Origin of the sequence: Collinsella sp. LCP19S3_B11, assembly GCF_052121915.1 — a bacterium.
Classification (GTDB): Bacteria; Actinomycetota; Coriobacteriia; order Coriobacteriales; family Coriobacteriaceae; genus Collinsella.
In genome coordinates this window covers 57,672-113,322 of sequence record NZ_JBQKDI010000003.1, presented here as the reverse complement: position 1 = coordinate 113,322, position 55,651 = coordinate 57,672, and the positions used below count along the sequence as shown (strand labels likewise).

Here is a 55,651-nt window from a genome sequence, read left to right as displayed (position 1 = left end):
CCGTATCCCCTTAGGCAAGATGCGCGATAACGGCATCGGCAAAGGCCTGCGTGCCCACGGCGCCCTCAATGGAGCCGGTCTGGGCACGACGCACGTCACCGGTAACCTGCTCGCCCTCGTCGAGCGTGGCAGATACGGCGGCGCGAATGCGATTGGCAGCGTCGTTCTCGCCCAGATGATCGAGCATCATAGCCGCAGACAGAATCTCGGCCGTGGGGTTAGCGATATCCTGGCCAGCGATATCGGGCGCGGAGCCATGTGTGGCCTCAAAGATGGCACAGTCGGCTCCGATATTGGAGCCGGGGGCCATGCCAAGGCCGCCTACAAGACCGGCGCACAAGTCGCTGACGATATCGCCATACAAATTGGGCAGGACTAGAACATCGAAGTCGTTGGGGTTCTGAACCAGACCCATGCAGGTGGCGTCGACGATCTTGTCGTTGAACTCGATATCGGGATAGTTGGCAGCCACCTCGCGAGCCACGCGCAGGAACAGGCCGTCAGTCGCCTTCATGATGTTGGCCTTATGCACGGCCGTCACCTTTTTGCGACCGCAGCGGCGAGCATACTCAAAGGCGTACTCCACAATACGGCGACTCTTGGCGATGGAGATGGGCTTGATCGAGATGGCGGAATCCGCGGCGAAGGTTTTCTGACCCGAGCGCTCGACAAGCTGTGAAAGCTCCTCGACCTCGGCAACGCCTTCGTCGAACTCAATACCAGCGTAGAGGTCCTCGGTGTTCTCGCGCACGATAACCAGGTCGACATCGCGGAAGCGCGAGCCATCGCCCGGTTGCGACAGGCAGGGGCGCACGCAGGCGTACAGATCGAAGTACTTACGCAGGGCAACGTTGACGCTGCGGAACCCCGTACCGACCGGCGTGGTGATGGGGCCCTTGATGGCAACTTTGGTCTGGGCGACGGCATCGAGCACATGTTGGGGCAGCGGCGTGCCAAACTCGTCCATGACGCCGGCACCGGCCTCCTGGACGTTCCAATTGATCTGGACACCGGCGGCCTCGACCACGCGGCGCATGGCCTGCGTAATCTCGGGACCGATACCGTCACCGGGAATCAGGACTACATCGTGCGCCATAATCTGTTACTCCTCGTCTTCGGCGTCGTCAGATTTTTTAACGCTAGCACGCTTCTTCTTTTTGGCGAGATCCAGGCCAAAACGTTTAACAAGCATTTCGCAAATCTCGCTCGAACGGGCCTTGAGATAGCTGCCCTTGCCGTTCTCGGCATCGAACTTAAGGCGCAGCGCAAGCTTCTCGGCGATCTCGGCATCGATCTCGCCTTTGCCAAACTCGTACAGGCAGCCGAGCATATCGCGATACTCGAGATCACCGTGGTAGCACTGGATGGCCTCGTCCAGGATGGGCCAAGCCTCGCGCGAACGCTCGACGCTCGTGGCACCCCACACGCACAGCAGGCGGAAGGCGGCATAGCGCAGCGTGGAGGAAATCTCGTCAAACAGTGCGGTCTCGGCGCCCTCAAAGGCATCACCCAGCTGGTCGGGGCAGGTGGTGGCGAGCGCCGCCAGGGCATCGAGGACCTCCCAGCGAGTCTGAGCCTCGGGGCGGTCGAGCGCCTCGATCAGCGCGGGCACGCAGGGCACGACGCGCTGCGGATCGCGCTCGGCAAGCAGGTGCAGCACGCGGGCGGCAAACTGGCGGATACGGCGCGTGGGGCAGCCGAGCTCCTGGACCAAGCGGTCGACGGTGTTCTCGTTCTCCTCTGCCAGCTGAAGCTGTGCCAGCTCCTCGTCGGTGAGCTGTTCGTCTTTGTTTTCTGCCATAGTTACCTCTTCTTACTATTTCTTAGTGTGCCTGCCAGCACCCTTGCTGTCATCGGTGACCGAGATGAGCTGTCGGTCAGCCGCGCCATTGCGACGCGCGCGGCGGCGCTCCTCGGCGTCTCCTGCGTCGGCGGCGGCGCGATGAGCCTGGTTGACGTTAAAGACCTCATCGTGCTTGCGCCACGGACCAACGGACTCGCCAAAGCTCATCTTAAGGCCGGCGATAAAGCCGCCAAGCCAGCCGATCGGCGCAAACTGCACCAGCGGGAACAGCGAGAACACCCAGGTCAGCAGGACGACTGCCGCCGCTCCTGCAAAGTTGGCAATCCAGTAGTCGCGCTTGGTGACGACGCGCTTTTCGCACGCCCACTGGCCGCACAAAAAGCCAATGTAGATCGCAAAGAGAAAGAGCACTAGTGCGAGCACCACGAACGTCCAGCTCATGGGCGCTACTCCTCGTGATGGTGGCCGCAGCAGCACTCGTGGCCGTCGTCATGGCCGTGGCCGCCGCAGCACTCGTGGTCCTCGCCATGGTGGTGGCCACAACCGCACTCGTGGTCGTCGCCATACTCGCCGCAACCACAGCCTTCCTCGTGAGCACCATGCTCCTCGGGACGATACTGCGACCAGTCCAGACCGGCGGCAATGGCGTCGGCCTCCTCCTTATAGAGGACATTGATGGCCTGGGTACCCAGCTTGGCACCACCGATGGCGTCGAGCATGTCATAGAGCGTAAAGGCCACGTCGGCGCCGGGCAGCGCAAGCTCGCGGTCGTCGGCATAGGCGAGCGCCAAGCGCAGGTCCTTGATGAAGTGCTCCACCATAAAACCGGGCTTGTAGTCGCCGTCGAGCGCCTTGGGCGCCAGGCTCTCCATGGCACCGGACTTGCCGGTGCCGCCCAGGATCATCTGACGGGTCTTCTCCATATCAAGGCCGCTCAGCTCGGCAAACGCCAGCGCATCGGCCATGCCGACCATGCAGGCGCCCAGCGACACCTGGTTGGCGAGCTTGGCAGCCTGGCCCTTGCCGGCGCCATCGAAGCAGCAGATGGTTGCCGCAAAGGTGGAAAGGATATCGCGGACCGGGGCAATGTCGTTCTCGGTAGCGCCCACGATAGCCGTAAGCGTGCCGGCGATAGCACCCGACTCGCCGCCGGTGACGGGGCAGTCAAACGCCATGCGGCCGGAAACCTGGGCGGCCTCGGCAATGTCGCGCGCCAGCTCGGGCGAGCTCGTGGTGAGGTCGATTAGGACCGCACCGGGCTTAGTGCACGCGAGCAGACCGTCGCCCGCCAGGTAGAGCTCCTCGACCTCGGAGGGATAGCCCACCATGGTAAAGACGACGTCGGCGTTCGCCGCGGCATCTGCCGGCGTATCGGCCCAGACGGCACCGCGCTCAACAAGCGCTGCAGCCTTGGACTTGGTGCGGTTGTTGACCGTGACGGGATAGCCAGCGTCCAGAATGTGGCCGGCGATAGGGGCACCCATGATTCCGGTGCCGATAAATGCGACAGAGAGCTTGTTTGCCATGAAACCTTTCCTTTTGGGTTGGGTGTTATTACCAGGTTGAATACTCGTTGCCAGCGTTTGGGCTGTGAGTCGAGGGCGATTACGGACGCAGCGCTTGTCTACTGGCCGCGCACGCGGCGGGCGATGCGGTCGGAAAGCGACGCCTTGTCGGTGCGGTTCTTGCCCCAAAACGCGCAGGCCACCATGCCGGGGCCCACGTGCGAGCCGATGGTGGGGCCCACGGAGCTGCGAATGATCGTGACGTCGGCGCAGCCCTCCTCCTTGCGGATGGCGGCTTCGAGCCAGTCACCGTCCTTTTCGGCATCGGCCGTCATGATGGCGATGGGCATGGTGCGATCGGGCACGTAGTTCTCGCGGAACGACTTGAGGATGGACTTGAGCGCCTTCTTGCGGCCGCGGTTGACGCCGATCAGCGACAGCGAGCCGGCAAGGTCGTAGGAGAGCTCGGGCTTGACGTCGAGCTTTGCCGTGAGCTGCGCCGCCGCGGGCGGAATGCGGCCGCCGGCAGCCAGCGCATCGAAGCTCTCGAGCGTAAAGTAGCCGTGCACGTAGGTCTTGGCCTCGTTTGCCCAATCGACCAGCTGCTTGGCAGTCAGTCCCGCCGAACGCTGGCGCACGGCCTCAAGCGCCAGGAGCTCGCCGGTCGCGCAGGGCAGAGCGTTGTCGACCACGTAGAGCTCAAAGTTGGGATACTCGGCGCGCACGGCATCTGCCGCCTGGCACGCGGAGTTGTAGCTCGACGACAGCGCCGAGGTAAAGCACAGGTAAACCGTGGGCGTGCCCTCTTTGGCGCACTCGGTAAAGAACTCGATATAGCGACCGAGCGACACAGCCGAGGTGGACACGCGGGCACCGGCGCGCATGCGGTCGTAGAACTCCTTAGGGCTCATGCTCGACCAGATGTCGTCCGTGCGCTCCTCGCCATCGATAATGAAAGGGAAGCCCAAGATATCGACATCGAGGTTCGCGGCGACCTCGGGGTTAAAGTCGCAGCAGGTATCGACGACGATACGGCAACGGTCCGAATGACCGGCGGATGCGGCCTTGTCCATCAAAGCGACTCCTTACGTAAAAAAGGCGGCCACCCGCATGGGATGGCCGCCAACCGTTAACTCATGCAAGTTAACGTATTTTACTCGTCAAGTGTTTCGATGCGGGGCTTGATGATGCCATATCCACCATTCTTACGGTGATACACCACATTGATGAGGCCAGTCGTCGCGTTCTCGAACACGTAGAAGTCGTGGCCGAGCAGATCGGTCTGCACCAGCGCCTGCTCCTCAGTCATCGGGGTGACATCGATGACCTTCTCGCGGACGAGCAGGTCGTCGTCCTCCTCGGGCAGCAGCAGGTCGGCCAGATCCTCGACGCGCTCGACCGGTGCGACATCCGCGGCGCTGGCACCGCCCTGGCGGTTGTCCACAACCTTGGTCTTGAACTTGCGCAGCTGGCGGGTGACCTTATCGGCGGAGAGATCGATGGCGGCATACATATCTGCGCCGTGCTCGGCGACGCGAATCACAGAGCCGCGGGCACGAACCGTGACCTCGACGATTGCCGGGTTGGGATTCGAGGGGTTCTTCTCATAACGAAGCACGACGTCGACTGTCATGGGCTCGATATCGAAAACCTTGAGCGCCTCGCCGATCTTCTCGTCCACATGCGCACGCAGAGCATCGGTTACCGTCGTCTTGCGTCCAGAAACCTTGATATCCATACGTGGCTCCAATCTGCCTCGGGGACTTACTGTACTGGCTATGTACCCATTGCCGTGCATTTAATCACCCGAATTCCCAAAGGCCCGAATAACGACTGCTTGATACCGCATACCGAAGTCTCGCACTTTTCCGCGGCAAAGTGCGCTATATGAGGGCGTCGGCGGAGTTGGTTTTTCTCCTGGAAATTGCCCTTGAGCTGCTGGTTTTATCAAAATTGAAAAGCCGGGCTCCCCTATTGGGGAGACCCGGCCATGCGTGTTGAAACCGTGAAGAAGCGCCTTGTTCAATGTATGGCAGGCGCCACCCCTACCAATAACTAGCTATTGAGCTTGTTGATGTCATCGTCGGTGATGGCGCCCTCCTGACTAGACGACGGGCTGTCGCCGTTGTTATCGGAGGTGTCGCCATCGGAGGACTCGGTCTCGTTGGACGTGGATTCGGATGCCTGCACATTGGCCCCCGAAACAGTCTTGGCGGTAAGGTCATAGGGCATTTGGCCGTACCAGACGCAGTGGACCGCCTCGAGCGTGCCGTCGACCGTGATGTCGTCGAGGGCATCGCCCACGGCACGGCACAGCTCATCGTTAGAGCTAAGGCCTGCGACGCCAAGCGTGGAGGGCGTCTCGAGCGTGCCGACACAGGAGATCTGGCTCATCAGGCGCGCGAGGTAACCACCGGCCGTGGAATCACAGATCACGTAATCGACCTCGCCCGACTCGAGTGCCTCGAAGCACTCGTTGATGTTGGAGAAGGTCTTTTGGTTGGCCGTGATGCCCTGCTTGGCGAGCGCTTCCTGCGAGGCCGAGAAGGTCTGAACGCCCAGGGTAGCGGTGTTAAGCATTTCGGTGGAAACGCTCAACGACTCGCCGTCACTGCTCTTGCCGAATACGGCGGGGGCGTCGTACAGACAGGTGCCAAGCGAGCTGATATCGCCGTCCGTAGAGCTGACGTCGCCAATGAAGATATCGGCCTTTTTATCGCTGAGCGCGGAATCGGCCGAGGACGCATCGACAAAGGCGACCTTGAGACCCATGCGGCATGCGAGGGCACGAGCGGCATCGACCGCATAGCCCGTGAGGTTTCCGTCGGCATCCTGCATGGCTTGCGGGGCATCGGAAGTATCGAGGGCGACCGTCAGGGTTCCCGGCGTGACCAGGGCATCGTCCGATACCGTGGGGGTAACGGTCTCGCGCTCGATCTGGTCGATCGTGGGCGTCGTGAACGTGGACAGTGGATTGAACGCGCATCCACTCAGGCCCAAAACGGCAATGACCGCCGCGGTCCCAGCACCCAACCGAGCTGCATGCATCAAGCTGCCCCTCACCATGTCCGCTACCCTGCCTTCTGTATCGTATACGATCCGTGCCCTGCACGGAATATCGGGTTGTTCCCACCAGCTGACCTGGTATTTGACCCCACACTTGCGCACCGGGGCGTTTGCTCGGGAGGCCGCAGCCACCTTCACGACTGGCCCGCTCGCCCGCGAGGCGGTATTGCCCCAAAGAAAGTAGAACGGACGGTGCGGCTTACATCTAGGACGCGCCATGATCGCGCCGCGCGCACGCGGTCGCTTACGTGGATCCCTTTGACCGCGTCTGTCTTGGACTTGGATGGGCGCATTGCCCGTCCGCAACCACAGCCTGGCGGGAACGTAGCGCATTATAGCTAAGTTCAAGCTAAAGTTTAAGGTTAGGTCGTCATTCGCACCGCGAGTACAGATTTCGCAGGTCGAGGCGGGCAGCACACGGCGCTCTTCATCGGGATGGAAGTCCCTTCAACTGATGTGACCCATATGCCGGCGCTCGGCGCGCATCATGCGTAGCGCCGAGGCGCCGGTCAGGATTACAAAGGTTGCCAGTTGCTCGCCTGTCGGCTCGACGCGCCGCGCAATCTTCACTGCCACAAAACCACCCCTACCAAACGCGTGCGATAGCGAGGCCATCGACGGCTTTGGCGCCGGCGCGCTTAAGCTCCGCCGAGGCCGCTGCCATTGTTGCGCCCGTGGTAATGACATCGTCGATGAGCAGCAGACGGCAGCCACGTACATCCTCGACCGTCTCGTACATGTCCCGGGCATGTTCCCGGCGCTCGGCGCGACCGAGTTCGCGCTGGTCGCCATGACCGTATTTGACCAAGGCGTCCAGCAATGGCACGCCCGAAAGATCGCAAAACGAGCGCGCGATTGCTTCCATGTGATCAAATCCACGCCGCCGAAACGCCGCCGCAGTCGCGGGCACAAATACCACCGCGTCGGCACCGGACAGCACGCCGCCGTAACGGTCGGGGGCTGCTACCTGGGCATGCAGGGCGGTGTCGTAGAGCAGCTCTGCCAGATACGGTGCCAGACGGCGCTCGCCCGCATCCTTGTATGCCTTGATGATGCGCGGCAACGGATGTGCATAGACAGCGCACGCCAGGCAGCGATCGAGGGCCTTAGCCACCGCCGAAGACGCACCCTCGACCGAGCACTCGGTACACAGCAGGTCTCCAAACGGAGCGCCGCACCTCGTGCAGCTGTGGCGCGGATCGACAAGCGTGAGCGACGCCAGGCACTCCCGACAAATAAGCGCACCGGCACGCTCGCAGCCGGCGCATCGCGTGGGCGAAAGAACCTCGAGTGCCTCATGCACCGCGCGCTCGGCAAACGGTAGCAATTCATCCGCTAACGGCAAGATGCCGGCACTCCGTAAGCGGCTCAAACCATTCAGATAGTTATTTATGACAAAACCCTCCCTACGCTTGGGCGAAGGGAGGGTTGTCGATTCAGTGCCATGATACCCCGTTGCACTTGGGGTCAGACAAGTCGAATCCGCTTGCGGGCGCTATTCGCCGGCAGGCGGTTGCGGTGCGGACGAGGTGTGGGTCGAGCCTTCGCCACCATCCTGGCGCGGCTTGCGGGAACGGCGACGGCGGCGGCGCTTCTGACTCTGGTCGGCCGAGCCCTCGCCACTGCGATCCTCACGCGGTTCGCGCTCGTCGCGAGCACCGCCGCGCGAAGCCTTGGCGGCAGCTCCTCCGCCATCGCCGGGGCGACGACGCGTGACCTTGACTTCACCATCCGAAACCTGATCGGCCACAGAAGGAACCGAGGGTTTCTGCTGCGTGCCCGAGGAATGGCGACGGCGAGGACGCGGCGCGCGCTCCTCCTCGCCACGTGGCCTGCCAGCCTTGTCGGCAGGCGCGTCGGAGGCCGAGGCGCCCTTGGGAGCGGCACCGGCCTCGCGAGCGGCTGCGGCGCGGAAGGCGTCCTCGCGCTCCTCGCTCGACAGGTGGCGGCGACGACGGCGCGTGGGGTTCATGCCGCCGCCGCGGTTTTGCTGCTGGGGCTGCTGAGCCTCGCGCTCGCGAGAGGCGTTCTTGCCCGCGGTCTCGCCGTTGTCGACGGACGCCGCGCGCTTGCGGCGACGACGGCCGCCGGCCGCCTCCTCGGCCTCGGAAGCCTCGGCCTTACCGTGGCCCTTTCCGCGGCCACGACCCTCGCCCTGGCCCTGACCGGCACAAGCATCGGATTCGGCATCGCGACGACGGCGCTTGGGCATCGACGTGCCGGCCAGACGGTCGGCACTCGACAGGCCATCGCCCACGTCGACGCCGTTCTCGCGATCGAGCTCCATGAGCGCCAGGCGCATCTCGGGCGACTCGATGCGCTCGAGCACATCGCGCGTCACGCAGTCGGGACGGCAGCTGCAGCCCTGCTCGGCGGCCTTCTTTTTGCAACCCTCAGAGCACGTCATATCGGCCAGGTTGACCTTAAAGACTTTACCGTTCTCCAGGCGCAGCACCAGCTGCTCACGCGGCGTGTCATATTCCTGGATACGCGCCTTGCCGAGCGGCGTATCGATGAGCGTCTTCTTTTTGGGCGCGCGGCTCTTAAAGTCCTTGTACGCCTCGAACTCATAGCGCAGGCAGCACATCAGGCGGCCGCACACGCCGCTGATCTTAGACGAATTGAGCGGCAGGTCCTGCTCTTTTGCCATGCGAATCGAGACGGGCTCAAACTGTCCGCCAAAGCGCGTGCAGCAGAGCTCCTGTCCGCATTGGGCATAGCCGCCCACCAAGCGGGTCTCGTCGCGCACGCCAATCTGGCGCATGTCAACGCGAATGTGCAGCGTCGAGGACAGGTCCTTGACGAGCTGACGAAAATCGACGCGCTCCTCGGCCGCAAAGTAGAACACGGCTTTCTCGCCGCCAAACAGGTATTCGACACCCACCGGCTTCATCTCGAGGTCGAGATCTTTGACCAGACGGCGGAAATCGACCATGGCCTCATCGCCCTGGATGGCCAGGTCGTCGGCAAGCTGCAGGTCGATATCGCTCGCCACACGCAGCACGGGCTTGAGCGGCTGACCGATCTCGTCTTGCGGCACCTCGAAGGGATCGGCCGTGACCAGGCCGATCTCGGTTCCGCGCTCGGTGGAGCAAATGGCATAATCGGCCTCGAGGATATCCAGATCCTGCGGGTCAAACCACAGGTCGCGCGAGGCGTAGGTAAACTTAACGGGTACGACTAACGGCATTTCAGTGCCTTCCTGATATCGAACAGCATGACCTCGATGGCCAGCTGGGGAGTAACGTTTCTGGCAATGTTGCGCTCGGCGGTCGCGACCGCCTCGAGCGCCCGGGTGGCACCCGCAACATTCGTCGCGGCGGCAAGCCGCCCGATCGTGTCGCGCACGTCCTCGTTCACAATGTCTGCCGCCTCATCCTGAAGCGTCAGCAGCACATCGCGCATGAGCGTCCGCGCGCTCGCCAGCGCTTCCATGATACCCGAACGCTCGCGCGCGTTGAGTTCGCGCTTGTTGCGGTCCTCAAGCTGCTTCAATGCTCCACGCGACAGATAATCGACGTTTTGCTCGAGCACCTTTTCCTGCGTGGACTTGACCTCGGCGAGCGGAGCCTTAACGGCGACGATGAGCGACTTGGCGCGGCTGAGTACATCGGCCTCGTCGGCGGCGATGAGCGAATCGATGGCGCGGATCATCTGGCGGCGAGCATCCTGGCGCTCGGCGCTCTTAAGGAACTCGATGCCGCGCGTGGGGCTCCCCGCCACGGCGACCGCCATGCGACAGCGTGCGAGATCCTGGCCCGTCGCGCGGCTCACGGCCTTCGTGGCCACGGCGGGCGACACCAGCCGAAACGGCACGCACTGGCAGCGGCTCACGATGGTGGGCAACATCACGTCTGCCGAGGTGCCCAGCAAGATAAACATAACGCCCTCGGGCGGCTCCTCGAGCGTCTTGAGCAGTGCGTTGGCGGTGTTGGCGCGCAGCTGCTCGGCACGGTCGATGATGTAGACCTTGGCCTTGGCACGGATGGGCGCCAGCGGCACGTCGTCGAGCAGCTCGCGGGTCTGGGCGATGAGGTAGCCCGTGGCGCTCTCGGGCGTGTAATAGTGCACGTCGGGGTGCGTATGGCGGGCGACACGCACACAGCTATCGCATGAGCCGCAGCCGTCCTGCTCGCACAGGAAGGCTTGGGCGAGCGCCCAGGCGGCATCGAGCTTGCCGGCACCGGGAGCGCCCAAAAACAGGTAGGCGTGCGATGCGCGGCCGCTGGCGACGGCGTTGGTCAAAAAATCGCGTACGCGCTCTTGGGTGTCGAGCTTGGCCAGCAGGCTTGTCTGAGCGGGGGCCATGTTACTCGGCCTCCTGGGCAAGCGTGGCGGTGACGGCGTCCTGGGAAATGTCGAGACCGTACGCGCGAACCTGCTCGACCGTCTGCGCGAAGACGTCCTCGATGGAAGCGGTGGCATCGATGAGCTTCACACGATCTGGTTCCTCGGCGGCAATGGCACTAAATCCCTGGTAAACGCGCTCCTGGAACGCCATGCCCTTGGCCTCCATGCGGTCGACCGCACCACGGGCGGACATGCGCAGCGCCGCCTGCTCGGGCGTGATGTGATAGACGAGCGTGAGCGCCGGGTGCGTCCCCGCGACAGCAAGGTTGTTGGCGTCGCGTACCATCTGGCGATCGAGACCGTCGGCAAACGCCTGGTAGCAGGTCGTGGAATCATAGAAGCGGTCACACAGGACCACCTTGCCGGCCGCAAGGGCGGGAGCTATGACCTCGTGCACCAGCTGGGCGCGTGCGGCCTCGTAGAGCAGCAGCTCGCAGGTATCCCCCATCGCCGTATTGGCGGGGTCGAGCAGCAGGGCACGGATCTTTTCACTAATGGCGGTACCACCCGGCTCACGCAGGGTCACGACCTGGTAGCCAGCGAGCTCGAGCGCACGGGCCAGCAGGCGCGCCTGCGTGGACTTACCGGCACCATCGACGCCCTCGAGCGTGATAAAGCTATGTTGAGCGGGCTCAAAAGCCATGGGCGCAGTCCCTTCCTACAAGGCGCGTAAATGCAGATATATCAACCAAATCATGATACCCCAGGGGCAGGCGCACCCCAAATCCAACCTAGTCATTGGGGACGTTCTTAATTGACTGGTCGTTTAAGAACGTCCCCAATGACTAAAGGTGCCTTTACAAAGTTGCGGTGAAATAGGGGCTGACTGAAGCTCTAAGACCGCCAAACAGTCCCTATTTCACCGCAACTTATGATGGGGAATTTTGGATGCTTGGTATAATCGTCATATGGCATTGAAATGTGGCGAAAGGAGTGGCAATGTCTCGGTATTGCGCCTCGTGCGGCAAGCTTCTTGCAGATAATGCCAAGTTCTGCACCTCGTGCGGTGCACCCGTTGAGCAAACAGCCGCGAGCGATAGCCAGCCCGCTTTTGAGCAGACCGGGGCCCTTGATACGCCGCAAGCCAAGGCGGACGATCCCCTCGCTTATCGCCCCGACCCCGCCGCAAGCCCCGCGGCCGTCGAGACCACGCAGTGCATACCCGTCGCGAGCGGCTCGCCCCAACAGCAGCCGGCTCCCGCATACGCGCCTGCTTCGCCACAGACCCCCGCTCCCAAAAAGAGCGGCACCGGGGCGCTTGTCGCCGTTATCGTTGCGCTGGTGGCAATCATCATCGCCCTGGTCATCTTCTTTGTGATCAAACCGTTCGACAACTCCGCCACGCAGACGACTGCCGAGGTTACCAAGCTGCACCACGATGTTGACGATGATGACCTCAAGCCTCTCGGCGACCCCAATAGCCTTTACGACGATGACGATGACGACGAGGACGAGGCTGGCGGCGAAGCAACCCTCTCCGAGCAGAACCTCTACCGTCGCCTGAGCGAATACTACGACCTGCTCGAGGACCTCGATAGCCAGGTCCGCGCCTGCGCGCAGGCCTTCAATGGTAGCTATCTGGAAGAAGATCGCACCACCCGTCAAAATCTCGCCGACGTCGCCGAGCGCACGGAGGAGACCATCGAGCAGTATTACGATATCGTCGAGGACCTGAACGTCCCCATGAGCTCCAAGAACTACAACTCCTGGAAAGACATCATTGCCCTGTATGACGACCTTGATCACCGCATCGACGCGATCTGCGATGCCTGGGAGATCAGCCTAAAGTACGCAAAGCCCTCGGACCATAAGGACGAAATCGTGGCGCCGCTGGCACGCGACAACGAGCCGGGAACCAGCAGCAACAAGTATCGCTTGGACTTTGAGGACCGCTATCCCAGCGCCAAACCCGTCGAGGTGAACTAGCGTTTTGTCGTTCCCGAGCTGGCAGTTAGGGACGTTCCTAAACTGCCGGTAGAAAAGGAACGTCCCTAACTGCCGAACAAAAAACGGGCGAGGATCATGGGACCCTCGCCCGTTTTTGTTTTGGGCAATGTTTCGGCTGCGCCGCTACTTGCTGGCGGCCGCCTTCTTTGTGGTCGTCTTTTTCGCGGCAGCCTTCTTGGCAGTCGTCTTTTTCGCCGTGGTCTTCTTCGCCGTACTCGCCTTGGTCGTCGTCTTGCGGCCGCGGGCGGGCTTCTTCTCCTTGGTCGGGCAGTCCATGTTGACGCAGATGCGCCACGGACCGCGCGCCGTGTTGACCACCACGATGGGAGCGCCGCACTCGGGACAGGTCTCGCCCGTCGCCTCGAGTTTGCCACGCGCCGGCAGCGGATAGCTCACGCCGCAATCGTCATAGTTGGTGCAGCGGATAAAGCGCTTGCCGCTCTTCTCGCTCTTGTGCGCAATCAGATCGCCATGGCGTCCGGCCTCGGCGCACACCTTGCACTCGCCCACCTTAAGGTCGGGCTCGTAATTGGTGGGACACGTGGGGTTCACGCAGATCTCGAAAGCCTTCTGGCGGAACGGCTGGCACTTAATGCGCGGTGCGCCGCATTCGGGACACACGGCAGCCTCGCCCTCGAGCGGGCTCACCTTGACGCCGCTCGGCACCGGATAGGTCACGTCGCAGTCGGGCCAGCCCATGCAGCCGATAAAGCTGCCGCGGGTCTTGGCGCTCGTCTTCATGACCAGATCCTTGCCGCACTTGGGGCAGGCGCCCACGCGCGCATCGGCCGTGACGGCATCGCTGATGGCGTCGCCCAGCTCCTGCGTATGCTTGAGCAGCTCATCGAGCACGCCGGCCAGCAGCGCGCGCGAGTGCGTCACGACATGCTCTTCGGTATCTTCGCCGCGCTCCACGCGGGTCATGTCGCCGTCGAGCTCGCTGGTCATATCGGGGCTCGTGATGCGCGGGGCAAACTGCGACAGTGCATCGATGATGGCGATACCCAGCTGACTCGGCTCCACGGGATCGTTTTTGAGGTAGCGCACGGCGTACAGGCGCTCGATGATGCTCGCGCGCGTGGACTTGGTACCCAGGCCGCGCTTTTCCATCTCCTGCACGAGCTTGCCCTGGCTGTAGCGTGCGGGCGGCTCGGTCTGCTTGGCCTCGAGCTTAATGTCGAACACGTCGACCATGTCGCCCTGCTCCAGCGGCGGCATCTGCTCGTCGCGCTTGAGTCCGTACGGGTATACCTCGCGGAAACCCGGGGTCACGAGCACATCGCCCGAAGCCACGAACGGCTCGCCGTTCACGTCGAGCTCGAGCTTGGTGTTCTCGATGGTGGCAGGGCCCATAAGCGTCGCCAGGAAGCGGCGAGCGATGAGGTCGTAGAGCTTGCGCTGGCCACCGTCGAGCGTGGACGGATCGCCCTCGCCCGTGGGGTAGATAGGCGGGTGGTCGGTGGTCTCGACCTTGCCGCGCGTGGGCTTCATGGGACCGGCGAGCACCTTTTTGCATATGGGCGCCAGCGCCGGGTTGATCTTTGCCAGGTCACTCACCACGGCGCCCAGATCGAGCGTCGCGGGGTACACGGTGTTGTCGACACGCGGATAGCTGATAAGACCCGCCATGTAGAGGGACTCGGCGATGCGCATGGTGCGTGCGGGCGAGATGCCCTCCGCCGCAGCGGCAGCCTGCAGCGAGGTGGTCGCAAACGGCGTGGGCGGCTGCTGCTTGCGCGAGCGCTTGGTCACCGCGGCGACGGTTGCCGTCGCAACGCCGTCGACATGGCCGTACGCTATCTCGGCAGCATCCTTGTCGGTAAAACGCGCCGTCTTGTGCGCGATCTTAAAGCGGTCGTCCTCGGTAGCAGCCTGCGCGGCAGCCATGCCGCGAATCTGCCAGTAGTCCTCGGGCACAAACGCCATGCGCTCGCGCTCGCGCTCGACCACCAAGGCGAGCGTCGGGGTCTGCACGCGGCCGGCAGAACGCACGTTGCCAAAGCCGCCAAACTTGGCGAGCGTCAGGTAGCGCGTGAGCACCGCACCCCAAATGAGGTCGATGTGCTGACGACTCTCGCCGGCATCGGCCAGGTTCTGGTCGAGCGAGACGAGGTTATCAAAGGCCTGCGTGATCTCGGCCTTGGTAAACGAAGAATACTGGGCGCGGGCAACCGGCAAGTCGGGCGCAACCTCGCGCACCTTGTTGAGGGCGTCCGAACCAATCAGCTCGCCCTCGCGATCGAAGTCCGTGGCGATGATGACACTGTCGGACTTCTTGGCAAGGTTCTTGAGCGAGCGAATGAGCTCTTTCTCGGCCGGCAGCTTGATAACGGGCGCCCAGGTAAGGTAGGGCAGGCTCTCGAGCTTCCAGCCTTTGATGGAGATACCGTCGGCAAGGAACGGTTTGCGCTTGGTGTCATAGGGCGGACGCGCCAGGCCATCGGGTATATCGGCCGGCAGCATCTCGCCGTCCTCGGTGACCGAATACCAACCCAGCTTTTTATCGAACAGCACGCTGTCGCAAAAATCGGGCGCAAGGATGTGACCGGCAAGGCCAATTGTCACGCACTCCTCGCCCTTCCACTCAAAACGGTAGATGGCGGTGTTGTACACCTTGTCCTTTTTGGGCTTGCCCGTGGAAAGACGCTCGGCAATCTGGCGCGCGGCGTCGTTTTTCTCGGCGATGATGAGCTTCAAAAGAGGCTCCTATCTCGTGTGTCTGCGGCTGCGCCCGCACGTACGACGGCCGACTTACGCCCTTGTTTGTTCGATCTGCCCGATGAGCCAATCGCACCAGGCATCCATGCCCTCGCCCTTGCGTGCGCTCACGGCAAACCGCGGCGCCTGCGGATTGAGGTCATCGAGTGTCTTAGTATACCTATCCATGTCAAAATCGAAAGCCGGGGCCACATCGACCTTGTTGAGCAGCTGTGCGCCAGCGTGCTGGAAGATGCCCGGGTACTTAATGGGCTTGTCGTCGCCCTCGGGCACCGAGAGAATCATGATGGATAGGTTCTCGCCCAGGTCAAAGTCGACCGGACAGACCAGATTGCCCACGTTTTCGATAAAGATAACATCGATGTTTTGAAGGCCCACTGCCTGGTCGAACGCGTCAACGGCCTCCATGATCATGTTGCCCTCGAGGTGGCACAGACCGCCCGTGTTGATCTGAATGGCGGGCATGCCGGCCTCCTTCATGGTGATGGCGTCGACATCCGAGGCGATATCGCCCTCGATGACGGCACAGCGCAGACCGGCTTTGTCGCGCAGACGCTCGTTGGTGCCCAGAATCGTGGTGGTCTTACCAGAGCCGGGACTCGACAGCACATTGATCACATAGGTGCCTGTCTCTTTGAATCGCTGACGCAGCTGATCTGCCAGGCGCTCATTGCGCGACAGAATCGGCGATGCGATATCAATAGTTTTCTCGGCCATACTCGGCACTCCTTACTTCTACCATTTATACCCCGTCCCCAAATGGCAGGCTGGTTAATTGTCGGGGGTTTCGATCTCGATGCTGGCGATGTCGAGCTCGCGTCCGTGCAGCAGGCGCACGTTGGTGCCGCCACACTGAGGACAGCGGCAATGGAAGCGGTCGTGCTCAAAGGCCTCGCCGCAGTCCAGGCACTCGCTTTGTGGATGGACTTCCTCCACGGCAAGCTCGCAGCCGCGCGTGAGTATGTCCTCGTCGCGAAACGTCTCCCACGCAAAGTCGAGCGCCTCACGCACAACTTCGGTCATATCCCCAATGCGCAGCGTTACCAAAACAGCGCGCGAGGCCCCCGCCCCACGCGCCGCGCGAATCACTGTATCGAGTATGCCGTTGACAATGCCAACCTCGTGCATACGGATTTACTCCTCGTCGTCGTCCTCGTCGTCGTTCGAGAACAGATCCAGACGGCTCACAAACAAGCCTTCCTTGCCATCGCGCGCGGTAATGACCACGCGGGCGATGGCGAGCGAAATCTCGTAGAGCGAGAGCAGGGCGCCATACATGAGACCCAGTGTAACGGGCGAGCCGTCGGGCGTAATCACAGCCGAGCCCGCAAGCAGGCCAACGTATACGTAACGCCAGGCACCGCGGAAGGCCGCATAGGACACGATATGGAAGACAGAAAGGTAGAAGATGATGAGCGGCAGCTCAAACGCCACACCAAAGCCGATCATAAAGAGCAGCTCCATGTTGACGTAGTTCTCCAGATCGGGCAGCGCCGTAGCGACGGCCGAGGTTTCGCCGATGAGCCACTCAAAGCCCGCAGGGATGATGATGAAGTAGCAAAAGATTGCGCCCAGGAAGAACAGCACCGTCGAGGCGAGCACCGTGGGCACAACCCACTTGCGCTCGTTGGGGCGAAGCGCCGGCAGGAAAAACGCCAGAATCTGCCAAATGATCATAGGCGTGCACATGACAACGGCCATCTTGAGAGCCAGCGAAAAGCGCAGACCAAAGCCGCCGAGCGTGGTGGTGATGTAGAACTTACCGTCCGGCACAAAGGAGCGGATGGGGTCTTCCAGGATGTCGAGTACCACGGGCGTGGCGAAATACAGCACGATGGCGGCGGCAAAGACTGACACGACCACGATGGTTAGGCGGCGACGGAGCTCACCCAGATGATCGAAGAGCGGCATGCGCGCAGGTCCGATAGGCATTACTCATCGCCTCCCTTCGGGGCATGGGCGGCAGCGGCGTCGTCCTCGGCCTCGAGCTCGCGAGCGAGCTGGTCGACGACGGCCTTGCGCTTTCGGGGACGACGGGCGTAGAGGTCAGCCGTCGTGGGCTCTGCCGGCTCGGGCTCGGGCTCCGGCTCTGCAGCAGGCTCGGGCTCGACGGCGGCAGCGGCAGGCTCGGCGCCCTCAGCCTCACCAGCAGCACCTTCGTCCTCGGCAGCACCCTCACTCGCGGCCTTCTCGGCGGCAAGGCGGGCACGGCGCTCGGCAAAGGTCTCCTTCTTTGCGGGCGCGGCCGTCTCGACGGCATCCTCGTCCGCATCGGAATCGTCATCGACGGCAGCCTTCTTGGGCTTGACCGGAGCCGAAGCGGCCTCGCTTACCGGATCGATAATCTCGGACTGAACAACAGCCGTCATCTTTTCCTGCGTCTCGCGGAACTGACGGATGGCACGGCCGATCGTGCGGCCCATCTGCGGGAGCTTATCCGGGCCAAACAGCAAAAAGCCGAAGACCACGATGATCGCGAGCTCACCCTCTCCAATACCAAACACACATACCTCCAAGGCTCGATGTGAGTCGAGCCCGCACCGCGCCATTCGGCCGGAACTCGTCTATTCATTCGGTCAAGTATAGCGCCCGGACGTCAAAACATCCGAGCGCATCACAAACATATACCAAACGGCACGCCCTTTTTGGGGCAGGGCTTATGCCGCCGTAATTGAAATCTCCTGGTCGACACCCAACAACTGAACCACGCGCATCACCGGGGGCTGCACGTTGACGCAGCCAAACCGCTTGTCGTGATCGGCTGCGTGGTGCGCGGCGCCCACAAGTACGCCAATACCTGTCGAGTCGATATAGCTTACCTGGGCAAAGTCGAGCTCAACGGCCTCGGTTGGCTGCTCGAGCGCCAAGTCGATGGCGTTACGCAAGCTGTCGGCGTTAGAGATATCAATCTCACCGGTCACCCTGATGGTGTAGAGCTCCGGCGTGGGGTTGGTGGAAATACCCAAATCCATGTATACGCTCCTTTGCGTATCGAGAGTGCGGATGGTACTGGATGCGGATTTACGGGGCCCTACGCGTTAGGCGCGCTCGGCACGAGCAAGCTCGGCAGCGACGAGCTTGACGGCCAGCACCAGCACGTCGAGTGCGGCCTCCAGGTCCTCGACCGTGGGATAACTCGGCGCGATGCGGATGTTGGTGTCGCGCGGGTCCTTGCCATAAGGCCAGGTGGCACCTGCCGGCGTGAGCTTGACACCCAGGTCGGCGCAAAGCGCGGCGACCTTTTGGGCCGAGCCCTCGGGGCCATCAAAGCTCACAAAGTAGCCGCCGCGGGGATGCGTCCAAGTAGCGCAACCCGTATCGCCCAGGCCCTCAGTGAGCTTGCGCTCGACGGCCTCAAAGCGCGGACGCAAGAACTCGGCATGCTTTTTCATGTGCTCCTTGACCGCCTCGATGGTGGGAAGGAAGCGCACGTGGCGTAGCTGGTTGAGCTTGTCGGCGCTGATAAGACCGGCCTTCAGGCGCTTGGAGAACTCCGCGATGACCGCGGGACTCGCACCGATAAAGCCGATGCCCGCGCCCGGGAAGGTGATCTTGGACGTCGAGGCGAATGCCACCACGCGGTCCTCGGTACCCGCCGCGCGGGCAAGATCGAAGATGTTGGCGAGCTCGTCGGTCTCGTCGTACAGGTCGTGCACGCAGTAGGCGTTGTCCCAAAAGATGCGAAAATCGGGCGCGGCGGTGGGCATCTCGACCAAGCGGCGCACGGTGTCCTCGCTAAAGGTGATGCCCGTGGGGTTGGAATACTTGGGCACGCACCAGATGCCCTTGATGGAGTCGTCGGCGGCAACCAGGCGCTCTACCTCCTCCATGTCGGGGCCGCTGCCGGTCATCGCGACGGGGACGTTCTCGATACCCAGGTCGGCGGTGATGCCAAAATGACGGTCGTAGCCGGGAACCGGGCACAGGAACTTGACCTTCTTGCCGTCGTGCGCGGCCTCATAAGCCTCCCAAGGCTCGCTGCCGCACGAGCCGCAGCGCCAGAACATACCGGCGATATCGTGCTCGATCAAAAGGCTCGACGAACCCAGTACGAGCGTCTGATCGGCGGGGCAACCCAGGAACTCCCCCGCCAGCTTGCGTGCCGAGGGAATGCCCTCAAAGCAGCCGTAGTTGGAGCAGTCGACGTTACCGTCGTGCAGATCGGCGTCGGCATTGAGGATATTGAGCATGGGGCGCGAGATGTCCACCTGGGAGGGCGACGGCTTGCCGCGCGCCATGTCGAGCGCCAGGCCCTTGGCCTTGACCTCGGCAACCTCGGCTTTGAGCGCCTCGATGGCGGCATCGAGTTCGGTGGTTTCCATCTTCTGGTAGATCGTCTGCATGGGTGCGACCTTTCGCAAAGCGGGACGTTGCAGTTTGTCTAAGTATAGACCGCTACCGCCGCAACGGTATGAAGCCGTGATAGATTAAGTCCATCGCAATGAATTACGATATCCACCGTATGACCCGTATAGCCGCATGGCACATCCAAGGAGGCAGTATGGAATACGGCTCTTTTCAAGCCGAGGAGTTCGGAGACCTGCAGCGTCTGGTCGACGGCTTGTTTTATGACCGTAAGGCCATTGACCGCCTGGATCTAATCGTTCAGGCGGAGATCTTGGACCTGGCGCCCGATCTCATGGAAATCGTGAATCTTTTGCCGCCCGGCTACTACGACCGCCAATCGCTTTGCGACCAGCTTAACTCGGCCCTTGCCGCCCACGGCTGGGGCGCCGTCTACGGCACCGTGGAATAAAAATGGCAAATAAATGAAATGCCGTTTGTGACAGTGCTCACAAACGGCATTTTTTCACACGAGGGCATCCGGGGCATGTCCGGCCCGGTTTTCGCGCTCCTACTCGTCCTTGGGCGAAGGGTGCTTGCAGACCACGCTCATGTAGATCATGCCCAGCACGGCCGCGGTAACAGAACCGGCAAGAATGGCGGCCTTGGCGGCCAGAACCTCGAACTGGGCCGTCGGGAAGGCGAGACCGCTGATGAGGATCGACATGGTAAAGCCGATGCCACCCAAAATGCCCACGCCGGCGATCATATGCCAGTTAACGTTATGAGGCAGCTCGCAAGCCTTAAGCTTGACCAGGGCAAACGTCACGCCAAAGATACCGATCGGCTTACCCAGCAGCATGCCAAAGTACACGCCGAGGGTCACCGGGTCGGTAAGCAGCACGCTCATGTCCACGCCCACCAGGCGAACCTGCGCGTTGACAAACGCAAAGATCGGCAGGATCACAAAGTTGACCGGCGTGGAGATCAGGCGCTCCATGCGGATGAGCGGCGGGGTCACACGGTGCATGACACGCTCGACCTTGGTAGTCGAAAAGGTAAAGTCGTGCTGGCCCAGGATGTGCGCCTCGTCGTCGTAACGGTCGTCGAGCAACGGCAGGTACTCGCCTAGCCAATCGGTAAGGCTATCGAGCTTAACACCGCACTTGGCCGGGATGGTGAAGGCCAGGATGACACCGGCAAGCGTGGCGTGCACGCCGCTCTTAAACATGCAAAACCACAGCAGCAGACCAAGCACCGAGTACGGGGCAAGGCGATAATGCTGAGTTTTGTTGAGCCACACAAGTGCGCAGGTCACAACTGCAGCGGCACCCAGCCAAAACGGACTGGGGCTCTGGCCGTAGAAAATGGCGATGGCGGCGATGGAGATGAGGTCGTCGGCGATGGCGAGCGTCGAGAAGAACACGCGCACGCCGTTGGGCACGCGATTGCCCAAAAGCGACAGCACGCCCAGCGCAAAGGCAATATCGGTTGCCATGGGGATGGCCCAACCGTTGCGGGCGCCGGCATGGTTAAAGATCAGGTAGATGCAGGCGGGAACGACGACGCCGCCCACGGCTGCCAGCATGGGAAGCATGGCCTGACGCGGATTCTTGAGCTCGCCGACCGTCATCTCGTACTTAAGCTCAATGCCCACCAACAAAAAGAAGATCGCCATGAGAAAGTCGTTGACGAAAAGCTCGACGGTGAGGCCAGCCGTAAGGTTGCCCAGACCCACATACAGCGGGGTCTCCAAAAAGTGATGGATAGCCTCGTAGACATCGGTGTTGGCGCAGATAACGGCGGCGATGGCGGCGATGACCATGACGGCGGCGGAAATCGTGCCGTTCTCGGCGATGCGCTCCCAGATGTCATGACGTTCAAAGCGCTTGCGCTCACGAACGTTGAACAGCTGCTCAGTTGCTGCCATGGGCGGCTCCTTTCACGGGAAAGCTCCCGTCTTAAAAAAGCACGGCCCGCCCAAGTGGCGGCACCGCGCTCCAACGTATTACGCTTGCATCTAGCCTACCCTGCACGACAAGCACGCAGGCGTGGCCGAAAAGCGGAACCACAGGTTGAACATTATTTGCCCGACGGTACGGGCGCCCCTGTCCAATAGAGGACGCGGTCCGACGCATAAAAAACGACCGGAGCGCGGGGCGTCCGCGGTCCGGTCGTAGCAGGCTACAAAACCTAGCAGGCGGCCATGATGGGGGCAGCGACCTGCTTCTTACGGGAGAGGACGCCCGGCATCCAGACGCCGTCGTGCTCGTCGGCAATGCCCAGGCCCTTCTGAGCGGCCTCGGTCTCGCCCTCGAGCAGGACCTGCGAGCCCTCCTCCATGATGTCGGTGATGCACAGGACGATGCCGTCGGCACCCTTCTCGGCGGCGTAGGCGCGCATGGCCTCGCGGATCTCGTCGATCATGCCGAGCGCACGGCTCTTGTCGACGGTCTCGTACTGGCCGATGAGCAGCTTCTTGCCGGCGGGCTCGAACATCTTGATGTCGTTGCCGACCATCTCGGCTGCGGTGAAGGAGCCGGACGGACGGGTAAGGAAGACCTCCATGCCAAACTTGACCGGGTCGACACCCACCTGCTCGCCGAGCTTGGCGGCGACGGCGCGGTCGACATCGGTGGTGGTGGGGCTCTTGAGCATGAGCGTGTCGGTCATCATGGCCGAGAGCAGCAGCTTGGCCTGAACGTCGGAAAGCTCAACGCCGAGCACGCCGGCGAGCTTAGTGACGATGGTGCAGCTGGAACCCCAAGGCAGGCAGATGTAGTGCAGCGGGCCGGCGCTCTCAAAGTCGCCGATGCGGTGATGGTCAACGACGCCAAAGACCGTGGCGTCCTTAAGGCCGGCGACGGACTGGGCGGACTCGTTATGGTCGGTGAGAACGACAAGCTGGCCGGCCTCGACGGACTCAATCACGCGGGGCTCGGCAATGCCGGCGTCTGCGAGCAGCTTGGCGGACTCTGCCGGAAGCTGACCAAGAGTGCAGACCTCATAGGTGTTGCCGGCATACTCAACCTGGTTGAGCAGCTGAGACAGAACGACGGCGCTCATGATGGCGTCGTTATCGGGGTTCTGGTGACCAAAGACAAGAACGTTTGCCATGGGTATCCTCCACTTGGTATGTTTACTTAGACGTAGCTATGGTAGCACGCTGGCAGCTGGCCTTTGGGGACGGAAGGGCCACGGCATATTTTGTGGCAGGTATGGGGGCCAAGGCTGTCCCTTTTGCACCATGTTGGTGCAAAGTAACCTGGCCCCCTTGCACCAGCTATTTACCGGCGGCGCGCAGGGCTACGTAGGCAGAACCGATGATGCCGGCGTCGTTTCCGAGCGAGGCAACCTTAATGGGCGTCTCGCGCGAGGCGAAAAGCACGTAGCGCTGGAAGTACTCGCGAACCTTATCGAGGTAGACATCGGCCGAGGCGGAGGCGCCGCCGCCGATCAGGAACATCTCGGGATCGACCACGTTGGCAATAAGCGCCAGGGCGCGGCCGAGATAGTCGGCCATGGTATCGGCCGCGGCCAGCGCGAGCTTATCACCCTCGCGGCAGGCTTGGAACACGTCCTTGGAATCGGAGGGGCCGGTGAGCTCGATGGGCTCGACGCCCGCCTTCTTGCACTCGGCAAGGTAGTTGCTCACCACGCCGGTGGCGCTGGAATACTGCTCCAGGTGGCCATGGCCGCCGCAGCCGCAAGTGCGCTCCTCAGCCGGATTCAGGCACATATGGCCAATCTCGCCGCCGGCGCCCACAACACCCGACACCACATCGCCGTTGACGATAACGCCGCCGCCCACGCCGGTACCGATGGTGACCATCACCACATTCTGCACGTCCTTGGCAGAACCGAGCCAAGCCTCGCCCATGGCAGCGGCGTTGGCATCGTTCTCGTACTTAACGACCGCATCGGGGCAGTGCTCCTGAATGGCGATCTTCAACTCGGGCAGGTTAATGGCAATGTTGGCCTTGACCTTGGCATCGCCCGCTGCCGGAATGGGGCACGGAACAGCAAGGCCAATGCCCGCCACAAAGGCGCGCGGAATCTGTGCCTTGGCGACCACCTGGTCGATAGCCTCGGTCACCGCGGCAAAGCCCGCAGCGTCAACGATGGGAGGCGTGGGCACGCTGACCTTCGCAAGCAGGTTGCCATCCCCATCGAACAGGCCCTCCTTAACCGAAGTGCCGCCGACGTCGATGCCGATGTAGTACTGCTTAGGTTCCATAGGGGCCCGCCTTTCTCGTTTAAACATTGTCTGTATGGTACCGCTCCCAAGGCAAAAACATACCAAAAAGGGACAGGTTTGTTTTGGTAGGTTTTATCTGGGGAAATGCAGAATACAGGATTCGGTTCGCTGGGTGCTAAATCGGTTCGGCCCCGTCCTCGGACCGATTAGATTTCTCAACACGACATTATTCGAATGTATATTTATTTAGAGCGCTTTTATTTTTAGCGCAAAGCGACTTTTAGTAATATATCTATCGAACTTTTCAATGACTCAATAGGGATACTTAGGTGTTGAGTATACTTTCTTTTATACTCAATAAAGTTGGAAAGGAGGTCCCATGATTCCCAAATACGAGGCGATAGCTGCAGATATTCGTCGAAGTATTGAGGATGGCGCTCTTAAACCAGGCGACAAGCTTCCCACCGTCGTTGAGTTCTGCGAGCTCTATAGCGTTTCCAAAATCACCGTCAAACGAGCTATCGAGCAAATCACCGAGGAAGGTCTTGTTACCAGCCGTCGTGGATCGGGTACCTACGTTAAGGACACGGCGGGGCTTCCCGGCCAGGCGTTTTTCCAGGGCAAAAACGACCGTGCCCAGGGCTTTTCGTATGAGCACCGCGGGGAGAAGGTGACCTCGGTGGTCTACGATTTCTCGATTGTTAATCCACCAGCGGACATCGCAGCCCAGCTGGGAATTGCCGAGGATGACTTTGCCTATCACATCGTGCGCGTGCGTCAGGCCGATGAGAAGCCCATCGTTATCGAGTACACCTACATGCCCCTCGAGCTGATTCCGGGCCTTAAAAAGAAGGACCTGTACGGATCGGTCTACCGCTTTATCCGCGAGCAATGTGGGCTGAAGATCTCGAGCTTCCACCGTACCATTCGCGCCGTGGCAGCAACCGAGGAAGAAGCCGAGCGCCTGGACACCAAACCTGGCTCTCCCCTGCTCGAGCTCAACCAGATTGGCTTTTTGGACAGCGGCGCGGCCTTTGAGTATTCGGTCTCGCGCAACGTTGGCGACCGCTTTGAGTTGCACAACGTAACGTTGGCATAGGTTTTTGTAGTCATGCGGGCGCTCGTTTTGAGCTGTTTGTGCAACGCCCGCGCAACACAATGGGGTATGAATATGTCCGATTTGATTAAACTGACGCCGATCTTCCACGAGAAGATCTGGGGCGGCCGCCAGCTCGAAACCGTATTTGGCTACGACATTCCCGAGGGTCCCATCGGTGAGTGTTGGGCCATCTCGGCCCACCCCAACGGCGACTGCCAGATTGCGGAGGGCCCGTATGCCGGCCACACGCTGTCGTGGCTGTGGGCCGAGCACCGCGAGCTCTTTGGCAGGTGCGAGGGCAAGGAGTTCCCGCTGCTCGTTAAGATTCTGGACGCCAAGGACGACCTTTCGATCCAGATTCATCCCAACGACGAGTACGCCGCCAAGCACGAGAACGGCAGCCTGGGCAAAACCGAGTGCTGGTATGTCCTGGACTGCGAGCCCGGCGCCACGATCATCGTCGGCCAGCGCGCGCATGACCGCGCCGAGGCCGCACAGATGATCGAGGGAGGCCGTTGGGACGACATGCTCAACGTGCTGCCGATCCACAAGGGCGACTTTTTCCAGATTGATTCCGGTACCGTGCACGCCATCAAGACCAGCACGCTCATTTTGGAGACGCAGCAGTCAAGCGACGTGACATATCGCCTGTACGACTACGACCGTCCCGGCACCGACGGCAAACTGCGTCCGCTGCACATTGAGCAGAGCCTCGATTGCATCGATTTTGACGCTCAGGCTCCGACCGACGGCACGATAACCGCACCCGAGGTGAACGGCGTAACCGAGCTCGAGTCTAACTCCTGCTACACCGTCGATCGCGTGCGCGTCGACGGCAGCAAGACCTTGGAGCAGCGCTGGCCCTTCATGTGCCTGTCGGTCATCGACGGCGAAGGCACCGTCTGCGGCGACCCCGTCCACAAGGGAAGTCACCTGCTGGCACCCAGCACCGTCAGCTCCATTGACCTCGAAGGCCAGATGGAACTGATTATCAGCCACCTCTAGGTCGCGCCAACAACCAAAACGCAACAAGGGGCTCTCCCGACCATGTACGGAAGAGCCCCTACTCGTATCTATCTATCAGCCCACCCGGCTCTCCAGATCAAAAAGCAAACGAGCAGAGCGAGGTTCGAAAGCTGCAGGCCAAAACGCCACAAGGAAGAGGGCGCGCCGGGGGCTTTGGTCGATCGCGAGTTCCGCACGAGCCGGAGAGCACTTAATGTGCTCTCCGTGCGAGCAGGACTGTCCGAGCAGGCGACCAAAGCCCCCGGCGCGCCCGGCCAACCTCGCAGTTAGGCATTCAGCTTAACAATCGGAGCGAAGCCTTTCATTAGCTTTTTGGTCTGGCCGGTCTTTTCGAATTGGACCTCGATCATGTCTCCAGCGACCGAGATCACGGTACCCGTGCCAAAGGTCTTATGACTCACGGTATCGCCCGCGGCAAAGTCCTGCGACGCGCTGGCGCGATCGACCTTGCGCTCCACTGTTGGGGACACCTTGGACGACGGCTTTTTGGCTCGCGGTGCGCCCGAGCCAAAGGTCGAGGCAACGCGACCGGCGTCGGGCGAGACCCCACGATGGCGCTCGGTCCCGTAGCTGCTGCCGCCAAAGAAATCGTCGAAGCTCGATCCACCGCGCGAACCGGAACCGCCGGTCGAGCGCGTATGCGAACCAAACACCTTGCCGCCATACATATCCGAACCCATGCCCGAGCCAAAGGTGCCGCGACGGTCGCCGCGTTTCTCCCAGCCCGTGCCCTCAAAACCGGCAGAACCGATACCGCTAAACTCGATATCCTCAAACGGAATCTCGTTGAGAAAGCGCGAACGCGGGTTGGCGGAGGTCGAACCGTAGGTGCGACGCGTGGCCGCATAGGTCAAGAACAGGCGCTTGCGGGCACGCGTGATGGCGACGTAGGCCAGGCGACGCTCCTCCTCGAGCTTGCCCGGATCATCGCTGCCGCCAAAGTCGTGCACGTGCGGAAAGATACCCTCCTCCATGCCGGCCACGAACACCGCCGGAAACTCCAGGCCCTTGGCGGAGTGGATGGTCATCATGGTAATGGCATGCGTCTCGCCGGCCAGGGAATCCAAGTCGGAGCGCAAGGCCAGCCATTCCATGAGTGCCGGCAGCGCCTTACAGGTGAGCGGACCGTAGGTACGCTCGATCTCGCCGGCATGCACGGCACCCGCCGGCAGCTCCGTCGGCGCGGCATACGCGTTGCCTGCGATGGCGGCGGCCAGGGCATCCTGCGGAGACAGCGCCGGAGCGGCCAAGCCATCGAGCGGATTGGAGCCCGCGGCGTCACGGGCGCCGACGAGCGCCTCAAACGAGGATGCCGGGGCAGATGGCCCCGGTTCGGGCGCAGACACGCTCACCACGACGGGCTCGGGCTCGGCGCCGGCAGGCACATCGGCAACACCGGCTGCCCGCAGCTCTTCTAGGCTCTCGAGCGTACCCTCGATATCCTCGTGCGTCTCCTCAAATTCGGCGGCAACGCCCAGAAATTCCTGGATGTTCTCGGCGCGGCTCTCGGACTCCATGGTGCCCTCGGCGCGAAACGCCTGCAGCAGGCCCGTCTTATCGACGATCATCTCGACAACGTCCTTGAGCTCGCCGTCCATGCGGCGGCCCTCGCGCACCAGTGAGACAAAGCTCGACAGGCCGTTGCGCACCTTGGCGCTAAACATGCCGGTTTCGGCGCACGCGATCTCGCAAGCCTGGAAGAACGAGCAACGGTTGTCGCGTGCCAGCTGCTCGATCTTTTGGATTGAGGTGGAGCCAATGCCGCGGCGCGGTGTGTTGATGACGCGCTTGACGCTCATCTCGTCGGCCGGGTTCACGATCATCTTGAGGTAGGCCATGACGTCGCGAATCTCGGCACGGTCGAAGAATCGAGTGCCGCCCACGATCTTGTAGGGCACGCCCGCGCGCAGAAACATATCTTCGAGAATACGCGACTGGGCGTTGGTGCGATAAAACACGGCGATGTCGTCGTAACTCGTGCCTTTGGCATGCAGTTTCTCGATCTCGCCGGCAATCCAGCGGCCCTCGTCGCGCTCGTCGCTCGCCTGGAAGGCCTGAATCTTCTCGCCATCGCCCTCGGCCGTAAACAGGCGCTTGTCCTTGCGCTGCGAGTTGTGGCGCACCACGGCGTTGGCGGCGTTTAGGATATGGCCCGTAGAGCGGTAGTTCTGCTCGAGCTTAACGGTCTTGCAGTTTTTAAAGTCCTGCTCAAAGTCCAAGATGTTGGTGATGTCGGCGCCACGCCAGCTGTAAATGGACTGGTCATCGTCGCCCACAACCATGAGGTTTTGGTACTTGGCGGCCAGAAGGTTGGCGATTTCGTACTGGACGTGGTTGGTGTCCTGATACTCGTCGACGCTAATGTAGCGGAAGCGCTCCTGGTACTTGTCGAGCACCTCGGGGCGGGTGCGCAGCAGTTCGAGTGTGCGCACGAGCAAATCGTCGAAGTCCATCGCGTTGGCAGCGCGAAGGCGGCGCTCCAGCTCCAGGTAGACCTGCGCGGCCTTTTTGTCGTTGGGGCTATCGGCGGATTTGAGCATGTCCTCGGGGCCGATCATGGCGTTTTTGGCCGAACTGATCTTGCTGCGAATCATGTTGATGGGGAACTGCTTTTGCTCGATGCCGAGCGCCTGCATAATGTCACGCACCATGCGCTTTGAGTCATCGTCATCGTAGATGGTGAACTGACCGGTGTAACCCAGCAGGTCGGCGTCCTCGCGCAGCATGCGCACGCACATGGCGTGGAAGGTGCACACCCACATGCCGCGGGTACCGCTGGGAATGAGCGCCGTCAGACGCTCGCGCATCTCGGCCGCGGCTTTGTTGGTAAACGTGATGGCAAGAACCTGCCAAGGCTTAACACCCAGGTCGCCGAGCATATGCGCGATGCGGAAGGTCAGGACGCGAGTCTTGCCCGAGCCTGCGCCGGCGAGGACCAGCAACGGGCCCTCGGTGGTCAGGACGGCCTCGCGCTGGGCGGGATTAAGGCTGTCAATGTCGACGAGCGGCTTGACGGGCTTGGGTGCCGGCGCGGGAGCGTCGTAGATGTCGAGCGGAACGAGCTCGGGCTCCGGCGCAGCGGGGGCGGTGTATGCATCGAGCGGCACGGATTCCGGCGCGGGCGGCACGGGTACCGCGGCGTTCTTTTCCCAGGGCAAGGGCTGGGTCATGGGCGACTCCTCATCTGACGGACGGCGCGCCTGCGGGCGGCGCCATAGTTTGAGCCGTACCAGTATACCGAGCCGCGCGGACACCGACGCAAATCACACCACGACTCCGTGCGCCGCGCTCTGGCCGCCGCGCAGCGTCAACCAAGTTACAGACCGAGCATAGGCTCCAGAACAAAGAAGTACGCGAGCACCACGATGCCCAGAATAATGCGGTAGACGCCAAAGCACTTAAAGTCGTGACGGCGAACGAAGCCCATGAGCCACTTGATGGCAATAAGCGAAACCACAAAGGCCACGACGCAGCCCACGCCCAGAATGGCAATCTCGTTGGTGCCAAACGTACCGCCCTTAACGAAGTACTTGACCAGCTTGAGCGCGCTCGCGCCAAACATAACGGGAATGGCCAGGAAAAACGTGAACTTGGACGCCACCGAGCGCGTGCAGCCCAGCAGCAGGCCGCCGATGATGGTGGAGCCGGAACGTGATGTGCCCGGAATCAACGAAAGCACCTGGAAGCAACCGATACCCAATGCGGTCTTCCAGCTCAGGTCCTCGAGCGTGGCGATGGATCCAAAATCCAAATCCTCGTCATCGTCATTGTCTTCGGCAATATCCGCCGCAGGCGCCGCGAAGTGTGCACCGGCGGGACGCCCGCCCGCCACCACAGCACGCGAACCAAACGAATCGGCAAGAGCGGCGTTCTCGCGCTTACTTGCACGCCAGTTCTCAATCACGATAAACAACACGCCGTACACGATGAGCGCCAGCGCCACGACGGGAGCGTTATAGAAATGCTCCTCCATCCAGTCGTTGAGCGGCAGACCGATCACCGCGGCGGGAATACAGCCAAGCACAATCTTGCCCCACAGCACCCAGGTGTCGCGACGACCCTCCTTGCCCTTGCTGGGCGAGAACGGATTTAAGTCGTAGAAGAACAGAACGCAAACGGCCAAAATGGCGCCAAGCTGAATCACGACCAGGAACATATTCCAGAATGTCTCGCTCACATTCATCTTGACGAACTCGTCCACCAAGATCATGTGGCCCGTCGACGAAACGGGCAGCCATTCGGTGATGCCCTCGACCAGGCCCATGAAGGCAGATTTTAGAAGCTCGATGATATCCAAAGGGACCCCCCTCGTTTGTCACCCGCCGATAGTTGTTCTGCGGACGGTTGCGGGCGATGTCCCATTATCAACCGTTCGGCCGCGGCCGCGCCCACCCTTACCAAAAATCTCGCCCGTTCACAGAATTGCGAGCGGTCAAACCGAAATCCTTGGGTATAACTGCAACAAGCTAAAGTGTCCGGCGGCCAACACGTCGTCCGATGCACGAGCCCCGCGCCCGTGCGATAGACCAAGGAGGAAACCATGAACGAGGGCTATACCAAGGTATTTGTTTCACTCGACGGTACTGAGCAGCAGGATTTTGTGCTCACACGCGCTATCAAGGTCGCCGCAAACAATGGCGCCAAGCTGATCATCGGTCACGTCATCGATTCCACGGCGCTCGAGAGCGCCGGTTCCTATCCGGTCGATCTGGTCAACGGCCTGGAGGAGGCCTTTAAGAACTCCATCGCCAAGCAGCTCGAAGAGGCCAAGGCTAATCCCAACATTCCCGAGGTCGAAGTCATGATTCGCGCCGGCCGTATTCGCGAGACGCTCAAGGACGAGATGCTCGACGTGGTCAAGCCCGATCTGGTGCTCTGCGGCGCTCGTGGCCTTTCCTCGATCAAGTATGCGCTCCTGGGTTCGATTTCGACATTCCTGCTGCGCAACACCGACTGCGACATTCTGGTCGTGAAGTAGGTTCCTTCCCGCCGGCGCAAGGCCTGCGGGGTTATCACGCCGACGTCCTCGCCGCTTCGCGGCTGCGGGATGTCGGCTTAGATAACCCCTCCCGGCCTTGCGCCTTCGTCACCGTACTTCAGCGAGTTAGCTGAATAGAGAGATGGCGTGCCGCCCTGGTCGGGCGGCACGTTTTGTTTGGGTGATTTTTTTAGCCTCATAGCCATGTTCACGCTCGGGAACATAGCCATCCGCACCACAAGACGGCCCGACTACTCGAAGTATTGAAACTTGTTGGTCGAGAAAGCGAATGTTACGACAAAGCCTTCGCCGGAGTCGGATGCCGCGGTGACGTCGATGCCCATCTTGGAACACAGGCGCGCCACCAGGTAGAGGCCGATGCCCGTTGCGCGCTTGGTGGTGCGGCCGTTATCGCCGGTAAAGCCCTTCTCGAACACGCGCGGCAGGTCAGCCGCGCTCACGCCGCAGCCGTTGTCCGCGACGGTAAGCTCGATGCGCTCGTTTGCCAGGCCCTCGTCCAGCAACGCACCCGAAAACACAATCTTCGCGCCGTCCTCACGCGCATATTTAATGCTGTTCTGAATGAGCTGGCCCAGAATAAACTCGAGCCATTTCTCGTCGGTGAACACCTCAAAGTCGAGGTTCTCGCACACCGGAGCCACGTGCGCCGCAATGAGCTCGCGCGCGTTGGCTTTAATCGCGCCCGTCACCAAGCTCTTGAGACCCCAACGGCGAATTAGGTAGTCGCGCTCTACGACTTCCGAGCGCGCATAGTACAGCGCCTGATCGATATAGCGCTCCACGCGAGCCAGCTCGCGACCCAGGTCATCCACGCGCGACAGGTCGTCTTCGCTGCCGTCCAGGTTTTCCAAAATCAGATGAGCCGCCGCCAGGGGCAGCTTGGCCTCGTGGACCCAGCTCTCGATATAGTCGCGGTAATCATCGGTCTGGCGCCGGCCTTCCGCCACCTCGTCGCAAGCGGCTTTGCCCACCCGGCGCAAGACCTCATATTCGAGCTCGCCCTCGGCATAGGTCGGGCATTGCACCATCTCCTGCACCCATGCGGGGCTCCCCAGCTCCTCTGCCGCGCGCTCCAGCTGGCACAGAAAACGACGACGGCGCACGTACTCGATCACGATGCCCAGCATGCCAAAGATAAAGGACACACCGACCGCCACGACCACGATGGATGCCGGGGCGCCGGCGACCGTCAGTACAAAACAGCTCAGCAGCACGCCGCAGATCCACACGGCAACGGGAAGCAGTGCATCTTTAAAGAACTTGGCAAACGACATAACCGGCCCCTAGACCGAATAGCCTTGGCCGCGATGCGTCGTCAAATACCCCTTGATGCCGATTTTTTCGAGCGTGGTGCGCAGGCGGTTGATATTGACGGTGAGCGTATTGTCGTCCACGAAGGCGTCGGAGTCCCACAGGTCCTGCATGATAGCCGAGCGCGAGACAATCTTGCCCGCGCGGCCCAAGAGCAGCGAGAGGATACGCAGCTCGTTTTTGGTGAGCTCGGTACTGTCGCCGGTTGCCGTATTGGTGACCATGGAGCGGGCGAGGTCGAGCTCCAGCCCCTTGTGGACGAGCGTGCTGCGATCGCCCGCCGCCGCGGTGCGGCGCAGCAACGCATTGATGTGCGCCACGAGCACACGGGCGCTGTAAGGCTTGGGAACAAAGTCGTCCGCGCCAAGCGTCATGGCCATGACCTCGTCGATCTCGGTCGTGCGCGACGTGAGGACGATGATAGGAACCTCGGATTCGCGGCGAACCTCGTGGCAGATATGTTGGCCGTCCTTGACGGGAAGCGTGAGGTCGAGCAACACCAGGTCGGGCGCGGCGGCAAGGATATCGCGCGAGACATGCTCAAACGATTCGCAGGCCTCGATTTCAAACCCGGCGCGGGCAAGGATGTCGACAAGCTCACGACGAATGCGCTCGTCGTCCTCAACGACATAGATCAGCGCCATGGATTCCGCTCCCCTCTTGGTTGTCTTGCCCCATTATGACCGCGGAGCCGCAGGTGCGTGCCTCGCGAGGCACCAAGGTGACAGAACTGTTCGCGAACGAAAGCGTTTGGCTCGCCCCTCGCTCGCAACGGGAGCGAGGATCAAATGATTATTAAATCCCCGTCCCAGGAAAAACATTTAGCGGCGGGCACGGAGCTTTTCGTAGCCTTCGGCAAAGAAGGCAACCGTAGCGGCGTCGGACTCGACGGCGTCCGTCTCGGCGGCAGGGACCACGCCGTGCTCGTCACTCACCAGGAACAGCGCGCCCTTGAGCTGCGCGGGAATGTCCACGCGCGTGACCGGGATGCCCTTGGTCTGGGCCAGCTGCTCGATAAGCGTCGCCGTGCCACACAGGCACTCGTCCGCCGGTGCCACAAAGACCAGCTCGCCGTTGTTGACGGCGGCGAGCAGCTCGGGCGCCACGCCGGTTTCGTCGGCCTCGGAGCGGGCCTCGGCGGAGCGGGCACGCAGCGCCTTGGCCGAAGTATCGGCCAGCGGCTCGTACTCCCCCACCGTCATGGCGGCATTGCCGTTAACGTCGATCACCAGCATGAGCACGCCGTCGCGCGCGGTGTAATCGCCCTCGGCAAGCGACCACTCAACGTGCTGCTTGGCCCAGCTGAGCATGTTATGGGTGAGCGGCTCGCCCTGCACCAGGCGCTCGGACAGCGCACGAATATGACGGTTGAGCATGGGCACCTTTTTGTTGGACATACGCCAACGGCAGACAAGCGCGGGCTTGTCGAGCGTAAACTTCTCGACCGCCTCCTGATTGGCGCAAAAGTCCTCGTACGCACGCTGGTCCTCGGCATTGCCAAACAGCTCGGCATCATCCACAACGGCCATATCCAACCTTTCTCAAAAACATACACCGCACCGTTATACCCAAAAAAGCCGCCTGCACCAACCGGCACGGACGGCAATAGATAGCTTTAGCTCGGGGCGAGCAAATACCGCTGGTGGAGCATAAGCCAGCGAGCCGGACCCAAGTGCCTCAGGTCGCCGCGAAAGAGGAGCGACGCGTACTTCTGTACGCGAGCGACGGTTTGAGCGGCGAGATAAGGTGCTTGGGGCCGGCGCAGCGTCGAGCAGTTACGCGGTTTGGTAAAACCGCGTAACGATCATTAGTGGCGGAAGTGGCGGGCGCCCGTGAAGACCATTGCGATGCCATGCTCGTTGCAGGCCTGGATGCTCTCGTCGTCGCGCTTGGAGCCGCCGGGCTGGATGATGCAGGTCACGCCGTGCTCAGCAAGCACGTCGACGTTGTCGCGGAACGGGAAGAACGCGTCGCTTGCGCAGGCAAAGCCGCCCTTCTCCACGCCCTCGCGCTCGCAGAAGTCCTCGGCGCGCTCGCAGGCAAGCAGTGCGGAGTCAACGCGGTTGGGCTGGCCCGGGCCCATGCCAATGCCGGCCTTACCCTTGGAGACCAGGATGGCGTTGGACTTGACGCCCTTGCAGACCTTCCAGGCAAACTCAAGCTCGGCCATCTCGGCATCGGTGGGCTTGCGGTCGGTGGGGAACGTAAAGGTCGCGGGATCCTCGATCACGTGGTCGACCTCCTGCACCAGCATGCCGCCGTCGATGGAGCGCAGCTCCACCTTGGCGCCGTGGTCCACGCCGCCGGTAGCCAGCACGCGCAGGTTGGGGCGCTTGGCCATGCGATCGAGCGCCTCGGCGGTGTAGCTCGGGGCGATGATGACCTCGACGAACTGCTTGTTCTGATCGGCAAAGTGCTCAACCAGCTCAAAGGGAACCTCGCGGTTGCAGGCGATGATGCCGCCGAAAGCGCTCTTGGGATCGCAGGCAAAGGCGCGGTCGTAGGCAGCCGTGATGTCCTCGGCAACGGCGGAGCCGCAGGGGTTCTGATGCTTGAGGATCACGCAGGCAGGCTCGTCGAACTCGCGAACCAGGTTCCAAGCGGCATCGGCGTCCAAATAGTTGTTGTAGCTGAGCGGCTTGCCCTGAATCTGCTCGGAGCCCACGAGCGGGAACTGCGAGCTCGCGGAGTTCTCGCAGCCATCGGCAAAGCGGTAGACCGTAGCCTTCTGCTGAGGATTCTCGCCATAGCGCAGGTCGTCGACCTTCTCCAGCGAGACCTCGAGTTTGGCAGAGGTGTCCGCCACGTCGCTTGCCTGGGCAGCAAGCCAACGGGAGATAGCCGTGTCGTAGGCGGCGGTAGTCTGGTAGACCTTCACCTGCAGGCGACGACGGGTGGAAAGCGTGGTGCAGCCACCGGTCTCGCGCATCTCGGCCAGGACGGCATCATAGTCGGCCGGGTCGGAGATGACGGTAACGCTCGCGGCGTTCTTGGCGGCAGAGCGAAGCATGGAAGGGCCACCGATATCGATGTGCTCGATGGCATCCGCAAAGGTGACCTCGGGGTTGGCGACGGTCTTCTCGAACTCGTACAGGTTGACGACGACCAGGTCGATCAGCTTAATGCCGTGCTGAGCTGCCTCCTGCATGTGCTGCTCGGAATCGCGGCGAGCCAGCAGTGCACCATGAACCTTGGGGTGCAGCGTCTTGACGCGGCCGTCCATCATCTCGGGATAGCCCGTGAACTCCTCGATGGGGGTTACGGGAACGCCCGCGTCCTCGATGGCACGAGCCGTGCCGCCCGTAGAGATGATCTCGACGCCAAAGTCGTCAACCAGCGTCCGTGCGAAATCGACGACGCCCGTCTTATCGGTAACCGAGATCAACGCGCGTGCGATCTTCACATCAGATCCCATGCAGTCCTCCTGTCTGGTACGCCGCCGTGCTCTGTGAGTCGGTGATACGTCGATCTGCAGCGCTCGCGCAGCGGCATTGAAAATACTGATTCAATGTAGCGCATCGAGCGCATCGATGCACCCCGTAACGGGCGCATGTGCAGAAAAAGCTTGCGAGCGGGGGTTGCAGGAGCGCCACTGGGCACGGTGAGTTGATGGAACACAGGGGCACCATAATTAGATGCCAATGGCATGGTAGAACTGTGCTCGATATGCATCCGCAATAGAAAGAGGCACTATGGTCTCGCGGGTTCTCTACCGACCGTTTGATACCGAAGACTTCGACGCCATCGCGCTGATCTTGCAGCAGCTTTGGCATAACAATTCGGATAACGAAGAGTACAACCGCCTTGAGGCCGCGTGCGATCTTGCCTATTGCCTTTCTTCCTCGACGTTTTCGCAGGTCGCCGTAATCGACGGCCAGGCGCGCGGCATTGCACTCGCACGTGCGGGGCAAAGCAGCGGCGCCACCGTTAAGGAGCATTGGATGGATACCGAACGCGCATTGCTGTCGCAGATGCGTGAGCTGGAGCCCGATGCCTGTGCCGAGTATCTCTCGTTTGTGCGCGCCACCATTCGGACCAACAACCGCCTGCTCGAGAGCAGCCCGCTGCCGCATGACAACGAGGTCACGTTGCTTGCCGTGGATCGCGATGTCCACGGCCTGGGCGTTGGCTCGGTTCTGCTCGATGCCGCGGTCTCGCACCTGTCCTCGCGCGGAGCGTCGAGAGCGCACCTGTATACCGACTCCAACTGCTCGTGGAAGTTCTACGAGCTGCACGGCTTTAAGCGCACGGCCACGCACCGCGCCAACCGCGAAGAGCGCCGCCACGACATGCCGCGCGAAAGCTTCCTCTACGAACTCGACCTGACAGCCTAAAACCGGCAGTTAGGGACGTCCCCTTTGTGCTGGCACCCCGGGACACTCCTTGGCAGCAACCACACCTAGTCGTTGGGGACGTTCTTAAATGACTAGTCGCCGGGGACAGTCTTGAACAAAAGAGTCACCGAAACCCTCGCTGGCATCACCCTATAGAGGAGTCTGCAAATAGCGGTGGGCAAAAGTAAAAGATCGGCGCATTTTGGCGCATAAAAAGGGGACGGGCTTTCCCCGACGGCTGCCGAGAAAAGCCCATCCCATATTTTAGGACCGCTAGAACGTTCCGCCGCCGCCTCCGCCGACGCCGCCGCCCCCGCCGCCCGAGAAGCCACCACCGCCGCCGCCGCTCGAGCTATCGGAACTCGAAGCCAGCTCACGGATGCTCTCGTGATACACGCCATCGAACGAATCGAGCGGAGACTGGTTTCCGTAGTGATGGTAGTACCACCAGTAGCAGGGGTAATTGTCGTAGAAGCCGTCGGCCTCGCGCACCTCGGGCGGCACGGCCTCGGCAAGCTGACGCAGAACTTCCTTGGAAACGCCCAGCGCCGCACCCATCACCAGAAGTTTATTCCACAGCACCAGATCGCCGGGGACGGCTTCCTTTAGACGCGTGAAGTCCTCGAGCCAATGCTTGAGCGCCTTGCAGCGAGCCGCCACCTCGGCGCCCTCCGGCGTAAGGCGGCGGAACGTAAGGCCCACGCCAATACCCACCAGCACAATCGGCACCGAGATAACCGCGGCGACAATGTTCACCTGTGCGCCGTCGGTAAAGAAGATGGATCCCACGGGAACAAAGGCGATCAGAGTACCAAGAACCAGGCAAAACACCATTGCGACAATGCCGTCCGAGGCAACGTACTCGCTATCGGCCAGTTTGCCCTTAACGGTGCTCTGATAGTCCTTGAGCTTGTCGCCCACGGGCGTAGCGTGCTGCTTAACATAGTGTTGCAGCTCGTCAAACGTGCGCGAGCGATCGCCGTTCTCGTCGGGCTTAGCACCGGCAAAGAAAACCTTGAGCACCATGCGGTCAATGCCCTTGGCCGACCTCCAGCCCGCATCACTCACCGTCACACGATACGTCTGTTCCTCTTTTTCGCGATGGAGCAGGCCCTTCTTGCCCTTGGTCGCGATTGCCTCCTCTAACTTGATCACGCGATCGTCGGTGAGCTTCATGAGCGTAGCGATATATGCCTGATCGGGCACCTCGTTCCAGCTCATGAGGGCCGAAAGCACGGCGGGATGGTCGGCCGAGGGCACGTCGCGGAAGTATTCGTCCTGGAACAGCGGTTTGGGCTTGCGCTTGCGCAACTTGAGCACGACGATTGTGCCGGTAAAGGCCACCGCCGCGACAACGCTAACCACGGCAAGTGCATTGGCGATCATGCGGGCGTGAGCGCGGCGGGCGTTGGCCTCCTCGGCCCACGCCTTCTCCTCGCTCAGAATTGTCGACATGCGTTCCTTGCCCGAGGCGGCGAGCTGCGGCACCCAATCGCCGGGGAAGGCGATGCGCGCCTCGGCGAATTCGCCCTGATGCACGCAGGGTATGGTATAGGTGACCATGGGCTCGTCCGCGTCGAGCGACACGTCGCCCGTGAGCGGACCGTGGCCCCATGCACGGAAGTTATCGCCCTTGACGGCCGCCGTTCCGGCAGCGGCATTTGCGAAGTAAACTTCCATCTCGACGTCATCGGAGTCCGCAGACCAGCCGTCGCCCACAAACTTCCAGTAGAGCTCGGCGGTATCGGACCAGTTCATAACCGCACCGGTCATGGTGTAGCTCACGTAATAGATCGCGCTGTCGCCGCTCTCGTGGGGGCTGAACACCTTGATCTTTACGCCGCCGTCTGACTGCTCAACCGTATAGACGCCGTTGTCGCCTTTGTTTGCATAGTCAACCCTGCTAAACGCGGCATCATCTTCCTCGACGCTCAGCACATCGACACCCGCCGTACTACCCTGCTGGTTGGTGCCCGTATTGATATCCCAATACACGCCGTTGATGTCGTCGTCGAAATCAAACTGGCGTCCCTCGACAACGGTCAGCGACCCATCGGCCTCAACCGTGGCACCGATATAGGTTTGGGTCATGGAATACCCGTCGGCACGTGCAACGGCGGGCAACAGCAGCAGCACGCACGCGACGAGTGCGCAAATGGAAGCAAATCGCGCAAACGGGCAGCGCTGCCGACAAGCATTGGCAACGGGGGCGTTCATAGGCACATCCTTTGTCTGTAAAACCAACAGCGCCATTGTCCCACGTTTGCGGGTACACATGACGAACATCTAGGCGACCGGAGCGCCAAACGGGATGAAAGTCATGCCTGCCGCCAGCAGCTAATCATTGGGTAGTCATTGGGGACGTTCTTAAATGACTAGTCATGAGGGACACCCTTGGCATGGCCCGCGCCAGCAATAGATGCCACTTCACAGCTCCGTCACAGGTGTAGCAGCTTTGTGTGGGCGCGGCACGCGCTGATTGAGCCGCCAGCCGAGGGGCATAAAGCAGTTGAGCGAAACCGGTTTGCCCCTTTGCCGTTCGCTCGAGGATCATGTCCCCCTTTTCCGCGGAAACCCCGGCAGTTGCGAAGAGCTGCCGGGGTTTCTGTTGTCTAAGGTACTGAGTTGATCGACAGGAATCAAAGCACCGAGCCTGCGGCCCACCATACGCAATGCGGGGCCTCGACAACTTGCGGACCACAGTGACGCCTCCCCATCGCGCCCCGCGCTATACTCGTCCGCATGGATATCAACGCACGCAACATAGCAACGCCCGCCGCGAACGCACCAACAACGCCGCCCGCCTCCGTTCCTGTACCTGTCGTAGGCCGTTTTGCCCCGTCGCCCTCGGGCCGCATGCACCTGGGCAACGTGTTCAGCTGCCTGTGCTCGTGGCTTTCGGCCCGCAGCCAAGGCGGCAGCATCGTGTTGCGCATCGAGGACCTGGACGATCGCTGCAAGCGCCCGGAACTTGCCGCTCAATTGATTGACGACCTGGCCTGGCTAGGGCTTGAGTGGGACGAAGGGCCCTACTACCAGCACGATCGTCTGGACCTGTACGAGAGCGCCTTGCGCCGGCTGAATGACGTCGACCTCACCTATCCCTGCTTTTGTACGCGTGCCGAGCTCCACGCCGCGAGCGCGCCGCATGCCAGCGACGGCACGCCCATCTACCGCGGCGCCTGCCGAGGCCTTTCTGCCGAGGAGGTTGCCCGCCGCAGTGCCCTGCGCGCTCCCGCCACGCGCCTGCGCGTGCCCGCCGTCGACGACCTCGCCGGCGACGTGATCGAATTCGTTGACCGCACGTACGGAGCCCAATGCGAGGCACTCGCCACCGAGTGCGGCGACTTTTTGGTGCGCCGCAGCGACGGCGTTTTTGCCTACCAGCTAGCCGTGGTGGTCGACGACGCTGCCATGGGCGTCACCGAGGTCGTGCGCGGATGCGATCTGCTGGGCTCTACGCCCCGCCAAATCTATCTGCAGCATCTGCTGGGACTTCCCACGCCGCACTACGCGCACATTCCGCTGCTCGTGTCGCCAGACGGCCGCCGCCTTTCCAAGCGCGACCGCGATCTGGACCTGGGCGAGCTACGCGCACGCTTTGGCACGCCCGAGGCACTGCTGGGATGGCTCGCCGGGCAAACGGGCATCGCGCCGGACACCACGCCGCGCTCTGCCGAGCAGCTGGTCGAGCACTTTAGCTGGAATGTCATCCGCGCGCACCGCAAGAACATCGCTGTAACGGACGAGTAGCCAAATACCTCGCCCCTACGCAACGTCCCAGGGCTGGAGTTCGTCGCCCAAGCGAACGATGCAGTCGTAGAGCACGGTATGGCGCTCGGCAGGGTTGGCATCCCGATGAAAATGCCTAGTACCAACGCTTGTAGTCCAAGCGGTCTTCCAGCTCATCGAAAAATGCCGTAAGCCGATCAACGGCGGGGTAATTCCAGCCAGGCCCCGGATAGAGCGTGGGCGAAAGCATGCGCGTAGAGCAGGTGTGGGTGACCACGTAGTCAACCTTCCAGCCCACGCTGTCGAGCTTTGTCCGCGCCTCCTCAAAGTTGCGCTCGTCCGGCAGCTCCTGTGGCCACCAGCTGGAATAGGGAATGCGGTATTCCTTATCCACGCTCGTGGCGCCGGCCATGGTAAAGATCGTTGAGCCGTCGAGCTCAAAAACCTCGCCGCGCGTCAGGCGCCGTATGGGAGAGGTATCCGACAGGCGTTGCGTTAGCCCACCGTGCCACAGCTCCATGGGACGCTCCGCCCAGTGATCGAAACGCTCGTGATTGCCGTCGACGAACAGCACGGTATAGGGACGCGATTCCAGCCAGGCGATATCGATGCATTCCTCGGCAGAGAAATCCCACGGAAAGCCAAAGTCGCCCGCGACAATCAGATGGTCGTCGCTCGTCAGACTATCCCCAAGATCCCAGTCGCGCAGCTTTTGCATGTCGAGGCCGCCGTGAATATCGCCCGTCACATAGACCGTCATCGGATTACCACTTCCCTGTAAGTCGCTAGACCGCATTCTGCACGATCACTAAGCCAACCGTTCCAGCCCTTCCATCCCTTAGGGCTTATCCCTCGTTCTTCCATCCAAACGGATCAAGCACCCAAAAAATCAGATCGAGCACGCCGCCGGTCATCATAGCGCCGGCAAGGGCCATGCAAACGCGCAGAGAACCGGCACTTCGGAGCACGTCGAATGGTCCCAGAACAGCCAACAGCGCGACCGCTGCGCCGACCACGCACAGCGCGAGGCACGGCCCCGCGTCCTTGACGCACTTCTTTGCGAGATGCTTGGTGTTGTCACTCATCAATATCGAACTCCTTAGAGGGCAGTTGTTTGGGTACATGCCGCCGCGGCAGAGCAGGGCGGCAGGATAAGTGTCACATGCCGTGCGGACATCAATGGAGAAACCGCCTGCTCGACCAACCCTTAACGCCGTTTTGCACCGGCACCCCATCCCCCGCTATCGAGGTCTAATACTTTTCCGCGAAGTGAACGTCTGTTTTAGGACCCCTGAAGCATCCACATTTTTCGTCGTCAAAATCGCAGGATTCCAGCACCGAAACCCCAGGAAACGGCACCTCTAAAGTGTCGATGCTTCGGGGGTCCGATTTAGCTCGTTCACTTCTCGGAAAAGTATTAGACCTCGTCGGCAGCAGTCTAAAAGGCGAGTCGTTTCTCCCCCGCGCAACCCAATAGAAACATTCCGCTCCTCCCTCACACCACCCAAAAACTCATCCAACATTAATCTTGGCTCAAGAATCGCTTAATCTATAACCTGCACTATAAAGTTCGACCAAGGGCGGGGCGGCGCCGCGCAACGCAGATCGCGAACGCAACGCTCGCGCCCGGGCAGATCGCCCGACGTCGCGCCCATCGAACGAAAGGACAGGTCATGGACGACCTCGAAAAAGTTGAAACCATCCGCACCAAGTGCAACGTGAGCTACACCGATGCCAAGGCCGCGCTCGACGCCACCGACGGCAACGTTCTGGATGCCATCATTTGGCTTGAGTCGCAGGGCAAGACCCAGACCACGTCGGCGCATGCCGCCACCGAGGCCGCGCCAGTCGATGAGCCCTCGGCCGAAATGGTCGCCGCGCAGGCCGCCTACGAAAAGTCGAGCGAAAAGACCGACTTCTCCAAGAAGATGGACAGCGTGTGGGAGTACCTCAAAAAGCTCTTCCGTCTGAGCCTGGACACCAAGTTTATCGCCACGCGCCGCGACGCCATCATCCTCAACATTCCCATTCTGATCCCCATCGTCGCCCTGTTTGCCTGGGGCGCCACGATATGGCTCATGCTGATTGGTCTGTTCTTTGGCATGCGCTACCGCATCGACAGCGACGGCGACGTGCCCGGCAGCATCAACAACCTTATGAATCACGCCGCCGACGCCGCGGACGACATCAAGCAAAATCTGAACGACGACAAGTAATCGCAGACGGGGGCACGCATGGCACGGATCCTGATCGTAGAGGACGAGGAGAAAATCGCCCGCTTTGTGACGCTCGAGCTGGAGCACGAGGGCTACCAGGTGGAGCACGCCGCCGACGGCCGCACCGCCGTGGACTTGGCGCTGGAGCGCGACTACGATCTGATTCTGCTCGATGTGCTGTTGCCGCAGCTCAACGGCATGGAGGTCCTGCGGCGCGTCCGCAAGCACAAGGATGTGCCGGTGATTATGGTCACCGCGCGCGATACTGTGATGGACAAGGTGGCCGGGCTCGATGCCGGTGCCGACGATTACCTGACCAAGCCGTTTGCGATTGAGGAGCTGTTCGCACGGATTCGCGTGGCGCTGAAGCGCGCGGAGGCCGTGCGGGCGGCTTCGGGCGTTGGCGGCGCCGGCGCTGGGGCGGGCATGGCGGGCGGCGCGGGCGGCGACGCCGCTGCGGTACCCCCGGTCAGCGAGTCGACCAAGGCTTCCGTCGCGCCCTCCCCCGCCGCGCTCACCGTGGGCTCGGTCGTGCTCGACCCCGACCGCCGCGAAGTCACGGTCGGCGGCTCGCCCATCGCGCTCACGGCCCGCGAGTTCGACGTTCTCGCCCTGCTTATGGCACATGCCGAAACCGTGCTCACACGCGAGCGCATCGCGCACGAGGCGCTGGGCTACGAATACGTGGGCGACACCAACAACGTCGACGTGCACATCGCGCACCTGCGTGCCAAGATCGAGGACGCCGGCGGCGCCCGCATCATCCAGACCGTACGCGGGGTGGGCTATGCCTGCCGTGCGTAACGCCGAGGCCAAGCGTGTCACCTCCATCGCCCGCGCCATCAACTGGAGCTATATATGGCGCCGCCTGATGAGCTACGTCTGGCTCGATCTGCTGCTGATGGTGATTGCGGCGGCGATCCTCGTCTATGGATACAACCAGACGCTGCCCGACGGCGCGTTTACCGCAGGATGGATCCCCGGCGCCGCCGTTCACGGCATGTCGCTGAAGCCCGCGCGCGACTGGGACCTGACAACGCTCACCTATACCGTCGAACTTGCGCGTACCACCAAGACCTTCCCCCTCGCGCAGGACCTCGTCACGCTATGGCCTCTCTACCTTGTCGTTGTGGGTTGGCAGGTCATCAGCGTGCTCAACATGCTCGGCGGCGCGAGGCACGTGCGTCGCACCATGGCACCGCTCAACGACTTGGCCCTGCGCGTGGACGAACTCGGCCGCACGCAACTCTCCGGCGGCAAGATGGAAACACTGGAGCAGGCCATCGAGCGCGCGAGTGTCGACTCGCCAAGCGTCACCACCGGCGACGCCGACCTGGCAAGCATCGAGGTCGCGCTCAACCGGCTGCTGCGCCAGATGCAAGAGGCCAAGCTGCAGCAGATGCGCTTTGTCAACGATGCAAGCCACGAGCTGCGCACGCCCATCGCGGTGATTCAGGGCTACGTAAACATGCTCGACCGCTGGGGCAAAGACGACCCGGACGTGCTGGCGGAATCCATCGCGTCCCTCAAGGCCGAAAGCGAGCATATGCAGGAGCTCGTGGAGCAGCTGCTGTTTTTGGCACGCGGCGATGCCGGGCGCACGGTCCTGCGGCGTGCGCATACCAACCTGGCCGCACTAGTCGGCGAGGTGTGCGAGGAGTCGCAGATGATCGACGCCGCGCACACGTATCGGCTGGCTTTTGACGCTGCATTTGCCAACGATCCGCGCTGCGACGCACCTGTCGACGTGGCGCTTGTGAAGCAGGCTCTGCGCGTGATCGTGCAGAACGCCGCCAAGTATTCGAACGCGGGAACGACCGTCACGTTTGCCATAACTCCCGATACGGGCACGGGCACGATCGACATAAGTGTTGAGGACGAAGGTATCGGTATGAACCAGGAGTCCGCAGCTCACGCGTTTGAACGGTTCTACCGCGCCGACAACGCACGCGATGCCGGCGCGCAGGGCTCGGGCCTGGGGCTTGCCATTGCTAAGTGGATTGTCGATAGCCATGGCGGCGCCATTGGCGTGACCTCGGTCGAGGGCGTCGGTAGCCGCTTTACGATTCGCCTGCCACGGTAGGAAGCCCCCTCGTGAATCGAGGTCTAATACTTTTCCAGAGAAGTGAACGAGCGTATTTGGACCCCTGAAGCATCCACATTTTTCGACGGGAAAGTCGCAGGATTCCAGCATCAAAACCGCAGGAAACGGTACCCTCAAAGTGTCGATCCTTCGGGGGTCCAATTCTGCTCGTTCACTTCTCGGGAAAAGTATTAGACCCCGATTTCATGTCCCCTCAAAAGGTCGCCCCCTCGGCATAAAAAAGGGATAGGTCCATGCGGCCCTATCCCTTTTTTCGTTATAGCAGCTTGCGCGCTACTCGCGACACAGGTGCACGGCGAAGCCGGCGAACTCGCGCTTAAAGTACACAAGCTTGGTGCCGCCGTCGGGCAGCAGCACGCGCGACTCCTCGTTGACCTCGAGCCCGTGCTCGGCAAACCACTTCTCGGCAGCATCGATGTCGTTGACGGCAAAGCCTATGTGGCCCTTGGCGCCACGACCGTTCTGCTTCATGATCTCGACCAGCGAGTCATTAAAGTACGAAATCGGGGTCTCGCTGACGGGCAGGCCCATCATCGTCGAGAACAGCTCCGCGATCTCCAGAGCGTCTGCCGGGTCGGTGGCGTTAATGCCCACATGGGCAACGCGCATGCCAAAGAGCTCGACCGGGTTGGCGTTCTGCTCGTTCATACAGGCAGCGTCTACTGAGCCATGACGTCGAGAACGGCCTTCTCGGCAGCGACGCGGTTCATGCCGGTCATAAAGGGCACGCCGCTCACGTACGGGCAGGTGAGGCCCTCGGGGGCAACGGTGGTGGCGATCAGCAGGTCGGCGCCCTCGTCGCAAGCGTCTTTGGCCTCGGAAATGGCGCACTGCACGATCTCATACTTGCCGGCGTAACCGTTGGCGTCGAGCATGGTGGCGACCTTCTGGGCAACGAGCGTGGAAGTAGCAGCGCCAGCACCGCAAGCCAAAACGATCTTCTTCATAGGTAATGTCTCCCTTCATGGTTTACTTTAGGTAAGTGTACCGCAGCGAGCGATGGCGCTCGGCCTCGATGCACTTTTGTGCCAGTTTGCTTGCACGCTGCGTATAATACATCTAGTAGGTTTTGTCATACCGCTTGTTTTACGAGCGACCGAGGAGCTCAATATGCCCGATTCCCGCACACTCTGGACCGTCGTCGTTGTCATCTGTATCGCCGTGTCGCTGCTCTTTAGCATCAAAAAACGCACCACGTTTAAACGCCTGCAGCGGCTCATGGCCGCCAAACAGTGGGACGAGTTCGATCGTTTGCTCGACGGCAAACTCACCAGCATGCTGTACCCGCGCTACAACCGCGACTACCTGCGCCTGAACTCCTATCTGCTGCGCGAGGACCACGAGCGCGCCGACGAGATGTTTGACCTGCTGCTGGGGCTCAACCTGCCCAAGATGCAGCGCGTCGATCTGGTGATCAAGGCCTTTAACTACTACGTTGGCCAGGAGGACCGCAAAAAGTCCAAGGAGCTGCTGCACGAGATCAAGGGCTTTGAGGGTGGCCAAGCCGAGGCAGTCGCGCACGAATGCCAGCTGATGTACGACACGATGATCCTCAAGCGCCACAACGACATTCCCGAGCTGGAGCGCATGCTCGAGGATGTCGGCAACGACCCGGTCAAGCGCTGCCGACTGGAGTACCTGCTGGCCCTGCAGTACCAAAACAAGGGCGACGAGGCAAAGTTCCAAGAGTTCCTCGAAAAGTCGGGCCAACACTCGATGGCCGTCAACGCGTAACGGACGGCTTGTGCTAGACTTCTAGTCTTACGGGGGCGTGGCGGAATTGGCATACGCAGGAGACTTAAAATCTCTCGCCGCAAGGATTGTGGGTTCGAGTCCCACCGCCCCTACCACGTATTGTTTACGAGCCCGTGTCCCTTTGGAATGCGGGCTCGTTTCTTTTGGACACCGTCAAGCCTCTAAGTTGCGGTGGAATAGTTCCTGTTTTGGCAGTTTATCAGCCCATTTAGGAACTATTTCACCGCAACTTATGAGGGGATAGTTAAAGGACGCTGAGGCTGGGGGTCCAGGCGATGGTGGGGGTCGCGCCGTCGAGAACCTCGTTGATGGTGGCGGCCATTCCGGCGAGCAGGCTGTTCTCGCTTACAGTGAGCGCGTCGTAGCCGCCGGCTCGCATGAGCTCGCGAATCACCACAGCACCAGCCAGGATCACGCCCGCACGCTTGGGTTGCACGCCTGGCAACGCGGCGATGCCCGCGACATCCAGCGAGGACATGCGCTCGATAGCGGCCGAAACCTGGTCCAGCGAAAGCTCGCGCAGGTGCACAAAACTCGAATCATACGGCTCCAGCTCGTGAACGAGCGCAACGAGCGTGGTGACGGTGCCACCCACCGCGACCAGGCGCTCGGCTCGCTCAAAGTCGACCGGCAAGCTCTTAAAGTAGCCCGCAAACTGCTCGTTTGCCCACGCGCCAGCGGCGGCAAGCTCGCTGCCCGTTGGCGGCAGCGCCGAGAAAAACCGCTCCGTCACGCGGCGACAACCGATGTCCAGCGAGCGCGTTCCCTCCAGCGCAAAGATCCCACGCTCCGGCGCATAGACGCCCGTCGCGAGCTCCGTGGATCCGCCACCCGAATCGGCAACAATGATGCGCTCGCCGGCAAAGTCGTGCGCCACGCCAAAAAACGTCAGGCGCGCCTCGACCTCGCCCGGAATCACCTGCGGCTCGAGCCCCAGCTCGCGCAGGCCGTCCAGCAGCAGCGCGGCATTGGACGCATCGCGCGCGGCGCTCGTGCACGTGGTGCAGATGCACGCGGCCCCAAAGGCACGGGCCTCGTCCACAAACATTCGGCACGCAGCGAGCACGCGCCCAACGGCCGCCTCGCAAAAGCGCCCCGTTGCGTCCACGCCCTCGCCCAAGTCGGTAATCTCGGTATGCTTGGACGATTCCACGATCGCCCCGTCCTCGACCTGGGCCAGCACCAGTCGCGACGACACCGTTCCCAGGTCAATCGCCGCCACCTTATATCGTTTGCAATTCGTCATTGCGGCCCCCCTCCGGGCGCTACTCGCCATTGGACACGACTGCCTGGCCCTCGACGCCGTTAAATCCAAACAGCATGTCGAGCGTCTGGATGTACCACGGCGCGTCCTTGCCGACCTCTTCGATTTCCTTGGCAACTTCGCTGGCCTTCTTGGCGTTCGACGACTTCTGGCTCGACGAGGTATCGGAATCGTCGTCCAGGCCCTGCACTTCAATCCTCTTCTCGCCGGGCATCACCAGACCCAGGTCCTCGGTCGCCGCGTCCTTAATGCCCTCCTCCGAGAGCAGCTTGTCGACGCTTTTTTGCAGGTCGTCATTATATTGCTCGCGAATCTCGACCTGCTTGGCCAAGATGTCGCTCGAGCGTTTTGCCACATACAGGTCGCGCACCGGGAAGTACAGGCTCACGAGCGCCAGGGCGACGACAATGCCAACAAACAGCCCTCGCTGGGGACCGTGGGTAAAATCATAGATTGCCTTGACCACCGCGTTATCGTTGGCGTAGTGCATAAAGTCCGAGCCCGAAAGACGGCTTGAGGGACGGCGCGGCTTGTCGGACGCCTGGGTCGAAGGGCGCGACGCATGCTTGGAACGCGATGGGCGCACCGGACTGTCCGAGGAACTATTTGGCTGAGCATTAGGATGCGAAGTCGCCGGCGAGCTATACCTGGAGCGATCAGCGCCAGCATAACCAGACCCGCCAAGCTGCACCGAATGCGCACGGCGAGGTGACGGTTCGCGCGAACCGGCGGAATAGTGCCTGTTGTCGTAAAACTGATCCATGTGCGCCTTGTGCGGTTGAGGTTTGTTTGCGCTAAGTCCTTTAGTTATAGCACGCGGGCGGACCAGCCGGACGAGCCGTAGGACAAATCCATTACTCGAGCGCGCGTGGTCGCCAACGGGCAAGTCGACGGGGCGCCGCCCTTACGCCCCGCCGACCAACACCGTGTCCTACTCCTCTGCCTTTGCGGCATCCCACAGGTCGTTGAGCCCGTGGGTCGAAAGCTCGGCAAGATCAACATGGGCATCGGCCGCCATCTGCTCCATTGCGGCCCAACGGCGGCGGAACTTTGCCGTGCTGGCACGAAGGGCGCTCTCGGCGTCGATGCCCTCCTTGCGCGCAACGTTGACCAGGGCAAAGAGCAGGTCGCCAAACTCCATCTCGCGCTCGGGCGAGCCGGGTTCCTCGGCCTCAAACTCGGCACGTTCCTCGGCGACCTCGTCCCACACGTCCTGGACCGTATCCCACTCAAAGCCCACGGCAGCCGCCTTGCGCGACACCTTCTGAGCCTGCATCAGCGCCGGCAGATGCGTGGGCACGCCGTCGAGCAGGCCCTCGGGCGCAGCCTCGCCCGCCGCCACGGCCTGGTCCTTGGCGGCCTTCTCGGCAAGTTTGACCTCGTCCCAAATCTTGAGCACCTCGTCGGAGTTGTCGACATCCACATTGCCAAACACGTGCGGATGGCGGCGAATGAGCTTGGCGTCGATATCGCGCGCCACGTCGGCCAGCGTAAACTCGCCGGCGTCCGCCGCAATCTGCGCATGCAGCACGACTTGCATGAGCACATCGCCCAGCTCCTCGCGAAGATGGGCCGCGTCATCCGCCTCGATGCAGTCGAGCGCCTCGTAGGCCTCCTCGATCATGTTCTTGCCAATGCTCTGGTGCGTCTGCTCGCGGTCCCACGGGCAGCCGTCGGGCTGACGCAGGCGCCAGATAGTCTGTACCAGATGTTGTAACTCGGCCGATGCATCGACCAGCGTGGACAGGTCGCGCGAACCTTCGGCATTTTGCTGAGCCATGTGCTCGGCCATGGTTAGTCCTCCTCCATGATCACATGGCGGAACGCGCCGCCCTCGTAGATACCATAGCTGTGCGTGCCGTCCTTGGGGATGCTCACGCTACCGGGATTGAAGAGCCACAGACCCGGGTGCGCGGTGCTTTCCTCGTTGACCTTGACGTGCGTGTGGCCGTAGACGAGCGCGGAGCCCTCGGGCAGCGCGGGCGCGTGGTCGACGCTGTTGTGCATGCCGGCGCCAAAGACGTGGCCGTGCGTCAGGAACAGCTCGCGGCCGACCTCGTCGAACAGTGTGGCGTAGTCGGCCATGACGGGAAAGTCGAGAACCATCTGGTCGACCTCGGCGTCGCAGTTACCGCGCACCGCGATAATGCGGTCGGCCAGGGCGTTGAGCAACGGAATCACGCGCTTGGGAGCATAGTCGCGCGGCAGGTCGTTGCGCGGACCGTGATAAAGCAGGTCGCCCAGCAGGACGATGCGGTCGGGCTGCTCGGCTTCGATGGCGGCGCGGAGGCGCTCGGTCCAATATGCCGAGCCGTGGATGTCAGACGCGATGAGGTATTTCATGGAGGTCCTTTCGGGGTGGGGTTGACGTGGCCGAGCGCGGAATGTCGCCACCAGCCGCGTTATTCAAATCGCAGTGCCGCGCTCTGGGCCGCCTGCATCACGCGTTGGAGCGGCACATTGTGCTCACGGGCAAGGCGGGCGCAGTCTTCGTACTCGGGCGCCGCGCGCTCACTGCCGTCGGGCAAGGTGGCCACCTTGACGGACACCTCGCCCCACGGCGTCGTTACGCGCTCAAAGTAGCGCGGCAGGCAAACGCGCTCCATAACCTGGCGGCGGATGCCATTGGTCGTGGTTTCCAAAAAGATGATCATCTGCAGGCGCTCGATATCCTCGTGGGTGCAGATTACCTGCAACTGCCAGCCAGGGCGGCCTTTCTTGCAATAGAGGGGCAGCCAGTGCACCTCGCGCGCGCCGGCCTCGCGCAGGCGGTCGGCGGCGTAGGCGAGCACCTCGGGCGACGCGTCGTCGATGTCGCACTCCAGCTTGACGATGGTTTCGGGCGCATCGGTCTCGCAGGACAGCGGAGATGTAGTTCCACGTTGCATACGGTCCGGCTCCTTTCCGCACGGGCTCGTTTTATTCACCCAAACGCTAGCACATCGCGAGCGGCGCAAGTGTGGCGGCGCGCGATGAGCGCGATTTTCCTTGTCCGTAAGAAACCGTCACTCCACCGCCTCGGCCAAACATGTACATCAGCCTCCAAACATGTCATTTTTTGTCAGTTTTGGAGGCTGAGGTACATGATTCGAAGCAAGGCCGATGTCGCGAGCCCGCCCTTATGCGCCGCCCGTCCTTTCCAGTCGATTTCGGCCCCCGGCGCGTACATCGCACTGGGGGCCGCGCCGTTACAATGGAGCAGATTCGCTTGACGTAAAGGAGCCACCATGCCTGCCTGCCCGCTGGTCGATTGCCATACTCACACCTCGTTTTCGGACGGACACGCCTCGTTTGAAGACAACGTCCGCGCCGCTGCTGCAGCCGGTTGCCGCACCATGGTCTCGACCGATCACCTTACCCTGCCTGCCAGTATGGATGCCACCTGCGAGGTGCAGGTTGTCGAGGGCGACCTGCCGACGCATCGTCTGGCTTTTGAGGATGCCCGCAAGCTTGCCGCGCAGATTGCGCCGGAGCTCGAGCTTGTCTATGGCTTTGAGTGCGATTGGTACGAAGGCTGCGAGCCTTTGGTTGAGCGCTGGTCCCGGGGCGCCGTCGTACGCCTGGGCAGCGTGCATTGGATTGGTAACCCGGGCAATATCATGGCAGGCGCTGCGGGCGCGACGGGGACAGAGGGCGTCGCACGCCCCGATACGCCTGACTCACGCTGCGGCTGGATCGACGACGACATCAACCTGCACGTTTGGGAAAACCTGGGCGTGCGCGGCGTGTGGGAGTGCTATGTCGATGACTGGTGCCGCGCCTGCGAAAGCTCGCTCAACTTTGATGTGATGGCTCACCCCGACCTGGTCATGCGCTTTTCGAAGGAAGGCTTTGCGCCCGACTTTGACCCCGCGCCGTTTTGGCGGCAGATGGCCGAGTGTGCGCACGATACGGACCGCCGCGTTGAGGTCTCGACCGCCGCACCGCGCAAGGGGCTCGACGACTACTATCCCGCGACCGGCCTTTTGCGCTGCTTTGCCCATGCCGAGGCGCCCATTACCTTTGGCTCGGATGCGCACCGCGCCTGTGATATTTGCTGGAATATCCGCGAGGCCCAAGCCCATGCCTACGACTGCGGCTACCGAACCTTCGACATCCCCCACCCCACCGGCGAATGGGAGTCCACACCCCTCGCCTAGCCATCCCTTCATAAGTTGCGGTGAAATAGCTCCTGTTTATAGCCCTAAGACCGTCAAACAAGAACTATTCCACCGCAACTTCTATGGTCATCGGGGACGTTCTTTAACGACTAGTGGCGGCGGGCGTTGAGTTCGCCGGCCAGCTCGTCGAGGGTAATGCCGTAGCGCTCAAGCGTCACGAGCAGGTGGTAGACCAGGTCGCCAGCCTCGTAGCGAATGTGATCGTGGTCGTTATCCTTGCAGGCCATGATCACCTCACTCGCCTCCTCGGCAAGCTTCTTGAGCAGCTCGTCCTCCACATCGGTCAGCAGTCGAGCGGTATAGCTTTCCTGCGGCGACGCATCGCGACGACCGTGAATCACCTCGGCCAGTCCCGTTAGCGTCTCGCCGATATTTCCATCCTGAACATTTGCGGTACGCACACCCATGGTTCAATCCTTTCTGGTCGGCCAAGCGCCTGGTCGAGCGCCCGCCCTACGCGAGTTTCTTAAAGAAGCAGGTACGGTTGCCGGTATGGCAGGCCGGACCCGGCGAGTCAACCTTGACCAGCAGCGTATCGCTATCGCAGTCGGCCCAGAGTTCGCGAACCTCCTGCATGTTGCCGCTCGTCGCGCCCTTGTTCCAGAGCTCCTGGCGACTGCGGCTCCAAAACCACGTGGTGCCGGTCTTGAGCGTCAGCCCCACCGACTCCTCGTTCATCCAGGCAACCATGAGCACCTCGCCGGTGTCATACTGCTGAACCACACAAGGAATCAGCCCGCGGGCGTCGTACGCAAGCTTTGAAGGATCGGTTATCTCTTCCATTTCTCTCCCCAAATTCAAACTTCGCAGGTCGGCGAGGGTTGTCCAGGTGCCCGAGATTCCGAGCGACAAGCCCGACGACGCGTACTTAAGTACGCGAGGAGGGTTGGAGCCGGAAGGTCGGGTGCCTGGGCAAGCCGCAGCGCTAGAAGTCCAACCTGACAGGGATGCCTTGAGAGGCCATATACTCCTTCACCTGGCGAATGCTGAAGGTTCCAAAGTGAAAGACGCTCGCCGCCAGCACGGCGTCGGCCTCGCCCTCGATCACGCCCTCGGCAAAATGCTCGAGCGTGCCCACGCCGCCGCTCGCGATGACGGGGATTGGCACCGCGCGGGCTACGGCGCGGGTGAGCGCCAAATCAAAACCGGCCTTGGTGCCGTCGCGGTCCATGCTGGTGAGCAAGATCTCGCCGGCGCCGCGACGAGCCGCCTCCTCGGCCCACGCCACCGCGTCGATGCCCGTGGCGTTGCGACCGCCCGCCGTGAAGACTTCCCACTTGTCGGCACTGGGTGCGCCGGGCAAACCGACGCGCTTGGCATCGATCGCCACGACCACGGCCTGGCTGCCAAACGCCGCGGCAGCTTGGCTAATCAGCGACGGATCGCGCACGGCCGCCGAGTTGAGCGACACCTTGTCGGCACCGGCGGCAACCATGGTGCGCATGCCCGCCAGGTCGCGAAAGCCGCCGCCCACGGTATAGGGAATGGCGAGCTCCTCGGCCGCATGCGCCGCCATCTCGATGGTCGTCGCACGGTTGTCGCTCGTCGCGGTAATGTCCAGGAAGACGACCTCGTCCGCACCCTCGCGGTCGTAGGCACGCGCCAGTTCCACCGGATCGCCCGCATCGCGCAAGCTCACAAAGTTAACCCCCTTGACCACGCGGCCGTCCTTGACGTCCAGACAGGGAATTACGCGCTTGGTAAGCATGGGCTACTCCTCCCCTCGGGCGGCGGCCAGCGCCTGGGCCAGCGTAAAGTTGCCCTCGTAGAGCGCACGGCCGGTAATGGCGCCTTCAATCGCGCCCTCACCCACCGCGGCCAGTGCGCGGATGTCGTCGAGCGTCGAGATGCCGCCCGAAGCCACGACGGGAAAGCCCGCGACCTCGGCCACATGGCGATACGCCGCCACATCGATACCCGTCTGCATGCCATCGCGCGCGATGTCGGTATACACCAGATGCTTAAAGCCCAGCTCGGAAAGCTGCGCCACGGCATCGTCGAGCGCCACACCTGCGCCGTCGCGCCAGCCGTTCACCTTGACCTGACCGTCGCGCGCGGCGATGTCTGCCACCAGCAACTCGCCAAAGCCTTGGGCTGCCACTTCGGCAAAACCCGGCTCGGTCACCAGCACGGTGCCCAGCGCGATACGGCATGCGCCGTAGCCCGCCAACTCGTCGATGCGCGCAAGCGAGCGGACGCCGCCGCCCACGTCCACGGACAGACCGTCGACGCCGCAGATGGCCTTAATCGCCGCCGAGTTGGCAGCGCGTGCGCCCTCGTCCTCGCCAAAGGCAGCGGACAGGTCGACGACGTGCACCCAGTTCGCGCCCTGTTCGGCAAACGAGCGGGCAACGGCCACGGGGTCGTCGGAATATACCTTGCAGCGACTGCGGTCACCGCGCTCCAGGCGCACGACCTTGCCGCCGATCAGATCGATTGCGGGAAACAGGATCATCGGCCAACCTCCTCGACGATGCTCACAAAGTTCTTAAGGATGCGCTGACCCAGCGCGGAGGATTTCTCGGGATGGAACTGGCAGCCCCACACGTTGCCATGGCGCACGATGCACGGGAAGCTCCGCGTATAGTGTGTGCACGCCAGCACATCGGCGGCATCGGCGTCGTCAGCCACCGCGTAGCTGTGGGTGAAGTACATGTTGGCACCCTCGGCAAAACCGGCAAGCAGCGGATCGGCCGCACCGGCGGGCGTCATGTGCACCTGGTCCCAGCCCACGTGCGGCACCTTCAGTCGGCTCGACCCCAAGCGCGTGCACGAACCGCGCATAATGCCCAGGCCATCGACCCAGGGACCGCCAGCCTGCTCGGGGGCGCTGCCGTCGGCGACCGCGCCCTCGTCCGCAGGCACGCCCTCGTTGCCGCGCTCAAAAAATAGCTGAAGGCCCAGGCAGATGCCGAGCAGCGGAGTTCCGGCGGCAACGGCGTCGAGCACCGCGTCCGCCTCGCCGCTCTGGCGCATAAAGGCGATCGCGTCATAGAACGCACCCACGCCCGGGATGACCAGGCCGTCGGCGCGGCGGATCTGCTCCGGGTCGTCCGACGTGCAGGCGGCGGCACCGGCGCGCACAAGCCCGCGCACGACGCTCGACAAGTTGCCCTTGTGGTAGTCGACCACCACGATCTTCGGTTCGCCCACGCGACCCTCCTTTTTCCCATTCAAAACCTGCCAAAAAGGGACAGGTTTATTTTGGTCGGTTAAACGTTCACCCACCGTATGAGACAACATTTCCGCAGATAAAACCTGCCAAAATAAACCTGTCCCTTTTTGGCAGGCTACAGCGAGCCCTTGGTGCTGGGGATGCCCTGCACGCGGGGATCGAGCTCGCAGGCGTGGCGCATCGTGCGGCCCACGGCCTTAAAGGCGGCCTCGATAATGTGATGCGAGTTGCCGCCTGCGAGCTCGCGCACGTGCAGCGTGAGCTTGGCATCGCGCGCAAAGGCATAGAAGAACTCGACGGCCAGCTCGGTATCGAAGCTGCCCACACGTTCGGTCGGCACGGGCAGCTCGCAGTAGGCCTGGCCGCGACCCGAAATGTCCACGGCGGCCATCACGAGCGTCTCGTCCATGGCAATCGCCGCGTCTGCAAAGCGCGTAATACCCGCCTTGTCGCCCAGCGCTTGGCAAAACGCCTCACCCAGCACAATGCCCGTGTCCTCGACGGTATGGTGCGCGTCGACCTCCACGTCGCCTACTGCATGCACCGTCAAATCAAACAGGCCATGGCGGCCAAAGGCGTTGAGCATGTGGTCGAAAAACGGCAC

The 55,651-nt window shown here is 61.9% G+C and carries 56 protein-coding genes and 1 tRNA gene (1 of these 57 running past the window's edge); 13 read left to right on the top strand and 44 right to left on the bottom strand.

Annotation, left to right across the window (positions count from 1 at the left end; genetic code table 11):
- Positions 1-10: 10 nt before the first annotated feature.
- The 12 genes from ACTQV4_RS03060 to tmk form a co-directional block, all read right to left on the bottom strand.
- Positions 11-1,096 carry an isocitrate/isopropylmalate dehydrogenase family protein gene (locus ACTQV4_RS03060; RefSeq protein WP_441569264.1) on the bottom strand — a complete coding sequence of 362 codons (1,086 nt, stop codon included), beginning with the start codon at positions 1,094-1,096 and terminating at the stop codon, positions 11-13.
- A 6-nt stretch (positions 1,097-1,102) separates the two neighbouring features.
- Positions 1,103-1,801: a HEAT repeat domain-containing protein gene (locus ACTQV4_RS03055; protein ID WP_441569263.1), complete on the bottom strand. Its 699-nt coding sequence runs from the start codon at positions 1,799-1,801 to the stop codon at positions 1,103-1,105.
- Positions 1,802-1,816: 15 nt separating this feature from the next.
- Positions 1,817-2,245 carry a hypothetical protein gene (locus ACTQV4_RS03050; protein WP_427728604.1) on the bottom strand — a complete coding sequence of 143 codons (429 nt, stop codon included), beginning with the start codon at positions 2,243-2,245 and terminating at the stop codon, positions 1,817-1,819.
- 5 nt (positions 2,246-2,250) lie between these two features.
- A complete protein-coding gene (locus ACTQV4_RS03045; protein WP_441569262.1) occupies positions 2,251-3,330 on the bottom strand; it encodes an NAD(P)-binding domain-containing protein in 1,080 nt (359 codons plus the stop codon).
- A 98-nt stretch (positions 3,331-3,428) separates the two neighbouring features.
- Positions 3,429-4,382, bottom strand: coding sequence for a DegV family protein (locus tag ACTQV4_RS03040; protein ID WP_427718953.1), 954 nt, complete (start codon positions 4,380-4,382; stop codon positions 3,429-3,431).
- Positions 4,383-4,462: 80 nt separating this feature from the next.
- A complete protein-coding gene (hpf, locus tag ACTQV4_RS03035) occupies positions 4,463-5,047 on the bottom strand; it encodes a ribosome hibernation-promoting factor, HPF/YfiA family (RefSeq protein WP_055285508.1) in 585 nt (194 codons plus the stop codon).
- A gap of 317 nt (positions 5,048-5,364) precedes the next feature.
- Positions 5,365-6,357, bottom strand: a complete 993-nt coding sequence (locus ACTQV4_RS03030) for a substrate-binding periplasmic protein (protein ID WP_441537215.1) — start codon at positions 6,355-6,357, stop codon at positions 5,365-5,367.
- A gap of 465 nt (positions 6,358-6,822) precedes the next feature.
- On the bottom strand, positions 6,823-6,951 hold the full coding sequence (locus ACTQV4_RS03025; RefSeq protein ID WP_441569261.1) for a hypothetical protein: 129 nt from the start codon (positions 6,949-6,951) through the stop codon (positions 6,823-6,825).
- A gap of 10 nt (positions 6,952-6,961) precedes the next feature.
- Positions 6,962-7,720, bottom strand: a complete 759-nt coding sequence (locus ACTQV4_RS03020; protein ID WP_441569260.1) for a ComF family protein — start codon at positions 7,718-7,720, stop codon at positions 6,962-6,964.
- 150 nt (positions 7,721-7,870) lie between these two features.
- Positions 7,871-9,565 carry a PSP1 domain-containing protein gene (locus ACTQV4_RS03015; protein WP_441569259.1) on the bottom strand — a complete coding sequence of 565 codons (1,695 nt, stop codon included), beginning with the start codon at positions 9,563-9,565 and terminating at the stop codon, positions 7,871-7,873.
- Positions 9,556-10,683, bottom strand: a complete 1,128-nt coding sequence (locus tag ACTQV4_RS03010) for a DNA polymerase III subunit (RefSeq protein WP_441569258.1) — start codon at positions 10,681-10,683, stop codon at positions 9,556-9,558. Before ACTQV4_RS03010 ends, ACTQV4_RS03015 begins: the two co-directional genes overlap by 10 nt.
- Position 10,684: 1 nt before the next feature.
- Positions 10,685-11,368 carry a dTMP kinase gene (gene tmk, locus ACTQV4_RS03005; RefSeq protein ID WP_427747986.1) on the bottom strand — a complete coding sequence of 228 codons (684 nt, stop codon included), beginning with the start codon at positions 11,366-11,368 and terminating at the stop codon, positions 10,685-10,687.
- A 296-nt stretch (positions 11,369-11,664) separates the two neighbouring features.
- On the opposite strand from tmk, the gene ACTQV4_RS03000 reads away from it, so the two are divergent.
- The gene (locus tag ACTQV4_RS03000) at positions 11,665-12,651 is read left to right on the top strand and encodes a zinc-ribbon domain-containing protein (protein ID WP_441569257.1); all 987 of its coding nucleotides are present in this window, start codon (positions 11,665-11,667) and stop codon (positions 12,649-12,651) included.
- A 144-nt stretch (positions 12,652-12,795) separates the two neighbouring features.
- Here ACTQV4_RS03000 and ACTQV4_RS02995 read toward each other — a convergent pair whose 3' ends face one another.
- The 7 genes from ACTQV4_RS02995 to ACTQV4_RS02965 all read right to left on the bottom strand — a co-directional run bounded on the left by ACTQV4_RS02995 (position 12,796) and on the right by ACTQV4_RS02965 (position 19,733).
- On the bottom strand, positions 12,796-15,369 hold the full coding sequence (locus tag ACTQV4_RS02995; RefSeq protein WP_441569256.1) for a DNA topoisomerase I: 2,574 nt from the start codon (positions 15,367-15,369) through the stop codon (positions 12,796-12,798).
- 54 nt (positions 15,370-15,423) lie between these two features.
- Entirely contained in the window at positions 15,424-16,107 is a 684-nt protein-coding gene (gene hypB, locus ACTQV4_RS02990) for a hydrogenase nickel incorporation protein HypB (protein WP_152068470.1), read from the bottom strand.
- A gap of 54 nt (positions 16,108-16,161) precedes the next feature.
- Complete coding sequence (hypA, locus tag ACTQV4_RS02985) at positions 16,162-16,518, bottom strand: hydrogenase maturation nickel metallochaperone HypA (RefSeq protein WP_441569255.1); 357 nt, start codon at positions 16,516-16,518, stop codon at positions 16,162-16,164.
- A gap of 6 nt (positions 16,519-16,524) precedes the next feature.
- Positions 16,525-17,322: a twin-arginine translocase subunit TatC gene (gene tatC / locus ACTQV4_RS02980; protein WP_427718932.1), complete on the bottom strand. Its 798-nt coding sequence runs from the start codon at positions 17,320-17,322 to the stop codon at positions 16,525-16,527.
- The gene (locus ACTQV4_RS02975) at positions 17,322-17,894 is read right to left on the bottom strand and encodes a twin-arginine translocase TatA/TatE family subunit (protein WP_441569254.1); all 573 of its coding nucleotides are present in this window, start codon (positions 17,892-17,894) and stop codon (positions 17,322-17,324) included. Before ACTQV4_RS02975 ends, tatC begins: the two co-directional genes overlap by 1 nt.
- 153 nt (positions 17,895-18,047) lie before the next feature.
- A complete protein-coding gene (locus tag ACTQV4_RS02970) occupies positions 18,048-18,362 on the bottom strand; it encodes an STAS domain-containing protein (RefSeq protein ID WP_154515032.1) in 315 nt (104 codons plus the stop codon).
- Positions 18,363-18,428: 66 nt separating this feature from the next.
- Positions 18,429-19,733 carry an aminotransferase class I/II-fold pyridoxal phosphate-dependent enzyme gene (locus ACTQV4_RS02965; RefSeq protein WP_441569253.1) on the bottom strand — a complete coding sequence of 435 codons (1,305 nt, stop codon included), beginning with the start codon at positions 19,731-19,733 and terminating at the stop codon, positions 18,429-18,431.
- A gap of 158 nt (positions 19,734-19,891) precedes the next feature.
- On the opposite strand from ACTQV4_RS02965, the gene ACTQV4_RS02960 reads away from it, so the two are divergent.
- Positions 19,892-20,146, top strand: a complete 255-nt coding sequence (locus tag ACTQV4_RS02960) for a hypothetical protein (RefSeq protein WP_152068465.1) — start codon at positions 19,892-19,894, stop codon at positions 20,144-20,146.
- A gap of 99 nt (positions 20,147-20,245) precedes the next feature.
- Here ACTQV4_RS02960 and nhaA read toward each other — a convergent pair whose 3' ends face one another.
- The 3 genes from nhaA to ACTQV4_RS02945 form a co-directional block, all read right to left on the bottom strand.
- Positions 20,246-21,604, bottom strand: coding sequence for a Na+/H+ antiporter NhaA (gene nhaA, locus ACTQV4_RS02955; RefSeq protein WP_441569252.1), 1,359 nt, complete (start codon positions 21,602-21,604; stop codon positions 20,246-20,248).
- Between the two features lie 263 nt (positions 21,605-21,867).
- A complete protein-coding gene (locus ACTQV4_RS02950) occupies positions 21,868-22,791 on the bottom strand; it encodes a manganese-dependent inorganic pyrophosphatase (RefSeq protein WP_441031330.1) in 924 nt (307 codons plus the stop codon).
- 166 nt (positions 22,792-22,957) lie between these two features.
- Positions 22,958-23,911, bottom strand: coding sequence for an ROK family protein (locus tag ACTQV4_RS02945; RefSeq protein ID WP_441031332.1), 954 nt, complete (start codon positions 23,909-23,911; stop codon positions 22,958-22,960).
- 340 nt (positions 23,912-24,251) lie between these two features.
- Between ACTQV4_RS02945 and ACTQV4_RS02940 the strand changes: the two genes are divergently transcribed.
- On the top strand, positions 24,252-24,971 hold the full coding sequence (locus ACTQV4_RS02940) for a GntR family transcriptional regulator (RefSeq protein ID WP_441016079.1): 720 nt from the start codon (positions 24,252-24,254) through the stop codon (positions 24,969-24,971).
- A 72-nt stretch (positions 24,972-25,043) separates the two neighbouring features.
- On the top strand, positions 25,044-25,976 hold the full coding sequence (locus tag ACTQV4_RS02935; protein ID WP_441569251.1) for a type I phosphomannose isomerase catalytic subunit: 933 nt from the start codon (positions 25,044-25,046) through the stop codon (positions 25,974-25,976).
- Positions 25,977-26,263: 287 nt separating this feature from the next.
- Here the strand turns inward: ACTQV4_RS02935 and ACTQV4_RS02930 are convergent, their stop codons facing one another.
- Together ACTQV4_RS02930 and ACTQV4_RS02925 are read right to left on the bottom strand one after the other, a co-directional pair.
- The gene (locus ACTQV4_RS02930; protein ID WP_441560845.1) at positions 26,264-29,167 is read right to left on the bottom strand and encodes an ATP-dependent helicase; all 2,904 of its coding nucleotides are present in this window, start codon (positions 29,165-29,167) and stop codon (positions 26,264-26,266) included.
- A gap of 146 nt (positions 29,168-29,313) precedes the next feature.
- On the bottom strand, positions 29,314-30,294 hold the full coding sequence (locus ACTQV4_RS02925; protein ID WP_441560844.1) for an undecaprenyl-diphosphate phosphatase: 981 nt from the start codon (positions 30,292-30,294) through the stop codon (positions 29,314-29,316).
- A 243-nt stretch (positions 30,295-30,537) separates the two neighbouring features.
- On the opposite strand from ACTQV4_RS02925, the gene ACTQV4_RS02920 reads away from it, so the two are divergent.
- A complete protein-coding gene (locus ACTQV4_RS02920) occupies positions 30,538-30,975 on the top strand; it encodes a universal stress protein (protein ID WP_154515052.1) in 438 nt (145 codons plus the stop codon).
- Positions 30,976-31,226: 251 nt separating this feature from the next.
- Here ACTQV4_RS02920 and ACTQV4_RS02915 read toward each other — a convergent pair whose 3' ends face one another.
- The 4 genes from ACTQV4_RS02915 to purH all read right to left on the bottom strand — a co-directional run bounded on the left by ACTQV4_RS02915 (position 31,227) and on the right by purH (position 35,722).
- Entirely contained in the window at positions 31,227-32,270 is a 1,044-nt protein-coding gene (locus ACTQV4_RS02915; protein WP_441560907.1) for a sensor histidine kinase, read from the bottom strand.
- A 9-nt stretch (positions 32,271-32,279) separates the two neighbouring features.
- On the bottom strand, positions 32,280-32,951 hold the full coding sequence (locus ACTQV4_RS02910) for a response regulator transcription factor (protein WP_427728526.1): 672 nt from the start codon (positions 32,949-32,951) through the stop codon (positions 32,280-32,282).
- Between the two features lie 177 nt (positions 32,952-33,128).
- Entirely contained in the window at positions 33,129-33,836 is a 708-nt protein-coding gene (locus ACTQV4_RS02905) for a hypothetical protein (protein WP_427718908.1), read from the bottom strand.
- A 278-nt stretch (positions 33,837-34,114) separates the two neighbouring features.
- Positions 34,115-35,722, bottom strand: coding sequence for a bifunctional phosphoribosylaminoimidazolecarboxamide formyltransferase/IMP cyclohydrolase (purH, locus tag ACTQV4_RS02900; protein WP_441560909.1), 1,608 nt, complete (start codon positions 35,720-35,722; stop codon positions 34,115-34,117).
- A gap of 277 nt (positions 35,723-35,999) precedes the next feature.
- Here purH and ACTQV4_RS02895 point away from each other — a divergent pair, with 277 nt between their 5' ends.
- Positions 36,000-36,641: a GNAT family N-acetyltransferase gene (locus tag ACTQV4_RS02895; RefSeq protein WP_427728515.1), complete on the top strand. Its 642-nt coding sequence runs from the start codon at positions 36,000-36,002 to the stop codon at positions 36,639-36,641.
- A gap of 273 nt (positions 36,642-36,914) precedes the next feature.
- Here ACTQV4_RS02895 and ACTQV4_RS02890 read toward each other — a convergent pair whose 3' ends face one another.
- A complete protein-coding gene (locus tag ACTQV4_RS02890; protein ID WP_441560911.1) occupies positions 36,915-38,858 on the bottom strand; it encodes a DUF2207 family protein in 1,944 nt (647 codons plus the stop codon).
- Between the two features lie 525 nt (positions 38,859-39,383).
- Between ACTQV4_RS02890 and gluQRS the strand changes: the two genes are divergently transcribed.
- The gene (gene gluQRS, locus ACTQV4_RS02885; RefSeq protein ID WP_441560913.1) at positions 39,384-40,394 is read left to right on the top strand and encodes a tRNA glutamyl-Q(34) synthetase GluQRS; all 1,011 of its coding nucleotides are present in this window, start codon (positions 39,384-39,386) and stop codon (positions 40,392-40,394) included.
- Positions 40,395-40,509: 115 nt separating this feature from the next.
- Here the strand turns inward: gluQRS and ACTQV4_RS02880 are convergent, their stop codons facing one another.
- Together ACTQV4_RS02880 and ACTQV4_RS02875 are read right to left on the bottom strand one after the other, a co-directional pair.
- Positions 40,510-41,133, bottom strand: a complete 624-nt coding sequence (locus tag ACTQV4_RS02880) for a metallophosphoesterase (protein ID WP_441569250.1) — start codon at positions 41,131-41,133, stop codon at positions 40,510-40,512.
- Between the two features lie 85 nt (positions 41,134-41,218).
- Positions 41,219-41,458: a hypothetical protein gene (locus ACTQV4_RS02875; protein ID WP_427748078.1), complete on the bottom strand. Its 240-nt coding sequence runs from the start codon at positions 41,456-41,458 to the stop codon at positions 41,219-41,221.
- A gap of 588 nt (positions 41,459-42,046) precedes the next feature.
- Here ACTQV4_RS02875 and ACTQV4_RS02870 point away from each other — a divergent pair.
- Genes ACTQV4_RS02870 through ACTQV4_RS02860 form a run of 3 tightly spaced genes read left to right on the top strand, consistent with a single transcriptional unit; the run spans position 42,047 to position 44,672 of the window.
- Positions 42,047-42,589, top strand: coding sequence for a DUF4342 domain-containing protein (locus tag ACTQV4_RS02870; protein WP_441560917.1), 543 nt, complete (start codon positions 42,047-42,049; stop codon positions 42,587-42,589).
- 18 nt (positions 42,590-42,607) lie between these two features.
- Positions 42,608-43,393, top strand: a complete 786-nt coding sequence (locus ACTQV4_RS02865) for a response regulator transcription factor (protein WP_441569249.1) — start codon at positions 42,608-42,610, stop codon at positions 43,391-43,393.
- Positions 43,377-44,672 (top strand): sensor histidine kinase, encoded by a 1,296-nt coding sequence (locus tag ACTQV4_RS02860; protein WP_441560731.1) that lies wholly within the window; start codon positions 43,377-43,379, stop codon positions 44,670-44,672. The genes ACTQV4_RS02865 and ACTQV4_RS02860 overlap by 17 nt, the downstream gene beginning before the upstream one ends.
- A 294-nt stretch (positions 44,673-44,966) precedes the next feature.
- Here ACTQV4_RS02860 and ACTQV4_RS02855 read toward each other — a convergent pair whose 3' ends face one another.
- Positions 44,967-45,341 carry a VOC family protein gene (locus tag ACTQV4_RS02855; protein ID WP_427718886.1) on the bottom strand — a complete coding sequence of 125 codons (375 nt, stop codon included), beginning with the start codon at positions 45,339-45,341 and terminating at the stop codon, positions 44,967-44,969.
- An 11-nt stretch (positions 45,342-45,352) separates the two neighbouring features.
- A complete protein-coding gene (locus ACTQV4_RS02850) occupies positions 45,353-45,640 on the bottom strand; it encodes a PTS sugar transporter subunit IIB (RefSeq protein WP_055252380.1) in 288 nt (95 codons plus the stop codon).
- A gap of 163 nt (positions 45,641-45,803) precedes the next feature.
- Here ACTQV4_RS02850 and ACTQV4_RS02845 point away from each other — a divergent pair, with 163 nt between their 5' ends.
- Both ACTQV4_RS02845 and ACTQV4_RS02840 read left to right on the top strand, forming a co-directional pair.
- A complete protein-coding gene (locus ACTQV4_RS02845) occupies positions 45,804-46,427 on the top strand; it encodes a hypothetical protein (protein WP_427718884.1) in 624 nt (207 codons plus the stop codon).
- A 31-nt stretch (positions 46,428-46,458) separates the two neighbouring features.
- Positions 46,459-46,543, top strand: a tRNA-Leu gene (locus ACTQV4_RS02840).
- A gap of 149 nt (positions 46,544-46,692) precedes the next feature.
- On the opposite strand, the gene ACTQV4_RS02835 is transcribed toward ACTQV4_RS02840, so the two are convergent.
- The 5 genes from ACTQV4_RS02835 to larC all read right to left on the bottom strand — a co-directional run bounded on the left by ACTQV4_RS02835 (position 46,693) and on the right by larC (position 50,600).
- Complete coding sequence (locus tag ACTQV4_RS02835) at positions 46,693-47,694, bottom strand: Ppx/GppA phosphatase family protein (RefSeq protein ID WP_441540191.1); 1,002 nt, start codon at positions 47,692-47,694, stop codon at positions 46,693-46,695.
- Positions 47,695-47,713: 19 nt separating this feature from the next.
- On the bottom strand, positions 47,714-48,475 hold the full coding sequence (locus tag ACTQV4_RS02830; RefSeq protein WP_441540190.1) for a hypothetical protein: 762 nt from the start codon (positions 48,473-48,475) through the stop codon (positions 47,714-47,716).
- Between the two features lie 168 nt (positions 48,476-48,643).
- Positions 48,644-49,504 carry a nucleoside triphosphate pyrophosphohydrolase gene (gene mazG / locus ACTQV4_RS02825; RefSeq protein WP_441560733.1) on the bottom strand — a complete coding sequence of 287 codons (861 nt, stop codon included), beginning with the start codon at positions 49,502-49,504 and terminating at the stop codon, positions 48,644-48,646.
- Between the two features lie 2 nt (positions 49,505-49,506).
- A complete protein-coding gene (gene yfcE / locus ACTQV4_RS02820; protein ID WP_427718874.1) occupies positions 49,507-50,055 on the bottom strand; it encodes a phosphodiesterase in 549 nt (182 codons plus the stop codon).
- A 59-nt stretch (positions 50,056-50,114) separates the two neighbouring features.
- Complete coding sequence (larC, locus tag ACTQV4_RS02815; protein ID WP_441569248.1) at positions 50,115-50,600, bottom strand: nickel insertion protein; 486 nt, start codon at positions 50,598-50,600, stop codon at positions 50,115-50,117.
- Positions 50,601-50,939: 339 nt separating this feature from the next.
- On the opposite strand from larC, the gene ACTQV4_RS02810 reads away from it, so the two are divergent.
- Positions 50,940-51,851: a PHP domain-containing protein gene (locus ACTQV4_RS02810; RefSeq protein WP_441569247.1), complete on the top strand. Its 912-nt coding sequence runs from the start codon at positions 50,940-50,942 to the stop codon at positions 51,849-51,851.
- A 110-nt stretch (positions 51,852-51,961) separates the two neighbouring features.
- On the opposite strand, the gene hisE is transcribed toward ACTQV4_RS02810, so the two are convergent.
- The 6 genes from hisE to hisB form a co-directional block, all read right to left on the bottom strand.
- Positions 51,962-52,279 carry a phosphoribosyl-ATP diphosphatase gene (hisE, locus tag ACTQV4_RS02805; RefSeq protein WP_006235893.1) on the bottom strand — a complete coding sequence of 106 codons (318 nt, stop codon included), beginning with the start codon at positions 52,277-52,279 and terminating at the stop codon, positions 51,962-51,964.
- A 46-nt stretch (positions 52,280-52,325) separates the two neighbouring features.
- Positions 52,326-52,655 carry a phosphoribosyl-AMP cyclohydrolase gene (hisI, locus tag ACTQV4_RS02800; RefSeq protein ID WP_154515095.1) on the bottom strand — a complete coding sequence of 110 codons (330 nt, stop codon included), beginning with the start codon at positions 52,653-52,655 and terminating at the stop codon, positions 52,326-52,328.
- A 142-nt stretch (positions 52,656-52,797) separates the two neighbouring features.
- Entirely contained in the window at positions 52,798-53,580 is a 783-nt protein-coding gene (gene hisF, locus ACTQV4_RS02795; RefSeq protein WP_441564713.1) for an imidazole glycerol phosphate synthase subunit HisF, read from the bottom strand.
- Between the two features lie 3 nt (positions 53,581-53,583).
- The gene (locus tag ACTQV4_RS02790; RefSeq protein ID WP_441569246.1) at positions 53,584-54,327 is read right to left on the bottom strand and encodes a HisA/HisF-related TIM barrel protein; all 744 of its coding nucleotides are present in this window, start codon (positions 54,325-54,327) and stop codon (positions 53,584-53,586) included.
- Positions 54,324-55,025 carry an imidazole glycerol phosphate synthase subunit HisH gene (locus tag ACTQV4_RS02785; RefSeq protein WP_441569245.1) on the bottom strand — a complete coding sequence of 234 codons (702 nt, stop codon included), beginning with the start codon at positions 55,023-55,025 and terminating at the stop codon, positions 54,324-54,326. The genes ACTQV4_RS02790 and ACTQV4_RS02785 overlap by 4 nt, the downstream gene beginning before the upstream one ends.
- A 137-nt stretch (positions 55,026-55,162) precedes the next feature.
- Positions 55,163-55,651: the 3' portion of an imidazoleglycerol-phosphate dehydratase HisB gene (gene hisB, locus ACTQV4_RS02780; protein WP_427795451.1), read on the bottom strand. 99 nt of this gene lie beyond the right edge of the window; the window shows 489 of its 588 coding nt (coding positions 100-588); the start codon falls outside the window, past its right edge — the gene reads right to left on this strand; its stop codon occupies positions 55,163-55,165.

Coding starts and splice junctions, on each gene's coding strand:
- ACTQV4_RS03060 (WP_441569264.1), bottom strand. CDS start 1,096: ATGGCGCACGATGTAGTCCTGATTCCCGGTGACGGTATCGGTCCCGAG.
- ACTQV4_RS03055 (WP_441569263.1), bottom strand. CDS start 1,801: ATGGCAGAAAACAAAGACGAACAGCTCACCGACGAGGAGCTGGCACAG.
- ACTQV4_RS03050 (WP_427728604.1), bottom strand. CDS start 2,245: ATGAGCTGGACGTTCGTGGTGCTCGCACTAGTGCTCTTTCTCTTTGCG.
- ACTQV4_RS03045 (WP_441569262.1), bottom strand. CDS start 3,330: ATGGCAAACAAGCTCTCTGTCGCATTTATCGGCACCGGAATCATGGGT.
- ACTQV4_RS03040 (WP_427718953.1), bottom strand. CDS start 4,382: ATGGACAAGGCCGCATCCGCCGGTCATTCGGACCGTTGCCGTATCGTC.
- hpf (WP_055285508.1), bottom strand. CDS start 5,047: ATGGATATCAAGGTTTCTGGACGCAAGACGACGGTAACCGATGCTCTG.
- ACTQV4_RS03030 (WP_441537215.1), bottom strand. CDS start 6,357: ATGCATGCAGCTCGGTTGGGTGCTGGGACCGCGGCGGTCATTGCCGTT.
- ACTQV4_RS03015 (WP_441569259.1), bottom strand. CDS start 9,565: ATGCCGTTAGTCGTACCCGTTAAGTTTACCTACGCCTCGCGCGACCTG.
- ACTQV4_RS03010 (WP_441569258.1), bottom strand. CDS start 10,683: ATGGCCCCCGCTCAGACAAGCCTGCTGGCCAAGCTCGACACCCAAGAG.
- tmk (WP_427747986.1), bottom strand. CDS start 11,368: ATGGCTTTTGAGCCCGCTCAACATAGCTTTATCACGCTCGAGGGCGTC.
- ACTQV4_RS03000 (WP_441569257.1), top strand. CDS start 11,665: ATGTCTCGGTATTGCGCCTCGTGCGGCAAGCTTCTTGCAGATAATGCC.
- hypB (WP_152068470.1), bottom strand. CDS start 16,107: ATGGCCGAGAAAACTATTGATATCGCATCGCCGATTCTGTCGCGCAAT.
- hypA (WP_441569255.1), bottom strand. CDS start 16,518: ATGCACGAGGTTGGCATTGTCAACGGCATACTCGATACAGTGATTCGC.
- tatC (WP_427718932.1), bottom strand. CDS start 17,322: ATGCCTATCGGACCTGCGCGCATGCCGCTCTTCGATCATCTGGGTGAG.
- ACTQV4_RS02970 (WP_154515032.1), bottom strand. CDS start 18,362: ATGGATTTGGGTATTTCCACCAACCCCACGCCGGAGCTCTACACCATC.
- ACTQV4_RS02965 (WP_441569253.1), bottom strand. CDS start 19,733: ATGCAGACGATCTACCAGAAGATGGAAACCACCGAACTCGATGCCGCC.
- ACTQV4_RS02960 (WP_152068465.1), top strand. CDS start 19,892: ATGGAATACGGCTCTTTTCAAGCCGAGGAGTTCGGAGACCTGCAGCGT.
- nhaA (WP_441569252.1), bottom strand. CDS start 21,604: ATGGCAGCAACTGAGCAGCTGTTCAACGTTCGTGAGCGCAAGCGCTTT.
- ACTQV4_RS02950 (WP_441031330.1), bottom strand. CDS start 22,791: ATGGCAAACGTTCTTGTCTTTGGTCACCAGAACCCCGATAACGACGCC.
- ACTQV4_RS02945 (WP_441031332.1), bottom strand. CDS start 23,911: ATGGAACCTAAGCAGTACTACATCGGCATCGACGTCGGCGGCACTTCG.
- ACTQV4_RS02940 (WP_441016079.1), top strand. CDS start 24,252: ATGATTCCCAAATACGAGGCGATAGCTGCAGATATTCGTCGAAGTATT.
- ACTQV4_RS02935 (WP_441569251.1), top strand. CDS start 25,044: ATGTCCGATTTGATTAAACTGACGCCGATCTTCCACGAGAAGATCTGG.
- ACTQV4_RS02930 (WP_441560845.1), bottom strand. CDS start 29,167: ATGACCCAGCCCTTGCCCTGGGAAAAGAACGCCGCGGTACCCGTGCCG.
- ACTQV4_RS02920 (WP_154515052.1), top strand. CDS start 30,538: ATGAACGAGGGCTATACCAAGGTATTTGTTTCACTCGACGGTACTGAG.
- ACTQV4_RS02915 (WP_441560907.1), bottom strand. CDS start 32,270: ATGTCGTTTGCCAAGTTCTTTAAAGATGCACTGCTTCCCGTTGCCGTG.
- ACTQV4_RS02910 (WP_427728526.1), bottom strand. CDS start 32,951: ATGGCGCTGATCTATGTCGTTGAGGACGACGAGCGCATTCGTCGTGAG.
- ACTQV4_RS02905 (WP_427718908.1), bottom strand. CDS start 33,836: ATGGCCGTTGTGGATGATGCCGAGCTGTTTGGCAATGCCGAGGACCAG.
- purH (WP_441560909.1), bottom strand. CDS start 35,722: ATGGGATCTGATGTGAAGATCGCACGCGCGTTGATCTCGGTTACCGAT.
- ACTQV4_RS02895 (WP_427728515.1), top strand. CDS start 36,000: ATGGTCTCGCGGGTTCTCTACCGACCGTTTGATACCGAAGACTTCGAC.
- ACTQV4_RS02890 (WP_441560911.1), bottom strand. CDS start 38,858: ATGAACGCCCCCGTTGCCAATGCTTGTCGGCAGCGCTGCCCGTTTGCG.
- gluQRS (WP_441560913.1), top strand. CDS start 39,384: ATGGATATCAACGCACGCAACATAGCAACGCCCGCCGCGAACGCACCA.
- ACTQV4_RS02880 (WP_441569250.1), bottom strand. CDS start 41,133: ATGACGGTCTATGTGACGGGCGATATTCACGGCGGCCTCGACATGCAA.
- ACTQV4_RS02875 (WP_427748078.1), bottom strand. CDS start 41,458: ATGAGTGACAACACCAAGCATCTCGCAAAGAAGTGCGTCAAGGACGCG.
- ACTQV4_RS02870 (WP_441560917.1), top strand. CDS start 42,047: ATGGACGACCTCGAAAAAGTTGAAACCATCCGCACCAAGTGCAACGTG.
- ACTQV4_RS02865 (WP_441569249.1), top strand. CDS start 42,608: ATGGCACGGATCCTGATCGTAGAGGACGAGGAGAAAATCGCCCGCTTT.
- ACTQV4_RS02860 (WP_441560731.1), top strand. CDS start 43,377: ATGCCTGCCGTGCGTAACGCCGAGGCCAAGCGTGTCACCTCCATCGCC.
- ACTQV4_RS02855 (WP_427718886.1), bottom strand. CDS start 45,341: ATGAACGAGCAGAACGCCAACCCGGTCGAGCTCTTTGGCATGCGCGTT.
- ACTQV4_RS02850 (WP_055252380.1), bottom strand. CDS start 45,640: ATGAAGAAGATCGTTTTGGCTTGCGGTGCTGGCGCTGCTACTTCCACG.
- ACTQV4_RS02845 (WP_427718884.1), top strand. CDS start 45,804: ATGCCCGATTCCCGCACACTCTGGACCGTCGTCGTTGTCATCTGTATC.
- ACTQV4_RS02835 (WP_441540191.1), bottom strand. CDS start 47,694: ATGACGAATTGCAAACGATATAAGGTGGCGGCGATTGACCTGGGAACG.
- ACTQV4_RS02830 (WP_441540190.1), bottom strand. CDS start 48,475: ATGGATCAGTTTTACGACAACAGGCACTATTCCGCCGGTTCGCGCGAA.
- mazG (WP_441560733.1), bottom strand. CDS start 49,504: ATGGCCGAGCACATGGCTCAGCAAAATGCCGAAGGTTCGCGCGACCTG.
- yfcE (WP_427718874.1), bottom strand. CDS start 50,055: ATGAAATACCTCATCGCGTCTGACATCCACGGCTCGGCATATTGGACC.
- larC (WP_441569248.1), bottom strand. CDS start 50,600: ATGCAACGTGGAACTACATCTCCGCTGTCCTGCGAGACCGATGCGCCC.
- ACTQV4_RS02810 (WP_441569247.1), top strand. CDS start 50,940: ATGCCTGCCTGCCCGCTGGTCGATTGCCATACTCACACCTCGTTTTCG.
- hisE (WP_006235893.1), bottom strand. CDS start 52,279: ATGGGTGTGCGTACCGCAAATGTTCAGGATGGAAATATCGGCGAGACG.
- hisI (WP_154515095.1), bottom strand. CDS start 52,655: ATGGAAGAGATAACCGATCCTTCAAAGCTTGCGTACGACGCCCGCGGG.
- hisF (WP_441564713.1), bottom strand. CDS start 53,580: ATGCTTACCAAGCGCGTAATTCCCTGTCTGGACGTCAAGGACGGCCGC.
- ACTQV4_RS02790 (WP_441569246.1), bottom strand. CDS start 54,327: ATGATCCTGTTTCCCGCAATCGATCTGATCGGCGGCAAGGTCGTGCGC.